This window comes from Streptomyces sp. NPDC055140 (genome assembly GCF_053607285.1).
This window is the reverse complement of sequence record NZ_JBSGTG010000018.1, coordinates 1-57,283: the sequence shown is the minus strand read 5'-3', so window position 1 is coordinate 57,283 and position 57,283 is coordinate 1. Positions and strand designations below refer to the sequence as shown.

The 57,283-nt window shown below is 70.7% G+C and carries 47 protein-coding genes and 2 pseudogenes (1 of these 49 cut by a window edge); 23 read left to right on the top strand and 26 right to left on the bottom strand.

The features are described from left to right. The 3 genes from ACWFR4_RS29790 to ACWFR4_RS29780 all read right to left on the bottom strand — a co-directional run. Nucleotides 1–243, bottom strand: the 5' portion of a protein-coding gene (locus tag ACWFR4_RS29790; RefSeq protein ID WP_453655396.1) for a Gfo/Idh/MocA family protein. 1,248 nt of this gene lie to the left of the window's left edge; 243 of the gene's 1,491 nt are visible here — the first part of the coding sequence; the start codon lies at nt 241–243; its stop codon lies beyond the left edge, outside the window. A 396-nt stretch (nt 244–639) separates the two neighbouring features. Further along, nucleotides 640–3,558, bottom strand: a complete 2,919-nt coding sequence (locus tag ACWFR4_RS29785) for an FAD-binding and (Fe-S)-binding domain-containing protein (RefSeq protein ID WP_453459845.1) — start codon at nt 3,556–3,558, stop codon at nt 640–642. A gap of 38 nt (nt 3,559–3,596) precedes the next feature. Beyond that, nucleotides 3,597–4,040 (bottom strand): MarR family winged helix-turn-helix transcriptional regulator, encoded by a 444-nt coding sequence (locus tag ACWFR4_RS29780; RefSeq protein WP_453459848.1) that lies wholly within the window; start codon nt 4,038–4,040, stop codon nt 3,597–3,599. Between the two features lie 93 nt (nt 4,041–4,133). On the opposite strand from ACWFR4_RS29780, the gene ACWFR4_RS29775 reads away from it, so the two are divergent. Both ACWFR4_RS29775 and ACWFR4_RS29770 read left to right on the top strand, forming a co-directional pair. Further along, a complete protein-coding gene (locus ACWFR4_RS29775) occupies nt 4,134–5,948 on the top strand; it encodes an ABC transporter ATP-binding protein (RefSeq protein WP_453459851.1) in 1,815 nt (604 codons plus the stop codon). Nucleotides 5,949–6,133: 185 nt separating this feature from the next. After that, nucleotides 6,134–6,367, top strand: a pseudogene (locus ACWFR4_RS29770) (endolytic transglycosylase MltG); the annotation flags it as partial. A 61-nt stretch (nt 6,368–6,428) separates the two neighbouring features. On the opposite strand, the gene ACWFR4_RS29765 reads toward ACWFR4_RS29770, so the two are convergent. The 6 genes from ACWFR4_RS29765 to ACWFR4_RS29740 all read right to left on the bottom strand — a co-directional run bounded on the left by ACWFR4_RS29765 (nt 6,429) and on the right by ACWFR4_RS29740 (nt 11,848). Beyond that, entirely contained in the window at nt 6,429–7,544 is a 1,116-nt protein-coding gene (locus ACWFR4_RS29765; RefSeq protein ID WP_453655395.1) for an NAD(P)-binding domain-containing protein, read from the bottom strand. 55 nt (nt 7,545–7,599) lie between these two features. After that, entirely contained in the window at nt 7,600–8,781 is a 1,182-nt protein-coding gene (locus tag ACWFR4_RS29760) for an LLM class flavin-dependent oxidoreductase (RefSeq protein ID WP_453459857.1), read from the bottom strand. A gap of 2 nt (nt 8,782–8,783) precedes the next feature. Then, nucleotides 8,784–9,827, bottom strand: a complete 1,044-nt coding sequence (locus tag ACWFR4_RS29755) for an ABC transporter substrate-binding protein (RefSeq protein ID WP_453459860.1) — start codon at nt 9,825–9,827, stop codon at nt 8,784–8,786. 132 nt (nt 9,828–9,959) lie between these two features. Continuing rightward, entirely contained in the window at nt 9,960–10,742 is a 783-nt protein-coding gene (locus tag ACWFR4_RS29750) for an ABC transporter ATP-binding protein (protein WP_453459862.1), read from the bottom strand. Continuing rightward, entirely contained in the window at nt 10,715–11,617 is a 903-nt protein-coding gene (locus tag ACWFR4_RS29745; RefSeq protein WP_453655394.1) for an ABC transporter permease, read from the bottom strand. Before ACWFR4_RS29745 ends, ACWFR4_RS29750 begins: the two co-directional genes overlap by 28 nt. 147 nt (nt 11,618–11,764) lie before the next feature. Then, nucleotides 11,765–11,848 (bottom strand): putative leader peptide, encoded by an 84-nt coding sequence (locus tag ACWFR4_RS29740; RefSeq protein ID WP_350495123.1) that lies wholly within the window; start codon nt 11,846–11,848, stop codon nt 11,765–11,767. A 121-nt stretch (nt 11,849–11,969) separates the two neighbouring features. Here ACWFR4_RS29740 and ACWFR4_RS29735 point away from each other — a divergent pair, with 121 nt between their 5' ends. Beyond that, nucleotides 11,970–12,392 carry a YjbQ family protein gene (locus ACWFR4_RS29735; RefSeq protein ID WP_453459868.1) on the top strand — a complete coding sequence of 141 codons (423 nt, stop codon included), beginning with the start codon at nt 11,970–11,972 and terminating at the stop codon, nt 12,390–12,392. Between the two features lie 124 nt (nt 12,393–12,516). Here ACWFR4_RS29735 and ACWFR4_RS29730 read toward each other — a convergent pair whose 3' ends face one another. The 4 genes from ACWFR4_RS29730 to ACWFR4_RS29715 form a co-directional block, all read right to left on the bottom strand. Further along, nucleotides 12,517–12,849: a hypothetical protein gene (locus tag ACWFR4_RS29730; RefSeq protein WP_453655393.1), complete on the bottom strand. Its 333-nt coding sequence runs from the start codon at nt 12,847–12,849 to the stop codon at nt 12,517–12,519. A gap of 13 nt (nt 12,850–12,862) precedes the next feature. Beyond that, the gene (locus ACWFR4_RS29725) at nt 12,863–13,414 is read right to left on the bottom strand and encodes a hypothetical protein (protein ID WP_453655392.1); all 552 of its coding nucleotides are present in this window, start codon (nt 13,412–13,414) and stop codon (nt 12,863–12,865) included. A 252-nt stretch (nt 13,415–13,666) separates the two neighbouring features. Continuing rightward, on the bottom strand, nt 13,667–14,398 hold the full coding sequence (locus ACWFR4_RS29720; RefSeq protein WP_453459877.1) for a hypothetical protein: 732 nt from the start codon (nt 14,396–14,398) through the stop codon (nt 13,667–13,669). A gap of 139 nt (nt 14,399–14,537) precedes the next feature. Then, entirely contained in the window at nt 14,538–15,392 is an 855-nt protein-coding gene (locus tag ACWFR4_RS29715) for a hypothetical protein (RefSeq protein WP_453655391.1), read from the bottom strand. A gap of 374 nt (nt 15,393–15,766) precedes the next feature. On the opposite strand from ACWFR4_RS29715, the gene ACWFR4_RS29710 reads away from it, so the two are divergent. Next, complete coding sequence (locus ACWFR4_RS29710) at nt 15,767–18,556, top strand: TIR domain-containing protein (protein WP_453655390.1); 2,790 nt, start codon at nt 15,767–15,769, stop codon at nt 18,554–18,556. 23 nt (nt 18,557–18,579) lie between these two features. Further along, nucleotides 18,580–19,263: a hypothetical protein gene (locus tag ACWFR4_RS29705; RefSeq protein WP_453459886.1), complete on the top strand. Its 684-nt coding sequence runs from the start codon at nt 18,580–18,582 to the stop codon at nt 19,261–19,263. Between the two features lie 43 nt (nt 19,264–19,306). On the opposite strand, the gene ACWFR4_RS29700 is transcribed toward ACWFR4_RS29705, so the two are convergent. The 3 genes from ACWFR4_RS29700 to ACWFR4_RS29690 form a co-directional block, all read right to left on the bottom strand. Next, complete coding sequence (locus ACWFR4_RS29700; protein ID WP_453655389.1) at nt 19,307–22,141, bottom strand: TIR domain-containing protein; 2,835 nt, start codon at nt 22,139–22,141, stop codon at nt 19,307–19,309. Next, nucleotides 22,138–22,470, bottom strand: a complete 333-nt coding sequence (locus ACWFR4_RS29695) for a hypothetical protein (RefSeq protein ID WP_453459890.1) — start codon at nt 22,468–22,470, stop codon at nt 22,138–22,140. The genes ACWFR4_RS29700 and ACWFR4_RS29695 overlap by 4 nt, the downstream gene beginning before the upstream one ends. 728 nt (nt 22,471–23,198) lie before the next feature. Beyond that, nucleotides 23,199–23,618 (bottom strand): hypothetical protein, encoded by a 420-nt coding sequence (locus ACWFR4_RS29690; RefSeq protein ID WP_453655388.1) that lies wholly within the window; start codon nt 23,616–23,618, stop codon nt 23,199–23,201. Nucleotides 23,619–23,832: 214 nt separating this feature from the next. On the opposite strand from ACWFR4_RS29690, the gene ACWFR4_RS29685 reads away from it, so the two are divergent. Then, nucleotides 23,833–25,878 (top strand): galactose-binding domain-containing protein, encoded by a 2,046-nt coding sequence (locus ACWFR4_RS29685; protein ID WP_453459896.1) that lies wholly within the window; start codon nt 23,833–23,835, stop codon nt 25,876–25,878. A gap of 1 nt (nt 25,879) precedes the next feature. Here ACWFR4_RS29685 and ACWFR4_RS29680 read toward each other — a convergent pair whose 3' ends face one another. Then, nucleotides 25,880–26,473: a TetR/AcrR family transcriptional regulator gene (locus ACWFR4_RS29680; protein WP_453459899.1), complete on the bottom strand. Its 594-nt coding sequence runs from the start codon at nt 26,471–26,473 to the stop codon at nt 25,880–25,882. A gap of 159 nt (nt 26,474–26,632) precedes the next feature. Between ACWFR4_RS29680 and ACWFR4_RS29675 the strand changes: the two are divergent. Continuing rightward, nucleotides 26,633–26,986, top strand: a pseudogene (locus ACWFR4_RS29675) (FAD-dependent oxidoreductase); the annotation flags it as partial. Nucleotides 26,987–27,639: 653 nt separating this feature from the next. On the opposite strand, the gene ACWFR4_RS29670 reads toward ACWFR4_RS29675, so the two are convergent. The 5 genes from ACWFR4_RS29670 to ACWFR4_RS29650 all read right to left on the bottom strand — a co-directional run bounded on the left by ACWFR4_RS29670 (nt 27,640) and on the right by ACWFR4_RS29650 (nt 34,573). Further along, a complete protein-coding gene (locus ACWFR4_RS29670) occupies nt 27,640–28,998 on the bottom strand; it encodes a M20 family metallopeptidase (protein ID WP_453459905.1) in 1,359 nt (452 codons plus the stop codon). Nucleotides 28,999–29,295: 297 nt separating this feature from the next. After that, nucleotides 29,296–30,510 (bottom strand): D-mannonate dehydratase ManD, encoded by a 1,215-nt coding sequence (gene manD, locus ACWFR4_RS29665; protein WP_453655387.1) that lies wholly within the window; start codon nt 30,508–30,510, stop codon nt 29,296–29,298. Nucleotides 30,511–30,589: 79 nt separating this feature from the next. After that, complete coding sequence (locus tag ACWFR4_RS29660) at nt 30,590–32,089, bottom strand: mannitol dehydrogenase family protein (protein ID WP_453655386.1); 1,500 nt, start codon at nt 32,087–32,089, stop codon at nt 30,590–30,592. 2 nt (nt 32,090–32,091) lie between these two features. After that, entirely contained in the window at nt 32,092–33,171 is a 1,080-nt protein-coding gene (locus tag ACWFR4_RS29655) for an alcohol dehydrogenase catalytic domain-containing protein (RefSeq protein ID WP_453655385.1), read from the bottom strand. Between the two features lie 46 nt (nt 33,172–33,217). Beyond that, the gene (locus tag ACWFR4_RS29650) at nt 33,218–34,573 is read right to left on the bottom strand and encodes an MFS transporter (RefSeq protein WP_453655384.1); all 1,356 of its coding nucleotides are present in this window, start codon (nt 34,571–34,573) and stop codon (nt 33,218–33,220) included. Nucleotides 34,574–34,777: 204 nt separating this feature from the next. On the opposite strand from ACWFR4_RS29650, the gene ACWFR4_RS29645 reads away from it, so the two are divergent. Then, nucleotides 34,778–35,557 carry a GntR family transcriptional regulator gene (locus ACWFR4_RS29645; protein ID WP_453459921.1) on the top strand — a complete coding sequence of 260 codons (780 nt, stop codon included), beginning with the start codon at nt 34,778–34,780 and terminating at the stop codon, nt 35,555–35,557. 374 nt (nt 35,558–35,931) lie between these two features. On the opposite strand, the gene ACWFR4_RS29640 is transcribed toward ACWFR4_RS29645, so the two are convergent. After that, the gene (locus ACWFR4_RS29640) at nt 35,932–37,104 is read right to left on the bottom strand and encodes an NADH:flavin oxidoreductase (RefSeq protein WP_453655383.1); all 1,173 of its coding nucleotides are present in this window, start codon (nt 37,102–37,104) and stop codon (nt 35,932–35,934) included. Nucleotides 37,105–37,445: 341 nt separating this feature from the next. Between ACWFR4_RS29640 and ACWFR4_RS29635 the strand changes: the two genes are divergently transcribed. From ACWFR4_RS29635 to ACWFR4_RS29625, 3 genes are all read left to right on the top strand, one after another. Then, on the top strand, nt 37,446–38,369 hold the full coding sequence (locus ACWFR4_RS29635; protein WP_453459926.1) for an NADP-dependent oxidoreductase: 924 nt from the start codon (nt 37,446–37,448) through the stop codon (nt 38,367–38,369). Between the two features lie 34 nt (nt 38,370–38,403). Continuing rightward, nucleotides 38,404–39,342: an AraC family transcriptional regulator gene (locus tag ACWFR4_RS29630; RefSeq protein ID WP_453655382.1), complete on the top strand. Its 939-nt coding sequence runs from the start codon at nt 38,404–38,406 to the stop codon at nt 39,340–39,342. A 103-nt stretch (nt 39,343–39,445) separates the two neighbouring features. Beyond that, complete coding sequence (locus ACWFR4_RS29625) at nt 39,446–39,661, top strand: hypothetical protein (RefSeq protein WP_453459930.1); 216 nt, start codon at nt 39,446–39,448, stop codon at nt 39,659–39,661. A gap of 58 nt (nt 39,662–39,719) precedes the next feature. Here the strand turns inward: ACWFR4_RS29625 and ACWFR4_RS29620 are convergent, their stop codons facing one another. Then, nucleotides 39,720–40,373, bottom strand: a complete 654-nt coding sequence (locus ACWFR4_RS29620) for a TetR/AcrR family transcriptional regulator (RefSeq protein WP_453459933.1) — start codon at nt 40,371–40,373, stop codon at nt 39,720–39,722. A gap of 126 nt (nt 40,374–40,499) precedes the next feature. Here ACWFR4_RS29620 and ACWFR4_RS29615 point away from each other — a divergent pair, with 126 nt between their 5' ends. From ACWFR4_RS29615 to ACWFR4_RS29600, 4 genes are all read left to right on the top strand, one after another. Beyond that, nucleotides 40,500–41,060 (top strand): NAD(P)H-dependent oxidoreductase, encoded by a 561-nt coding sequence (locus ACWFR4_RS29615; protein WP_453459936.1) that lies wholly within the window; start codon nt 40,500–40,502, stop codon nt 41,058–41,060. A gap of 176 nt (nt 41,061–41,236) precedes the next feature. After that, nucleotides 41,237–41,698, top strand: a complete 462-nt coding sequence (locus ACWFR4_RS29610; protein WP_453459939.1) for a DUF6153 family protein — start codon at nt 41,237–41,239, stop codon at nt 41,696–41,698. A gap of 101 nt (nt 41,699–41,799) precedes the next feature. Further along, nucleotides 41,800–42,468 (top strand): DUF305 domain-containing protein, encoded by a 669-nt coding sequence (locus ACWFR4_RS29605; protein WP_453459942.1) that lies wholly within the window; start codon nt 41,800–41,802, stop codon nt 42,466–42,468. Nucleotides 42,469–42,817: 349 nt separating this feature from the next. Beyond that, on the top strand, nt 42,818–43,270 hold the full coding sequence (locus ACWFR4_RS29600; protein WP_453467760.1) for an STAS domain-containing protein: 453 nt from the start codon (nt 42,818–42,820) through the stop codon (nt 43,268–43,270). Nucleotides 43,271–43,301: 31 nt separating this feature from the next. Here the strand turns inward: ACWFR4_RS29600 and ACWFR4_RS29595 are convergent, their stop codons facing one another. Then, nucleotides 43,302–43,889, bottom strand: a complete 588-nt coding sequence (locus tag ACWFR4_RS29595) for a TetR/AcrR family transcriptional regulator (RefSeq protein WP_453467758.1) — start codon at nt 43,887–43,889, stop codon at nt 43,302–43,304. 279 nt (nt 43,890–44,168) lie between these two features. Between ACWFR4_RS29595 and ACWFR4_RS29590 the strand changes: the two genes are divergently transcribed. Genes ACWFR4_RS29590 through ACWFR4_RS29575 form a run of 4 tightly spaced genes read left to right on the top strand, consistent with a single transcriptional unit; the run spans nt 44,169 to nt 48,979 of the window. Beyond that, nucleotides 44,169–44,708, top strand: a complete 540-nt coding sequence (locus tag ACWFR4_RS29590) for a (2Fe-2S)-binding protein (protein ID WP_453467756.1) — start codon at nt 44,169–44,171, stop codon at nt 44,706–44,708. Then, a complete protein-coding gene (locus ACWFR4_RS29585) occupies nt 44,705–45,697 on the top strand; it encodes an FAD binding domain-containing protein (protein ID WP_453467755.1) in 993 nt (330 codons plus the stop codon). The genes ACWFR4_RS29590 and ACWFR4_RS29585 overlap by 4 nt, the downstream gene beginning before the upstream one ends. Then, nucleotides 45,694–47,832, top strand: coding sequence for a xanthine dehydrogenase family protein molybdopterin-binding subunit (locus tag ACWFR4_RS29580; protein ID WP_453655381.1), 2,139 nt, complete (start codon nt 45,694–45,696; stop codon nt 47,830–47,832). The genes ACWFR4_RS29585 and ACWFR4_RS29580 overlap by 4 nt, the downstream gene beginning before the upstream one ends. Beyond that, complete coding sequence (locus ACWFR4_RS29575; RefSeq protein WP_453467751.1) at nt 47,825–48,979, top strand: XdhC family protein; 1,155 nt, start codon at nt 47,825–47,827, stop codon at nt 48,977–48,979. The genes ACWFR4_RS29580 and ACWFR4_RS29575 overlap by 8 nt, the downstream gene beginning before the upstream one ends. 51 nt (nt 48,980–49,030) lie before the next feature. Here ACWFR4_RS29575 and ACWFR4_RS29570 read toward each other — a convergent pair whose 3' ends face one another. Further along, nucleotides 49,031–52,282: a BTAD domain-containing putative transcriptional regulator gene (locus ACWFR4_RS29570; RefSeq protein WP_453655380.1), complete on the bottom strand. Its 3,252-nt coding sequence runs from the start codon at nt 52,280–52,282 to the stop codon at nt 49,031–49,033. Between the two features lie 82 nt (nt 52,283–52,364). Here ACWFR4_RS29570 and ACWFR4_RS29565 point away from each other — a divergent pair, with 82 nt between their 5' ends. The 4 genes from ACWFR4_RS29565 (at nt 52,365) to ACWFR4_RS29550 (ending at nt 57,120) form a co-directional block, all read left to right on the top strand. Next, entirely contained in the window at nt 52,365–53,612 is a 1,248-nt protein-coding gene (locus tag ACWFR4_RS29565; protein WP_453467747.1) for an MFS transporter, read from the top strand. Between the two features lie 53 nt (nt 53,613–53,665). Next, the gene (locus ACWFR4_RS29560; RefSeq protein ID WP_453467745.1) at nt 53,666–54,763 is read left to right on the top strand and encodes an alkene reductase; all 1,098 of its coding nucleotides are present in this window, start codon (nt 53,666–53,668) and stop codon (nt 54,761–54,763) included. A gap of 287 nt (nt 54,764–55,050) precedes the next feature. Continuing rightward, nucleotides 55,051–55,254 carry a cold-shock protein gene (locus ACWFR4_RS29555; protein ID WP_100598391.1) on the top strand — a complete coding sequence of 68 codons (204 nt, stop codon included), beginning with the start codon at nt 55,051–55,053 and terminating at the stop codon, nt 55,252–55,254. 330 nt (nt 55,255–55,584) lie between these two features. Further along, nucleotides 55,585–57,120, top strand: a complete 1,536-nt coding sequence (locus ACWFR4_RS29550) for a DEAD/DEAH box helicase (RefSeq protein WP_453465839.1) — start codon at nt 55,585–55,587, stop codon at nt 57,118–57,120. Nucleotides 57,121–57,283 lie beyond the last annotated feature (163 nt).

Below are 57,283 nucleotides of genomic sequence, written 5' to 3'. Positions count from 1 at the left end.
CTTCCGGGCCGGAGCCTCGGAGGCCGTCGCCCCGGCCTGCCCGGTACCGCTGCGCCCGGCCTCGGCGGGCCCGCCGGCGGCCTGTGCCGTGCCACCGGTGAACGCGCCGAGCCCGAGCCCCGCCCCGGCGATGCCGGCGGTCCGCAGGACGGACCTGCGGGACTGCCCGGCGGTGTCGTCTTCGGGGTGCTCGGGGTGCTCGTGGCTCGCGTCGGGTGCCGGTGTCGCGTTGTCGTCGTGCATCGGACCTCCATCGATGGGTGGGTGCGCTGCAAGCGCTTGCCACCCTGGAGGGGGACGACACGGGGGCGCAAGGGGCGGAAGCGGTCAGGGAGTTGGACTTTCTTTACGGACTCTTTGGGACTCATGGGTAGCGGGGAGGCGTCCACGCTCTCGCACATCCCGCGTGGCGGCATGCTTCACTGCCGCCCCATTGGGGGATCCCGACCGCCGCGTTCGCCGCCGCGCAGCTTGCCGCGGTCCCCGCCCATGGGAGGGGACCCGGTCCACGAGCATGGCCCTGGACTCCGGGTCCACGTCTTGCGGGCGGACGGCCGGAATGTGGCGACAGGCCCTGAAACTCGGTATCCACGCCCCAGGGACGGGCGGGCGGACGACGCGAACGCGGCGCGACAGACCCTAGGGACGCGTCGCGCGCTCCAGCTCCACGATCACGGAGTAATAGCTGCGGCCCGTCGCGTGATCCATGCCCACCTCGCACATCCGGTTCGCCGACAGATGCGCGTCGAAGTCACGGGCGGTCACCTCGGCCGCCTCCTTGCGGGTGGCCGATTCGGTGAGTTCCTTGTGGAGCATGCCCCGGTCGCCCGCGAAGGCGCAGCACCCCGCGTCGTCCGGGACGACGACCTCGTCGGCGCAGGCCTCGGCGACGGCCCGCAACTGCGCCACATCGCCCAGGTGTTCCATGGAACACGTCGGATGAAGGACCGCCGAACCGACCGTCCGGTGCACCGTCAGATGCGGCAGCAGCTCGTCAGCGGCCCACACGATCGAGTCGACGATCTTGAGCTCGTTGTGCAACTCCCTGTTGTCGTCCGTCAGATAGGGGACGACCTCATGGGCGATGCCGAGCGTGCACGACGAGGCGTCGACGACAAGCGGCAGTCTGCCGCCGGCGGTCCAGCCCCAGGCCGCTTCGACGATCCGGTTGGCCATGACGATGTTGCCCTCGTCGTAGCCTTTCGAGTGCCAGATCGTGGCGCAGCACGTCCCCGCGACATCGTCCGGAATCCAGACCGACCGCCCCGCGCGCGCGGAGACGGCGACCATGGCCTGCGCGAGGGACACGTCCCCCGGGGTGCCGAAGATGCGGTTGACGCAGGCCGGGTAGTAGACCGCGGCGGCCCCCACGCGCGCTGTGTGCGGCAGCTTCCGGGCGGCGGCAGCAGGAATCTCCGGCAGCCACTCCGGTACGAGGTCGGGGCGGACGGCCTTGCGGGCGGCCTGGGTCACGGAGGTCAGGAGCCGGTCGCCGATCTTGCCGGCGGCCGCCACGGCGAGCCGCGCCGACGCCTCCACGGCCTTGAAGTTCTTCGCCGTGAACGCGGCCACCTTCTCCTCGCGCGGGGTGTGCCGCGCGTGCCGGAACTCCTTCATGAAGGCGCCCGTGTCGATGCCGACCGGACACGCCAGTTTGCAGGTCGAGTCGCCCGCGCACGTGTCCACCGCGTCGTACCCGTACGCCTCGACGAGCCCGTCCTCGACCGGCGAACCGGACGGCTGGCGCATCATCTCGCGGCGCAGGACGATGCGTTGGCGGGGCGTGGTCGTCAGGTCCTCGCTGGGACACGTCGGTTCACAGAAGCCGCACTCGATGCACGGGTCGGCGATCAGCTCCACCTTGGGGATCGTCTTGAGGCCGCGCAGATGGGCCTTGGGATCGCGGTCGAGGACGATACGCGGCGCGAGGACGCCGTCCGGGTCGATGACCTGCTTGGTGCGCCACATCAACTCCGTGGCCTTCGCTCCCCATTCGAGCTCCAGGAACGGCGCGATGTTGCGCCCCGTGGCGTGCTCGGCCTTGAGTGAACCGTCGAAGCGCTCGACGGTGAGGCGGCAGAACTCGTCCATGAACGCCGCGTACCGCTCGACGTCCTCGGGCCTGCCCGCGTCGAAGGCGAGCAGGAAGTGCAGATTGCCGTGCGCCGCATGACCGGCGACGGCTGCGTCGAAGCCGTGCCGCGTCTGGAGTTCGAGGAGCGCCTCGCACGCCTCGGCCAGGCGCGACGGCGGCACCGCGAAGTCCTCGGTGATCAGCGTCGTCCCGGAGGGGCGCGATCCGCCGACCGCCGTCACGAACGCCTTGCGGGCCTTCCAGTAGCCGCCGATCGTCTTCGCGTCCCGCGTGAACGCGTTGGTCACCGAGGCCACGGGCGCCACCAGTTCGAGCCCGTCCAGCACCTCGGCGGCCGCCGTCTCGTAACGCTCCTGGGCGGGCTCGTCCGGCGCGCGGAACTCCACCAGGAGCGCCGTCGTCGACTTGGGCAGGCGCGCCCAGTCGGCGGGCACCCCCTCCACACGCACCGAGGCCCGCAGCGTATTGCCGTCCATCACCTCGACGGCGATCGCGCCCGCCTCGTTGAACAGCGGGACCGCCGCTGCCGCGGCGGGCAACGAGGGGAAGAACAGCAGCGCCGTGGACACCTTCCGGTCGAGGGGCAGCGTGTCGAAGACGACCTCGGAGATGAAGCCGAAAGTCCCCTCGGACCCCACCATGAGGCCGCGCAGGATCTCCACCGGGGTGTCGCCGTCCAGGAACGCGTCCAGGCGGTAGCCGTTGGTGTTCTTGATCTCGTACTTGGCGCGGATACGGGCGACCAGCTCCGCGTCGGCCTCGATCTCGCCCTTGATCTCCAACAGGCCCACGCACAGCGCCGGTTCCGCGTGCTCGAGCAGTGCGTCCGCGTCGGGGTCGGCCGTGTCCACCACGGTGCCCGAGGGCAGGACGAAGGTGAGCGAGGCGACCGTGCGGTACGAGTTCCTGGTGGTGCCCGCCGTCATGCCCGAGGCGTTGTTCGCGACGACCCCGCCGATGGTGCAGGCGATCGCGCTGGCCGGGTCCGGGCCGAGCACGCGCCCGTGCCGCGCGAGCGTCACGTTGGCACGCACGACCGTCGTGCCCGGGCCGATCCTGGCCCGCTCGCCGGCACCGATGACCTCGATGCCCGCCCAGTGCTTGCGGACGTCCACGAGAATGTCCTCGCCCTGCGCCTGCCCGTTCAGCGACGTGCCCGCCGCGCGGAAGACCACCTCGCGGCCCTTGCCGTGCGCGTACGACAGGATGGCCGACACGTCGTCGATGTCCTCGGCGACCACCACGACCTGCGGCACGAAACGGTAGGGACTCGCGTCAGACGCGTACCGCACGAGGTCCGAGATGTGCGTGAGGACCTTGTCCGCCCCCAGGAGCCCGGACAGCTCGGAACGCAGCGGTTCCGGGGTCCCGCCGGCCTGCGCGTCCGGCACCCGGTCGGGCGCCGGGCCTCCCGCGTGCGGTCCCGGGCGCAGCGCTTCCGGCTTCGGCTCCAGCAGGGGCATGCCTCTCCAACCTCTCCTCGGCGGCTGTCGGCCCGGGGCTAACAGCGGTGGTCGTACGGCGTCTCGAACAGCGCGTTCAGCAGGACGCCCAGCTGGGCGCGCTGGTCGGTGCTCAATGGAGCCAGGATGTCCTCTGCGGCGGTCCTGCGCGCGCTGCGCAGCTCGCGCAGCGCCTTGCGGCCCTGTTCGGTGAGTTCGATGCGGATCACCCTGCGGTTCGTGGGATCGGGCACCCGGCGCACCAGGTCGGCCGTCTCCAGGCCGTCGACCAGGGTCGTCACGGCCCGGGGCACGACTTCGAGGCGCTCGGCGAGGTCGGCCATGCGTGGCGGTGTGTCGTAGTGCACGAGGGTGCGCAGGAGCCGGGACTGGGCGGGCGTGATCCCGACCGGCTCCAGATAGCGCTTCTGGATCCGCTGCAGCCGCCGGGTCAGCCGGAGCAGCTGTTCCGCGAGAAGGCCGTCGGCGTCCGGGGTACTCATGTGCGGAACAATATCAGGACCTTGTGCATTGTGAGTATAGGTAACAATGAGCTATGCTCCCTGAGACCTTGAATCGCCACTCGTAGGAGGCTCATGCATCACGACGAACCCGGCTGGACGCCGTCGCCCTCCGACGCCACTTCGCCGGAGCCGCGGCAGATGCGCCGCATCCTGGCCCTCTTCCGTCCCTACCGCGCCCGCCTCGCGCTGGTCGGCCTGCTCGTCGGCGCCGCCTCGCTGGTCTCGGTCGCCACGCCCTTCCTGCTCAAGGAGATCCTCGACACCGCGATCCCGCAGGGCCGCACGGGCCTGCTGAGCCTGCTCGCCCTGGGCATGATCCTCAGCGCCGTCATGACCAGCATCTTCGGCGTCCTGCAGACCCTGATCTCCACGACGGTCGGCCAGCGTGTCATGCACGACCTGCGCACCGCCGTGTACGGCCGGCTCCAGCGCATGTCGCTCGCCTTCTTCACCAGGACCCGTACGGGCGAGGTCCAGTCCCGCATCGCCAACGACATCGGCGGTATGCAGGCGACGGTCACCTCCACCGCCACGTCCCTGGTCTCGAACCTCACCAGTGTGGTCGCCACCATCGTGGCGATGGTCGCGCTCGACTGGCGGCTCACGGGCGTCTCGCTGCTCCTGCTGCCCGTCTTCGTGTGGATCAGCCGCCGAGTGGGCCGCGAGCGCAAGAAGATCACCACGGAACGCCAGAAGCAGATGGCCGCGATGGCCGCCACGGTCACCGAGTCCCTCTCCGTGAGCGGCATCCTCCTCGGCCGCACCATGGGCCGCGCCGACTCGCTCACCCGGTCGTTCGCCGACGAGTCCGAGCAGCTCGTCGGGCTCGAGGTCCGGTCGAACATGGCGGGGCGCTGGCGCATGGCGGTCATCACGATCGTCATGGCCGCCATGCCCGCCGTCATCTACTGGGTCGCGGGCGTCGCGCTCCAATTCGGCGGTCCCGCGGTCTCGATCGGCACCCTGGTCGCCTTCGTCTCGCTCCAGCAGGGCCTGTTCCGGCCGACCGTGAGCCTGCTCGCCACCGGCGTCCAGATTCAGACCTCGCTGGCGCTCTTCCAGCGCATCTTCGAGTACCTCGATCTGCCGATCGACATCACCGAGCCCGAGAAGCCCGTCCGCCTCGACACGATCAAGGGCGAAGTCCGCTTCGAGGGCGTCGAGTTCCGTTACGACGCCGCCGACGGCAAGAGCGCGGCGATACTCGACGGGATCGACGTCACCGTCCCCGCGGGCGGCAGTCTGGCCGTCGTCGGCCCCACCGGTGCCGGCAAGTCCACGCTCAGTTACCTCGTGCCGCGTCTGTACGACGTCACGGGCGGCCGCGTCACTCTCGACGGAGTGGACGTGCGTGACCTGGACTTCGACACCCTCGCGAGGGCCGTCGGCGTCGTCTCCCAGGAGACGTACCTCTTCCACGCCTCCGTCGCGGAGAACCTCCGCTTCGCCAAGCCCGACGCCACGGAGGAGGAGCTGCACGCGGCGGCCAGGGCGGCCCAGATCCACGAGCACATCGCTTCCCTGCCCGACGGGTACGACACCGTCGTCGGCGAGCGCGGCCACCGGTTCTCCGGCGGCGAGAAGCAGCGCCTCGCCATCGCCCGCACGATCCTGCGCGACCCGCCGATCCTCATCCTCGACGAGGCGACGAGCGCACTGGACACCCGCACCGAGTTCGCCGTGCAGGAGGCCATCGACGCGCTGTCGGCCAATCGCACGACCGTGACCATCGCCCACCGGCTCTCCACGATCCGGAGCGCGGACCAGATCGTCGTTCTCGACGGCGGGCAGGTGGCCGAGCGCGGCACCCATGAGGAGCTTCTGGAGCGGGACGGCCGCTATGCCGCCCTGGTTCGCAGAGACTCCCAACTGGAGCCCGCACGCTAGGCCGTGGGCGGGCTTGCGGGGTGACGCCAAGTGAAGCCGTCGGCATGGCGATATGCCTGGTTTGACACTCTTTGTGGGTTGTCGTTCGGCCACGCTGAACGAGATTCCGCAAAGGGGCACGATGCGCCTGACGCGCAGAGGCCGCGCCTCCCTGATCGCGATGGGGGCCCTTGTGGCGGCGGCCGCGGGCCGAGAAGCCGTACAACACCTATGTCCGGATGGGGCTGCCGCCCGCCCCGATCGCCAACCCCGGGGCCGAGGCCATGAAGGCCGCGATCAGCCCGCCGCAGGGGGACTGGCTGTACTTCGTGACGGTCAAGCCCGGGGACACCCGCTTCACGGCGGACTTCGACGAACAGCAGCAGAACGTTCCGGAGTTCAACAAGCCGCGCACGAGCGGCAAGCCGCCGTCCGCCTGAGTGGGGCGCGCCTGAGGGGGCGTGTCTGATCGGGCCGCGCGGAGGCGTCCCGTTGGGGGCGTCACACGGCGACCGGCGCCCCGGCCAGCAGGCGCTTGATGTCCCGTACGGCGGCGCGCCCGGCGCGGTTGGCGCCGATCGTGCTGGCCGAAGGCCCGTAGCCCACCAAGTGGATCCGCGGATCGGCGACCACCCGGGTGTCCTCGGCCTGGATGCCGCCGCCGGGCCCGCGCAGCTTCAGCGGTGCCAGATGCTCGATCGCGGGCCGGAAGCCCGTGGCCCACAGGATGACGTCCGCGTCGACCCGCCGGCCGTCCTCCCACTCCACGCCGGACGGCGTGATCCGGTCGAACATCGGCAGCCGGTCGAGCACTCCGTCGGCGCGGGCCTGCCGGATCGCGTCGTTCAGTGGCAGCCCCGTCACCGACACCACGCTCTGCGGGGGCAGCCCCGCCCGGACCCGCTCGTCGACCAGGGCGACGGCCGCGCGGCCGAGGTTCTCGTCGAAGGGGCCCTCGTTGTAGACGGGCGGCCGGCGCGTCACCCAGGTCGTCGCGGCAGCGTAGGGCGCGATCTCCATCAGGTGCTGCGTCCCGGAGGCGCCGCCGCCCACCACGATCACCCGCTGTCCGCGGAACGCCTCCGGGCCCGGGTAGATCGCGGTGTGGAGCTGACGCCCGCGGAACGTCTCCTGCCCCGGGTAGCGTGGCCAGAACGGCCGGTCCCAGGTCCCCGTCGCATTGATCAGCGCCCGCGTCGACCACGTTCCGTCGGACGTCTCGACGAGCAGCCTCCCGCCCTCGCCCTCGCCTTCACGCACGGCACGCACGGCACGCACATCGACGGGACGCCGCACCCGCAGGCCGAACGTCTCCTCGTACGAGGCGAAGTACGCCGCGATCACCTCCGACGAGGGCCGGGACGGGTCCGCGCCGGTCAGTTCCATGCCCGGCAGCGAGTGCATGCCGTGCACCTTGCCGTACGTCAGCGAAGGCCAGCGGAACTGCCAGGCGCCGCCGGGGCGCGGGGAGTGGTCGAGCACGATGAAGTCCCGCTCCGGCTCGAAGCCGGCCCGGCGCAGGTGATAGGCGCTGGACAGTCCTGCCTGTCCAGCGCCTATGACGACCACGTCGATCTCGCGTACGTCCCCGGTGTCCCGCACCCCGATATCGTTCACGCTTCTACTAACTACACCGGGGCCGTGGATCTTCCCGCAGTGAGCGCGCGACGGTTCAGCGGCCCCCGGCGACCAGAAGCGGCGCGCCACCGACGGCCGGCCTGGTGAGCGGCGACGCCGGTATCCGCGGCAGCAGACCGCGCGCGGCCAGATCCGGGATCACGCCCTCCCCGAACCAGTACGCCTCCTCAAGATGGGGATAGCCCGACAGGACGAAGTGCTCGACGCCCAGCGCGTGGTACTCCTCGATCCGGTCCGCGACGTCGGAGTGGCTGCCGACGAGCGCCGTGCCCGCGCCGCCCCGCACCAGGCCGACGCCCGCCCACAGGTTCGGGGAGATCTCCAGGTCGTCGCGCGAGCCCCCGTGGAGCGCCAGCATCCGCTGTTGCCCGACCGACTCGCTGCGGCCGAGCGCCTCCTGAGCGGCGGCCACCGTCTCCGGCGACAGGTCGTCGAGCAGCCGGTTCGCCGTCGCCCACGCCTCCGCCGACGAGTCGCGCGAGATGGTGTGCAGCCGGATCCCGAAGCGGACCGTGCGCCCCTCCTTCTCGGCGAGCCCCCGGATCCAGTCGATCTTCTGCTTCACCTGCTCGGGCGGCTCGCCCCAGGTCAGATAGACATCCGTGTGCCGCGCGGCGACCGGACCCGCCGCGGCCGACGAACCGCCGAAGAAGATCTCCGGCAGCGGGTCCGGCGGCAGCGCGGTGAGACCACCCTCCACCTGGTAGTGCTCACCGTCGAAGTCGAACGGCTGCCCGCTCCACACACCCCGCACGACCGACAGGAATTCGTCGGTCCGCCCATAGCGCCGGTCGTGGTCCAGATGGTCGCCGAAGCGCCGCTGCTCGGTCGAGTCACCACCCGTCACCACGTTCAGGAGCAGCCGCCCGCGCGTGATCCGCTGATACGTCGCCGCCATCTGGGCGGCGAGCACCGGCGAGATCACCCCGGGCCGGAACGCCACCAGGAACTTCAGCCGCTCCGTGTGCTGGGCGAGGGCCACCGTCGTCAGCCACGCGTCCTCGCACCACGTGCCCGTCGGCGTCAGAACCGCCTCGAACCCCAACTGCTCGGCGGCCTTGGCTATTTGGATCAGATAGTCGATGTCGGGGGCGCGCACGCCGCTGACCGGAGCGATCCGCGAACGCTTGACGCCCCCGTCGGTGTAGGCGTGCCGGTCCACGAGCGTGCGGCCGTCGCCGCCGGTCGGCAGAAACCAGTGAAGGTGGACGCTCATCGTCAGGACTCCTTGCCGAAGGTGCGGGGTGCGGTCGTCGACGCCGGCAGACCACCGTTGAACCGGGTGTCCACGAACGACGCGAAGTCGACCTTTTGGGGGATCAGCTTCAGGTTCGCGAAGGTGTCGGCGATCTGCTGCTCCGAGGCGATGGCGGGCTTGTCGACGGCTACGGTGACCCGGGTGCCGTTGGTGCGCTTCACCGCGTCCAGGGCGACGTCGTAGGGCAGCCCGGTGTCCTTCGCCCAGACCTTCGCCCATGCCTCGGGGTGCTTGAAGACCCAGTCCTGGGCGCGCTTGAGCCGCTTGAGGTAGTCGCCGATCGCCGCGGCCTTCTTGCTGTCCTTGAGTGAGGAGGGCGCCGCGACCTGGAACGCGAGCCCATTGGTGAGCCCGTCCCCATCGGTGAGCACCCGCCCCTGCTTCCCCCGCAGGACCTGGGAGGTGTACGGGTCCCAGACGGCCCAGGCGTCCACCTTGCCGCCGGTGAACGCGGCGAGCGCGTCGGCCGGCTGGAGGTACTTGACCTGCACGTCCTTCAGGGAAAGACCGGCCTTCTTCAAGGACGCGACCAGCTGGTAGTGCGCGGACGAGCCCTGCGCAACGGCGATGGACCTGCCCTTGAGATCCTCGGGCTTCTTCAGCTTCGAGTCGGTCGGGACGAGGATGGTGTCGCCCTTCGCGGTCCCGTGGCTGGCCGCCACGATGCTGATCTTCGAGTTGGCGCCGGCCGCGAAGACGGGCGGGGTGTTGCCGACCCCTCCGATGTCGACGGCCTTGGCGTTGACGGCCTCAAGGAGTGGCGGCCCGGACGTGAAGGTCGACCAGCGGATCTTGTAGCCGAGGTCGTCGAGCTCGCCGGCGGCCCGGAGTACGGCCTCCGAACCGCCCTTCTGGTCGCCGACGTTGAGCGTGAGGGCCCCCTTGCCGTCGGTCCTGGCGCCGCCCGAGCCACCGGTGGACGTATCGGCGGCGGAGGTACCGGAGCAGGCGGCGAGCAGCAGGGCCAGGGGGAGCAGGAGAGCGGGGGCGAGGCGTCGTCGCATGGGGAGTCCGTTTCGTGGGTTCATGGGCGGCCGGTCATGGCGGGCGTCGGTCTGTCGGCGCAGGCCGGAATGGCCGCAGGGCGGTGCGCCGGTACGGGTGGGGTGTGTAGGAGCAAAGAACCTGACGAGACGTCAGATGATGGCAGTGGCAGGGGAAGAGGGCTCCGGCGCGTCGACCCCCAGTCGGTGGAGCAGCTCGGCGCGTAGTTCGCCGAAGCGCGGGTCCGATATCCCGCGCGGACGCTCCAGATCGATCTCGGTCTCGTACGCGATGACGCCCTTGTCCATCACGAGCACACGGTCGGCGAGCAGGACGGCCTCCTCCACGTCGTGCGTGACCAGGAGGACGGCGCAGCCACGCCGCTGCCACAGCTCGTCCACGAGGCGCTGCGCCTTGATGCGGGTGAGCGCGTCGAGTGCGCCGAACGGCTCGTCGAGCAGCAGCAGATCGGGCTCGCGCACCAGAGCGCGGGCCAGCGATGCGCGCTGGGCCTCGCCGCCGGACAGGGTCTTGGGCCACGCGTTCGTGCGATGGTCGAGGCCGACCTCTTCCAACGCCCGCTCGGCGAGGGCTCGTTCGGGCTTGCCCGGCAACCCGAGCAGTACATTGCGCCACACCCGCTTCCACGGCATGAGGCGCGGTGCCTGGAACGCGACGGCCTTGCGGCGCGGCACGAGCACGGTGCCCTCGATGTCGCGGTCGAGCCCGGCGAGGATGCGCAGCAGCGTCGACTTGCCGCAGCCGCTGCGGCCGAGCAGCGCCACGAACTCGCCCGGCTTCACGTCGAGATCTAGGCGGTCGATGACGGCACGCCCGTCGAAGGAGCGGGTCAGCCCCTCCACGTGTACGGCCGAACGGGTCTCTGTGGACAGGGACGTGGGGGTGGTCACCGGCCGGTGAACGTCGGTCGCCATTGCAGCAGCAGCCTTTCGAGGGTACGGACGACGAAGTCGGCGAGCAGGCCGAGGAACGCGTAGACGATCAGGCAGACGACGATGACGTCGGTTCGCAGGAAGTCGCGGGCCTGCACCATCAGGAAGCCGATGCCGGCGTCCGCGTTGATCTGCTCGGCGAAGACGAGGGCCAGCCAGGAGATGCCGAGCGAGTACCGCAGCCCGGTCATGGCGCCGGGCAGCGCGCCCGGCAGGACCACATGGCGTACGAGACCCCAGCGGGAGAGTCCGAGCGACTCCCCGGCCTCGATCAACTGCGCGTCCACGCCGCGGATTCCGGCGTACACGTTCAGATACAGCGGGAACGAGACGCCCAGCGTGATGATGGCGATCTTCGGCGCCTCGCCGATCCCGAACCAGATGATGAACAGCGGGATCAGCCCTACGAACGGCACGGTCCGCAGCATCTGCACGCTTGCGTCGACGAGGTCCTCGCCGACCCGGAACAGGCCCGAGACGAGGGCGAGTCCGGTACCGACGACGACGCCGAACAGCAGGCCGATCGCGACGCGCTGGAGCGAGACCCCCATGGCGTTGGGCAGCGACCCGTCGGAGACGAGATCACCGGCGACCCGGGCGATGGTGCCGGGCGAGGCGAGGACATCGGGGGTCAACACGCCTGTGGTGCTGAGGAGTTGCCACAGGATGAGTAGCAGGACGGGGCCTGAGGCGCGGCGCAGCCACCGCGGGACCCGAGTGCGCCGGGCGGAGGAGGGGACGAGACGTACGAGCTCGGGGCGGCCGACGGAATCGGCATCGGAATCGGCCGGGACGGCTTCCGGGGCAGGCGACTCGGCGACGACGTCCGGATCCGGCGGGGCATGGCTGATGCTCATGGGTGCTCCACGCAGAAGGCAGGGGAGGGCAGCGGTGAAGGTGAAAGGGGTACGCGTATGCGTCAGCGCCCCCGCGTGAGTTCACGCGGGGTCGAGGCAGGGGCGTACGGGGCTACGCGACGTAGCCGGAGATGCGGGGAAAGCGCGTCAGCAGCCGCGGCGACACGCGGCGGAGGCCACCCGCAGCAGGTCGATGTGACCGCGCGTGGTGAGCAGAACTGAACGCAACATGCCGCAGAAAGTAGCCACCTTGTCGACGCAAGGTCAATGCCGTCTCGATGGATGGACCCGCTGTATCAGGTAGCGGTCGCGGATCGGGCGCGGACGGCGCCCGATGAGTGAGGATGGACGTATGTCCGACGCCTTCACCACGCGCATCCTGAACGTATCCACCGGCCCCGCGGAGCGGGTCGTCGACCTGACCCACGACTGCGAGACCTTCCTGAGCGAGGTCGCCGCGGGCCGCGACGGCCTGCTCAACATCTTCGTGCCCCACGCGACGGCCGGCGTGGCCGTCATCGAGACGGGCGCGGGCAGCGACGACGACCTCCTCGCCGTCCTCCACTCCCTGCTCCCCGCGGACGACCGCTGGCAACACCGCCACGGCTCCCCGGGCCACGGCCGCGACCATGTCCTCCCGGCCCTGGTCCCACCCCACGCCACCCTCCCGGTGATCGCCGGCACTCTGGAAATGGGCACGTGGCAGTCGGTGTGCCTGGTGGACACGAACAAGGACAACGCGGACCGTCAGGTGCGGTTGTCGTTCCTCGCTTGAGGTGAGGATGGTGGCGACTGTGGGTCCGAAGTCCAGCCGGACCGAACGAGTCCTCGTTGACGAACGCCGAGGAAGCCGGAGCTCGGGCCGCACTCGTCGCCGCGCAGTGCCTCGGGGGTGAGCGTCACCTTTCCAGGCGGGTCGCCCTCGCTTTCAGATCTTCCGCGAAATGATCCCAGTCGGGACCGAAAGAAAAAAGGTCGGCTGCTGCCTCGCGCAGGAGTTCGGGGTCGTCCGGGCGCTGCAGGCAGGCCAGTCGGTATGCGAGATTGCGGGCCCATACGGGCATGGCCATCCAGTCCTCGGCCAATGAACCGCGCAGCGTCGGGAGGATTTCCTCGGGAGTGGCGAACGTGATCTCTTCGATGAAATTGCGGACCGGGTCCGGAATGCGCGGCGCTTCCTCGTCTTCGGTCGAACTGATCAATTCGTGGGTCAGTTGCGTCAGTTCAGGCATGATCCATCTTCGTTCACGGGTTGAGCCAGTATGGCGGGAACACCACCCCGTCCGCCCCGTCCGCACAGTCGAGGGCCACCCCGCAGGGCACCCCGGCCGCCGGCACCGCCACATCCAGCAGCTTCGCGCCCAAAATCGTGCGATACATCCATTCGCGGGCGAATTCACCGCGGGCCTGGGCGTAGCGAGCCAGGGCCTGCTCATCGGAGAAGGCCAGGATGAAACGGATGCCGTTGAAGTCGGCGGTCAGCAGCCCGCGCTCCTCCTCGGGGGCGGGCTCGTCACCCAGTGGCACCAGCACCGCCGTCCGCCGGAACTCGCCCAGGAGCCGCGCGAACTCCCGCTTCCGCGCAACCACTTCAGGATCATCCAGTGACGGTCCCGCGGCTACCCGGCCGGCCGGGCTCGCGGTGGCGTCGGCCGGGGTCTGCGCGGACTCGGCAGGCTCGGACTCCGCAGGCTCCGCTGCGACTGCCCCCGGCGGACCGCTCATCTCTGCGTACTCCGCGAGGCGTGACTTCGGTATCCGCTGCGACTCCTCCGCCGCACCCGCGTGCTCAGACATACGAACCATCATCATCACCGCATATCGCGAACGGCAATGTGTCTGCGTCACACCCCTGTCGCAGAGAGGCGCGTGCGGACACGAACAAGGGCGACGCGGACAGAAACGTCCGGTTGAGTCTCCTGGGGTGACCTGGGCCGGAGCGAGATCGCCCTGTGGGCGGCCGTCGATTGTCCAGATGCTCGCCGGGGATGCCGTAGCGGAGGACAAGGGCTCCGGCGTCGCTGTCCCCCTCTGCGATCCCAGGCCAGGTCAGGGGGTGACGGTTGGACTCGAAGGCGTGCCCTGGCCGGGGACCGTGTCGGGGCGGCGGGTCGTGCGCCATCCGGATCGGCGCAGGTGTTTCTCGGGTTCGCGGATGCCCGCGATCTCGCCCAGGCCCACGATGTAGGGCCTCAGGTTGCCCTGGAGATCCCGCAGGGCCTGCCGGAACTCCGCGTTGTGCGGCCAGGCCGACTCGTCCTCGCCGGGGTGGGCCTCTTCGAAGGCACGCAGCCGGGGATGCCAGGTCGCCAGGAAGGGCGCGAGTTCGAAGTTGAGTATGTCCAGGACGAGTTCGTGGACGGAGTCACCGTCCTGCGGGGGCGGTGGGGCGCTGCCCGACTCCAGGGGTTCGCGGTACATGTCGAACAGCGCCTTGAGTGACGTGAGAGCCTCACGCAGATTGCCGCTTTCATCGTCCAGCGGGCGGGTCGCCACGCGCGTCGCGGCCTGGAAGAACATACGCAGGGCCGCCTTGCGCATGTCCGTGTTCGCCTTGAACGTCATCTCGCTGCCCGGAAGGACCAGCCGTACCTCGGTCAGCTGGACCGTTCTTCGGTAGACGTCGATGCCCAGAATCGCGACGACGCCGACGATGCCGCCGACCGCGACGGAGACCGACTGCCCGCCCGTCTGGCTTATGGAGTAGGCGGCCACGCCCATGACCCCGCCGCCCGCCGCGGCCAGCACAGCCCGCCCCGCCGTGCCTACCGCCGCGGCCACGGTCCACCTGCCACGTAATGCCACTTCTCGTTCCCCTCGCCGTTGTCCCCGGCGAGCCGGTGTCCGGGCTTTCGGATCTGCGCTCGCCGGGGGTCACCACGCCGTGTGCCGGACACCGTGTCGTGGGGAACCTATCGGTTCAGTCGCTCCCCCGCAGTCGCTCCAGCCCCATGGCTGTCAGAGAGGCGATTTCCAGCGGGGACCGGGTGCCGGCCAGCGAGCGATTCTCCTCTCCGGTCAGGCCGTTGTGCATTCTGGCCCGCCCGTGCTCTTCATCCACTAGGGACCGCAACTTCTGCAGGCCGTCGTGGAGACGTGGGTCGGGTGAGGTGGCGTCCGACGGTGGGGTTATGTCCAGGGAGCCGTCGACCCCGAGCGTCCTCGCGATGTCGGCGGTGACTCCGCCGAAGCCGGCCGCGAGGTAGCAGGGCCGCTCCGCTTCCAGCGCCCGCAGGGCCTCTTCCAGCAGGCCCGGCAGGGACCCGACGAACCCGCCTCGTTTGCCGCCGAGCAGCAGTTGTGCGTCCACACGGCGCGCCAGGTGGCGGCGCATGCCGGTGAGTGCGCGCGCCCTGGTCGCGGGGTCGGATTCCGGCACCGGTTCCTCGCCCCGGCCCTCGGCGGGATCGACCGGCTCGCCGTCGACGCTCAGGCAGACGATCTCGCCGTGGCGGGCGAACTCCTCCCGCCGGGCGCCGAGTTCGGGCAGCGGTGTCGCGCGGTGTTCGTACCAGGCCAGACAGTTGAGCAAGGGGCGGGACGTCGGTGCGACCGCGCGCACCTCCTCCAGCAGCAGACCGGTGTAGCCGTCCTGTCGCAAGTTGCCGCCGTAGGCCAGGGAGCCGCCCGCCGAGAGCAGGAGCCGCACCAGTTCGCCGAGGGCCGTGCGGAAGCGCGCTTCGTCCAGACCGAGCGCGTGCAGGTCCGCACTGGTTCCGACCGAGACGCCGATCCGTTTTCCCTGCAGGGCATCGGCCGGTAGTGCACCGGACATAATGCGTCCCTCCGTTCTCGTCCCGGAGCGTGCGGCCGGTCGTGTCCGGCCCGCCACGCCGTGAGCGTTTCCGTGCCCGGCGTGCGCAAACCACTGCGACACCATCATGCGCGCCGCCGCAGAACGACGGGACGCCCGGCCGGTAACTGCCGGGCGAGGCAACGTAGTTCGTCTCCGTGGGCCCGCCGCCCGCGCTACGTTTTTCTCATCCTGACGTGGGAAGGGTACATACCTCATGCGGCCTAGGGCCGTCTGGCAAGGAATCCGGGGGAGCGGATGGGCGGACAGCGCGCGCGGCCCGAGGACCGGTTCCGGACGTCTGTCCGGGACCGAGCGGAACGCATGGTGCACGGTTCCGGACGCCGGGCAGGGCGGTGAGTCTCAGGCAGCGAAAGGCGAACGAGAGCCGGGAGTTCGCCTATGACGCCTTTCTCTCCTACAGCCACGCATGGGACAAGGAAATCGCGAAGGCCTTCCAGCACGTACTGCAGGGATTCGACCGTCCCTGGTACCGGCCCAGGAGCCTGAAGCTGTTCCGCGACGAGACGAACCTCGCGGCAAGTCCCCATCTGTGGCAGGAGATCGAGCGGGGTCTGGCCGGTTCCCGATGGCTTGTGATGATGGCGAGTCCTGCTGCCGCAGAGTCGACGTGGGTGCGGCAGGAGATCAGCTGGTGGCTCACCCATCGGTCGGCTGACACGCTTCTCGTCGGCTGGACCGACGGCACTCTGGTCTGGGATCCCGAGCAGTCGGCGTTCGACTGGACGCGGACCGACGCTCTGCCGCACGAGGAGATGGCCCGTGCCTTCGCCCAGGAACCCCGCTGGGTCGATCTGCGCTGGCTGCGCAGCCCGGAGCAAGCCGGCTCGGACCCGCGTCTGATCGAGTGCGCGGCGGAGTTCGTCGCCCCGCTGACCGGCCGGTCCAAGGACGAGCTGATCGGCGCACACGTGCGCAGGCGCCGCCGTACCCGCCACGTCCTGCAGGCCACGGTCGTGGCGCTCACCGTGCTACTTCTCCTCGCAGTGGCCGGCGGCATCACCGCCTATCAGCAGCGCAACAACGCGCGCGCCCAGACGTTGGTCGCGCAGTCCCGGCAACTCGTCGCCGAGGCCTCGTCCATCAGGGACAGCCAGCCTGACCTGGCCCGCCAACTGCTGGTGCAGGCCTACCGGCTCGCACCGACGGCAGAGGCGGTCGGTGCGCTCGTCGAGAGTCACTCGATGCCTCGTGTCGTCCGGGGGCACGGTCCGGTGCGGGCAGCGGCCTACAGCAGTCGGGGCCTTCTCGCCGTCGCCGACGACCGCGTCCGCCTGCTCGACCCCGCGAACGAAACGGAGCCGGTGGCTGTGGACTCCGGCAAGGGCTCCGTGACGGCCGTCAGCTTCAGCCCGGACGGCCGGGAGTTGGCGCTCGGCGGGGCCCACGGCACGGTGAGGCTGCTGGACGTGACCGACAGCGGACGGGCCAGGACCCTGACCGCGTCATTCGTGACGGCCGGTCACCGGGAGATCAGCGGCCTTGTCTTCACGTCAGAGGGACGGCTCGTCGCCATGACGGACAAGGGAGGCGCCGTCCTGGACGTCTTGGACCCCACACGGCCCCGGACGGCCCGAGCCCTCCCCGCCGCCCCGGTCGCTGCGAGCCCCAGGGGCGGCGGGATCGTCACCGAGCAACAGGACGGAACACTACGGCTGTGGACCCTGTCCGACTCCGCGCGGCTGCGCCGAGCGGCCATTCTCGGCGCGCCGCCCGGCACTTCCGGAACTCCGCAGGCCGTGGCGTTCAGCCCGGACGGCCAGACGATCGCCGTCGCGGGCGTGGACAGCGTGCAGCTGTGGGACGTTGCGGACCCGGCTCGTCCGGTAGCCCGGCCCGAGCTGTTCACCCAGAGCCGCGACGGCGTCCTTTCCGTGGCGTTCGCTCCGGACGGCACCACTCTGGCCACCGGGGACAGTGACGGAGTGGTCTCGCTGTGGGACGTCTCCGATCCGCTGCGTCCTCGCGCCGGCGCCCGCCTGGGCGGTCTGGCCATGCCGGTGGGTTCGTTGTCGTTCAGCCCGGACGGCAGGACCGTGGCCGCTGCCGAGGGGCAGGACACCGAGCCCGGCACGGTCCGTCTGTTGTCCGTCTCGGGCAGCGAGCAGACCTCGGCGTTCGCCACCGTGCCGTCCGAGGGGCTCTTCCCGCCGGCCTTCAGCCCGAGCAGCCGTCTGCTGGCCGCCGGGGGCGAACCCACCACCCTGTGGCGGGTGGACGACGGCGGGGAGCCTCGTCCGGCCGCCGCACTGGAGTCGTTCTACAACCCCGGGCAAGCTGTGGCCTTCGGCTCCGACGGACGCACTTTGTTCTCGGGACTGCCGGTGAAGGCCTGGGACACGAGCGACCCGGCGCACCCGCGAGACCTTTCCCCGGCGACAGTCCGTACAAGCGGCGCGGCGGGCGTCTGCGTCAACCCCGTACTACCCCTTCTGGCGGTGGGCAGACGGCCGCGTGAGGCGGTGCAGTTGTGGGACGTCGGCGACCGGGAGCGGCCCGCATTGCTCGGAACGCTCGCCGGCGCCGTCCCCCAGCGCCAGGCGCTGGCCTTCAGCCCGGACGGTGAGCTGCTGGTGGCGCCGACCCGCGACGGCGCGGTACGACTCTGGCGCGTCGCACGACGCGGTCAGCCGGTGGCGGTGGGAGACATCCCGGAGTCCGGGGGAAAGACCACCGCGCTGGCCTTCATTGCGCACCGGCGCACCCTGCTGGTCGGCGACGAGTCCGGAACGATCACCGCGTGGGACGTCACGCATCCCGACCGGCCTGTGCGCAAGGGGACATCCACCCGGCACACCGACGCCGTCACCGGAATGGCCGTCCATCCGAGAGGCGAACTCGCGGCCACCGCCGGCCTGGACGGCCGCATCCTGCTGTGGGACGTCTCGGACCCGTCCCACCCGGTCGAGGTCGCCTCGTTGACCGGCGGCCGCTTCCCCTACGCGACCGTGGGTTTCAGCCCGGACGGACGGATGCTGGCAGTCGGCAGTGACGTGGGTACGAGGCTGTGGACCGTGGATCCGACCGCCATCCTGCGCAGCCTGTGCGCGCTGTCCCCCCGTATCACCCCCGACCAGTGGCGGCAGTACCTCCCCGAACGGCCTTACGACCCGCCCTGCGCCTGACCCCACGAGACGGAGGAGAACCCGTGGCAACCGGCCTGCAACGCATCGTCCCGCTCACCGCGTTACTGATGCTGGCGCTGACGACCAGCGCCTGCGACACACCGAGTCCCGCGCCACCCGTCGAGCCGTCCGGGAGCTCCGCACCCTCGCGGTCCCCCGACGCCTCCGCCGCGTCAGGGGCGGCGGGCCCGGACGCGATCGTCGGACCGGCGCCGTCCGACCTGCACGACGTCGACTGGACGAAGGTGCCCGCCCCCGGCGACTACTGCGGTGTGCCGAAGCTCGTACGGTTCGACGCTCAAGGCCAGGCGACGGCCACGTCCACCGTCTGGGGAAAGGTGCGCCTCATGCGCGGACGAACGGTCCTGTACGGCGACACCGACGGCGACCACCGCGACGAGGCGGCCGTCTACCTCGGCTGCGACGACAACGGCGCCACCCAGAACGGCCAGATCGCCGCGGCGTACGCGGTCTACGCGCACGTGGGCAAGAACCTCGGCGTGATCGGCACGATCACCCCGCGCAAGAAGTCCGCGGCGTACCTCACCGCGCTCGTGGGGGCGGACCTCTCGACGGGCCGGATCGTGGCCCATGAGAAGTGGTACCGCCCGAACGACCCCCAATGCTGTCCGACCGGCGACGCCACCACCGTCTGGTACCGCCACGGTGACCGGCTGGCGCCGGGTGCCACCCGCCTCACCTCGTGACGGCGCCACACGGAGCCGGCGAGTGAAACTCCGGTCCATCCGGTCACTGTGCTCCGGACTTCGGACAGAGCCGGCGGTAAGCGGGACCCGAGGGGACGTAAGCGCGCCACCGGTCGGCGGTGAACGCACCCCTCGCCCACGCGCACAGCGAGTGCACCGGATCCACCGTCGCGTCGACATTCCACCGCCGCACCGAATCGTCCTTGCTCCAACTGACGATCGTCCGGCCGCCGGGACCGAAGACCGCGCCGGAGACGCCGGAACTGTGTCCTTCGAGCGGCTCGCCGATCTGGCGCCTGGCGGCGACGTCCCAGAGTCTGATCGTATGGTCCATACTGCCGGTGACCAGCACCTTCCCGTCAGGGCTGAACGCCACGGAGTTCACGCCACTGCGATGGCCGGTCAGCGGTTCCCCGATCTGCTGACGCGTGGCCACGCTCCAGAGCCGGACCGTGTTGTCGCGACTCGCGGTGGCAAGCACCGTGCCGTCGGGGCTGAAGGCCACTCCGTTGATCTGTGCCGGGTGGCCGGGCTGTGTCTCGCCGATACGGTGATGTGTGGCGGCGTCCCAGAGCGCCACCGTGTCGTCCGCGGTGCTGGTGGCGATGGTGCGGCTGTCAGGGCTGAACGCGATGTTCGCCGAACCGGCACCGGGCACCGTACCGATCTGACGGTATTTCGCCAGACTCCATATGCGCAGGGAGCTCTCGCCGGAAATGGCGAGGGTCCTGCCGTCGGGACTGAAAGCCGGGACGACATTGCGGCTGGTTTGGCCGTACACCAACTTGCCGATCTGGCGGTGGGATCTGACGTCCCAGAGTTTTACGCTGGATTTTCTTCCGTACGAGTCGGTAGCAAGCACCGTGCCGTCGGGGCTGAAGGCGGTTACGGGTCCCTTGTCCGCCTCACCGAAGTGCAAGGGATCGCCGATCTGCCGACGTGTGGCAACGTTCAAGAAGCGCACGGCGGTGTTGGAGTCGGTCACAGCCAGGGTCCGGCCATCTGGGCTGAGCGCTGTCGTGCTGAGCTTCCCTGTATTGATCGATGGTCCGGTCTGCCGTTGTGCGCGGACATCCCACAGCCGAACTGTGGTGTCGTTACTCGCACTTGCCAGGGTCGATCCGTCCGGGCTGAAAGCCACGGCCGTGACCGTACTCGTATGGCCGGTGAAGGGCGATCCCATCGGGCTGTGCCGCAGGACATCCCAGAGTCGCACGCTGCCGTCGTCGTACGAGGCGGCGAACATCGTGCCGTCGGGGCTGAAAGCCACCGATTCGGCCCACCTGCCACTGGCGGTGAACGGTTTCCCGACCGGTTTTCGGGTGGAGGTGTTCCAGAGTGTGACGCTGCCGTCGGCATCGGCGGCGGCGACGGTCCTGCCGTCCCGGCTGAAGGAGACCGACGAGATGGCGATGCCGCCCGTCGCCAGTACCTTGCCCAGGGGCGCACGGGAGTTGGCGTCCCAGAGTTGTAGGCCGTCGAAGCTTCCGGTGGCGAAGGTTCTGCCGTCGGGGCTGAAGGCTACTGCCATGGCAGTAGCGGCTACACCTCGACCTCCGAGCGGCTTGCCGATCTGGCGGTGTGTTGTCACGTCCCAAACCCGTACGTTCGCCGCGGAGTCGGTATCGCCACCAGTGACGAGAGTCTTGCCATCAGGACTGAAGGCGACCGAATCGATCGTCCCGGAACGGGGATCGAACGCGCCACCGATCTGTCTGCGGTCGGCGATGTTCCAGAGCCGGACAGTGCCGTCGGAACCTGAGCTGGCCAGAGTCTTACCGTCCGGTCCGAAGGCTACTGACGTGACACCGTTGTTGTGCCCGATGAACGGGGCGCCGATCTTCTGTTGTGTGGCCGCGTCCCAGAGCCGCACCATGCCGTCGTCGCTGCCGGAAGCAATTGTCTTTCCGTCCGGGCTGTAGGCCACAGATTCCACGGGAAAGGAGTGCGCGAGCAACCCGGATTCGGGGTTGACGGCGGCATTGAGAACCGCGAGACGGGATTCCGGAGTGGGGTCGATCCGCCATGCCGACAAAGCCTTCAATCGGGCGCCGAACGGGTCGCGGGTCGCCAGGAAGGAACTCTGACTGATCAACTGCTGGGCGACGGCGTGGTCGCGCTGGCGGGTGGCCTCGGCGCGTTGGACCAGCGCGATCACCGAGACGGTGCTCGTGAGCAGGAGAAGGAATCCCAATATTGCTGCGGTGATCCTTGCCGTTCGCAGATTGCGCCTGGTGTCGCGCATGCCTTCCGATTTCAGGTCGTCCTCGGGAAGGCCACGCACGACGGACGCGATACCGACGGCGACGTTGTCGATATCGGGCCGCGGTTCCGCACTGTTGTCGGGGCGGTGCAGGTCTACGGATTTCCAGACCGGTTGCTGCTCGAATCGTCCTGACAATCGCGTGGGGAGCGCCGTCGACAGTTCCGGATTCCAGTCGCCACGTTGCTCGTCCCACGCGAGCTTTCCGGCGGACACGACGAGCAGGATGTTGTCGACCGACCTGTTCTTCAGCCACCACTCTATTTCTCGGTCGACCCATGCGGATGCTTTCGCCTCGGGCGACGCCATGACCACGAGCCATTCGGAGCGGGAAAGACCGGCCTCGATCTTTCCCCAGAGCCACGGGCCGATCGATACGCCGCTGTCATCGAGGAATACTCTGATCCGCGGTGGCTTGTACCAGGGACGGGACTGCCTTTCGATCGCCCGTTGCAGGTGTGGCAACCACTGCCGGTCGCGGTCCCCACTGTAAGAGAGGAAGGCGCCGTACCCGAGTTCGGTTCTGATCCGCCTGCCGCGGGCTGTGCGTGACCGCAACCAGGTGAACGTCCGGACGAGCCTCCGCAATCGAAAGGGGAGGTGCCTGGGTGTCATGAGGTCGGCAGGTATTCGTGGCCGTTCCAATGCAGAGTGATGTGCGCGATAGCGCCCTCGGCGCAACTGGGGGTGCAGGAATTTGAGGACTGGACGATTGCGTACTGGCCGTTTCCGCCGGGGCCGACCAGCCGTGCGTCGTAGTAGGCGAGCTTCCCGCCAGTGTAGTGATCCCCTGGACTTCTCCAGCCGATGTCCGCGAACCCTTCCTTGTCGGGCACGAGAACCAGCACCCCGTCGTAGCGCCCAGGGTTGTAGATCACGAAGATGTTTTTGGTGGTGTCGGATGCGGGGGAAGCGAAACGCAGTTCGTTTTCGTAGATGTCCACACCGATCTCTGTCACCGCACGACCGCTGCCGGTGACGGCTGTGACGCACCCATTGGGGATGTGGGAATCAGTCCGCCGGACCAGAAATACGCGGACCGCTCCGAGGTCTGGGTGTTTGATGTCCCGGTGATCGAGAACTTTACCTTGACACTTCGTGGAGTCCGGGGGGCTGGACGGAAATGAGGGGGGTGGGGGAGCTGCCATGGGTGAGTGGGTTGCCTTGCTCTTACCGTCTGTGCACCCGCCGGCGAATATCATTACGAGGGCCAAGGCCGGCACGAACAGCCAAGCCTTTACCGATTCGAATGTGCACTCTGGAAGCTGCCGACGTAAATTCCGCGAAATGCTGGCAGACATGGAATTGCCCCCGTGTCCGAGTGAGGTTGATCGACTGGACGGTAGCCCAGAATTATACCCAGGTGGACGCTTTGCCGGAGTCTTTTCCGCGGCTGACGGGCAGACTCGGCAGCCTCGTGGAACCGCGTTGTGCGCTGAGGCGGCAATGTGGCCGATGCCCTTGTTCAAGGCGCGTGGGTCCGGCGTGAGGCCGATCGGCGGATGCCGGGCTTCATCTCTACCTCGATCCGGCCCGCCGGGCCAGGGCATCGGCGGCCGCCCTGTGCGCCTGGCGAAGCGTCGTCCCCCGCCGGGTAGACGCCGTGGACGTTCCAGGCGTCAACGCGTAGGCACGATCGGCTCGGCCTCGGGGACAAAGCTGTTGGGTCGGGTCAGCCTTCGAGTTCGGCGTAGCGCACGACCTGGACGGCCAAGCCGATGACCAGGGTTGTCTCGGCGAGCGAGCACAGAAGCAAGGGCCACGGTGTCGGGCCGAGCAGCCAGTAGACGGCCAGGGCCGCGAGCGGTGCCCCGCAGAACGTCATCAGATCCACGGCGAGCTGGAAGCGCTTCCGTGGGCGGCGGCGCGCGTCGCGACGATGTGCGGATTCCCAGCCGAAGACATCTGCCTGGACTGACGTCAGCTCCTTGAGGCGAGGAGACAGGTCGTCGCGTATGTAGCGGCCGACGGCGGAAATCTTCTCGCCCGCACCGACATCGGCCGGCACGCGCTTGTGCGAGGTGCCATCGCGTGAGTTCCCCGAACCCGCCCCGGCCTTGTCGCCTTGCTCGGCACCGGGATGCTCCGCCATCTCGGCCTCCGGCGCGTCCTCCAGAACCGCCCTTTGAGCAGGCCCTTCTCTCCGGCCAGGGCAGGGGCCTTTTTCAGCCAGCTGAGCTGACGATGCATCAAATAGGTCATCCGTCCCGGACTCTTGACTCATTGTCAGGTCGGCGCCATCCTCGACGGGACCTACGCGCGAGTAAGTTAGCGCGTGCCCATCCCGGACAGCGAAGGTAGCCCGGATGACCCTCCTCCGCAGACGTGGCCTGTTTGCCGTCGTCGTCACCCTCCTGCTGGCTCTCGGCGTGGGCTCCCCTCCGGCCGCCGGCGCCGGCACCCCCTGGTGGGAGCCCACGGCGCGGCCCGCCGCCGACTCTCAGATCAACGTCACCGGCGAACCCTTCCACGGCACGGACAGCCAGGGCCGGGTCCGCGGCTTCATCGACGCGCACGATCACCTGATGTCCAACGAGGGCTTCGGTGGCCGCATCATCTGCGGCAAGCCGTTCTCCGAAGAGGGCATCGCCGACGCCCTCAAGGACTGCCCCGAGCACTATCCCGACGGCTCGCTCGCCCTCTTCGAGAACGTCACCGGCGGTGCGGACGGCCACCACGACCCGGTGGGCTGGCCGACGTTCAAGGACTGGCCGGCCCACAACTCCCTGAGCCACCAGCAGAATTACTACGCGTGGCTGGAGCGCGCCTGGCGCGGCGGCCAGCGGATCCTGGTCAACGACCTGGTCACCAACGGCCTGTTGTGCTCGATCTACGTCAGGGACCGCGGCTGCAACGAGATGGACGCCATCCGTCTCGAGGCCCGTAAGACCTACGAGATGCAGGACTACATCGACAAGATCTACGGCGGAAAGGGCAAGGGCTTCTTCCGTATCGTCACCGACTCCACCCAGGCCCGCCAGGTCGTCGCGGAGGGCAAGCTCGCCGTGGTGCTGGGCGTCGAGACCTCGGAGCCCTTCGGCTGCAAGCAGATCCTCGACGTCCCCCAGTGCAGCCAGGCCGACATCGACAGCGGTCTGGACGAGCTGTACAAGCTGGGTGTGCGCAGCATGTTCCTGTGCCACAAGTTCGACAACGCCCTGTGCGGGGTGCGGATGGACTCCGGCACCATCGGAACGGCCGTGGACATCGGCCAGTTCCTCTCCACCGGCACCTTCTGGAACACGGAGAAGTGCAGCGGTCCGCAGCACGACAACCCCGCCGGCAATGCGGCCGCCCCGGCCGAGGTGACCAAGCTGCTCCCCGCAGGCACCAAGGTGCCCACGTACGACAGCGACGCGCAGTGCAACAGCCGCGGTCTGACCCGCCTCGGTGAGTACGCGGTCAAGGGGTTGATGAAGCGCAACATGATGGTCGAGGTCGACCACATGAGCGTCAAGGCGGCCGGCCGCACCCTGGACCTGCTGGAGTCTGCGGACTACCCCGGCGTGCTCTCCAGCCACAGCTGGATGGACGACGGCTGGCTGGAGCGCGTCTACCGCCTCGGCGGCTTCAAGGCCTCGTACATGTCCAGCGCCGACAGCTTCGCCAAGGAGTCCGCCGGGACCAGGGCGCTGCGCCAGAAGTACGGCGTCGGACTCGGCTACGGCACCGACATGAACGGTGTCGGCGGCTGGCCGGGACCGGTCGGCCCAGACGCCCCCAACGCGGTCAAGTACCCCTTCCGCAGCGCCGACGGCGGTTCCGTCATCGACCGGCAGCAAACCGGCGAACGCACCTGGGACTTCAACACCGACGGTGCGGCCCATGTCGGCATGGTGCCCGACTGGATCGAGCAGATGCGGCTCAGTGGCGGCAAGGACACGGTGCAGGACCTGCTAGGCGGCGCGGAGTCCTACCTCGGCACCTGGAAGGCGACCGAACTCCACAAGCCCGCGCCCGACCTCGCAGCCGGCGCCCCGGCGAGCGCAAGCTCGGCGGAGTGGAACCCGTTCACCAGCTACGCCGCAGGGCGGGCCGTGGACGGCGACACCGGCACGAGATGGGCGAGCGACTGGTCGGACGACCAGTGGCTGCGGCTCGATCTGGGCAGCTCCCGTACGGTCGGCAAGGTCTCCCTCGACTGGGAACGGGCCTCTGCTCGGGCCTACCGCATCGAGGTCTCGGACGACGGGACCACATGGCGGACCGTGTGGTCCACGGACAGCGCGGACGGGGGTCTGGACAACGCGGTGTTCAGCCCGGTGCAGGCGCGGTACGTCCGTATCCACGGCGTGACACGCGCCACCAAGTACGGCTACTCGATCAACGAGGCAGCGGTGTACAGCCGCTGAGCTACTCCCGCACCAACGTCAGGATCTGGTCCGCGACGACGTCCAGCACGTCGCCCGCCTTCTCCTCGTCGCCAAGCACGAGGAAGTTGAGGGTGAGCCCGTCGGTCAGCGCGGCCAGATACCTGGCGGCCGCGGGCTCGGGCACGGTCAGCTCCACGCCCAGGACTGAGGGGAGTTGACGGATCACCTTGGTGTGGGCCGCGAGATAGCGCTCGTACTGCCGCCGGCCTAGATGCTCATAGCCGGGCTCCCGCAGGGCGTACTGGGTGAGTTCGTACGTCAGCATGTGCTCGCCGGGATTGGCCAGCACGTGGTCCCAGTACGCCTGGAGCCCCGCGCGGATCGTCTCGCGCAGGGTGGGCCTGCGGGTGAGCGTGGTGAGGACGTCCGACTCGGAGTGCTCGGAGATGGTGTCCATCACCGCTTCGAGCAACTCCTGCTTGGAGTCGAAGCAGTAGTGGAAAACGCTCAGCGAGACGCCCGCCTCCGCTACCACGGACCGCGTGGTGGTCTTCGCGACGCCGTCGCGGGCCATGACCCGGATAGCAGCCTCGACCAGTTGCCTGCGTCGCTGCGCCGACGGCATCCGCCCCATGGCGCCTCCTCCCCTGACCTGCGCGAGCATACGCCGCGGGGGTGCGGCGCAGCGGGCCGCTGTGACGGCCCCGCGTTCTCCTCGCCCCACTGACCGTGCAGGCCCGTCAGGACGTCCTCCCGCCGAGACTGTGCGACGGGCTCACCCCGTCCGCTCGAGATGCAAGGCGGGACCCTCCACCTCCACCACCAGGTGCGCCGGATCGGCCGGGAGACCGTCCACGGCGAGCAGGTGCTGTCGCTTGCCCTCTCCGTCTGGCCCACCGGCCGGCCGCTCACGGTCCGGGCGCGCCACGTCGTTCTGGCCATGCCCCAGCGCTCGATCGAGCTGCTGGACCCGGACACCTTCCTCTTCGCCAGCGACCAGTTCCTGTCCGACCTCGGCTCGATCGTCCCGAGGCCCGCCTCCAAGCTCTTCCTCGGCTACGACCGGCCGTGGTGGGAGGATCTCGGCCTGCGCAGGGGCCGCTCGGTGACCGACCTGCCGCTGCGCCAGACGTACTACCGGGGCGTCGAGGGGAAGCAGTCCGGGGCCGACCCGGCCAACCGCAACGCCCTGCTGCTGGCCTCCTACAACGACCTCAGCGACGTGGAGTTCTGGAACGAACTGCTGAAGCGGCCACAGCGCCCCGCCCCGGTGGCGGTGACCCGGCCGCCGCGGCCGATGGACGCGGCGGCGCCGGGGACACTGGTCGACGAGGCGCAGCGCCAGTTGCGCGAGCTCACGGCCCCGACGCCCGCATCCCCGAACCGACGTCGGCCTACTTCCAGGACTGGGTACAGGACCCGTACGGAGCGGCCTTCCACTTCTGGCAGGTGGGGGCGAAGAGTTGGGAGGTCATGCCGCGCATGCGCGCCACCCGCTCCACGACGCCAACCTGTACGTCTGTGGAGATGCCTATTCGATCGGGCAGGGGTGGGTCTACGGTGCGCTCACCCAGGCCGAGTTGATGCTCGAGGAGCACTTCGGCCTGCCCCGTCCGACGTGGCTCCCGCCAAGCGTCCATCTCGGCGTGTAGGCGGTCGAGGCGGCCGAGGCGGCACGTCTGCCGACGCGACCAGGGCCAGTCGTCGCGTACTCTGCCGCGTGGTCGTCGGAGTGCTGCTTGGCCGCCGCCGCGAACTGGGCGGCGGGGTGCAGGGGTTTGGGCCTGAGACAGGGGCGGGTCAGACGGTCGGCGGCGTGTCGAGGAGCTTTTCCACGTCGAGCGCGCCCCCTGCCGCCGCGAACTCGTCGGCCACCGCGGCACGCAGCTCCGCATCCGCGGCGAAGTCCGCGGCGGTGCGCGCGAGTGTCGCGGCCGCGTCGAGAACGGTGCGGTCGGCCGCTTCGCCGGCGACGAGAGCGGCGAAGTCGACCGTGTGCAGGGCCACACCACCAGGGGCGATGGCCAGCATGGGATGGATGGCGGGAACGCGGACACTGACGTTGCCGAGATCGGTGGAGCCCTGCCCGGCGTCGGGCGACGCACTGCCCGGGAGCGCGGTCCGGCCGCGACGTCGGAGGTGCTGTGCGAAGCGGGCCGCGAGCGCGTCGTTGGAGCGAACGGGCAGACAAGGCGGGCAGTCGTCCCAGCGGACCGCGACGCGCGTGCCCGTCATCGCGGCTGCGCCTTCGAAGATGCGCTGGACGCGCTGCGACAGCTCACCGAGCGCCTCGACCGTCGCGGCGCGCAGGTAGAAGTGCGCGGCGGCGTGCTCGGGCACCACATTGGGCCGGGTACCGCCCTGGGTGATCACCCCGTGCACCCGGTCGGTGGGCGGGATGTGCTGTCGCAGTGCGGAGACTCCCTGATACGCGGCGACCACCGCGTCCAGCGCGTTGACACCCATGAACGGGGACGCGGAAGCGTGAGCCGCGAGACCGGTGTACTCGACCACGACCTCGCGCAGCCCGAGGAACGGCGCGTCGGTGAGGTCGGCGCCGGCCAGCGGGTGCACCATCACCGCCGCATCGACCCCGTCGAACGCCCCGGCGCGCGCCATGAGTTCCTTGCCGGTGCCGTTCTCCTCGGCGGGGGTACCGAGGAGCACTACGGTCGCCCCGATGTCTTCGGCCACGCGGGACAGTGCCAGGAATGCGCCGACGCCGGCCGCGCAGATGATGTTGTGACCGCAACCGTGTCCTATCCCGGGCAGGGCGTCGTACTCGGCCAGTACCGCGACGGTCGGGCCCGTGCCGTCGCCGACCTGCGCCCGCAGCGCGGTGGGCAGCCCGTGGACGCCGACCTCCGCCTCGATGCCGCGGGCGCCGAGCAGAGCCACGATCCGGGAGACCGCCCGGTGCTCCTCGAAGCCGGGTTCGGGGTCCTCGTGGAGGGCGTGGCTGAGGGCGAGGAGTTCAGGACCGTCCTCCTCGACGGCCGAGTCGATCCGCGCGCCGAGTTGCTCCGGGGCCCCCTTGTACGGCGATGCCGGTGCGGGAGCGGCGGCTGCTGCTCGGGCTGCCGAGCGGGCGTTGCGCTCGAGGTGGGCCAGGCCCGCTTGGCCGGCCGTCAGGATCTGGTCGTGGGTGCGGTGCATCATGCCTCCACCATCGTGATGGATCCAGCCCTCGGATATGGATCCATCCGGACCCATGGATCGCGACGGTATTGGCACGTCAACGGACATGTCAATAGGGTTCAATGGGATCCATTTAGTTCCGGCTGCGCCCTCAACTCGCCCCTCACCCGGACGGAAGGGCCGTGATGGCCGAGCCCGACAAGAACGACGCCGCCCATGAAGGAGACGGCGCGCCCGCTCCTGAGGTGCCCTGTCCCGGTCGGGAGCGGCCGCCGGGCGGATCGGCGCCACGGCGGGCAGCCGCCGTGGCCACTCGCCTCACCAGTCGTGCACGGATCCGTCCCGCAGCCTGTTCACCGGCAGGTACTTGCGCTCGTACGGGAAGCGCTCGGCGGCCTTCTCGTCGAACTCGACGCCGATGCCGGGGCGGTCGCCGGGGTGCATCAGGCCGTCCTCGAACGTCCAGGACGTCTCGAACACCTCCTCGTAGCCCGGGAGATGGGCCATGTACTCCTGCATGCCGAAGTTCGGGATCGACAGGTCGACGTGGAGCGCGGCCGCGAGCGACGCGGGGGAGAGGTCGCCCGCGCCGTGCGAGCCGGAGCGGACCCCGTACAGCTCGGCGAGGGAGAAGATCTTGCGCAGGTGCGTGATGCCGCCCGCGTGCGAGACGGACGTGCGGATGTAGTCGATGAGGCGGTTCGTGATCAGGTGCTGGCAGTCCCAGATCGAGTTGAAGATCTCGCCGACCGCGAGCGGTGTCGTGGTGTGCTGCCGGATGAGGCGGAAGGCCTCCTGGTCCTCGGCCGGCGTGGGGTCCTCGATCCAGAACAGGCGGTAGGGCTCGAGGGACTTGCCCAGGCGGCCCGCCTCGATGGGGGTGAGCCGGTGGTGCACATCGTGCAGCAGGTGGAAGTCGTAGCCGAACCGCTCGCGGACGGCGGACATGTAGGTCGGCACGAAGTCCAAGTAGGCGCCGGTGTCCCAGACTTCCTCGGTGGGCAGCGCCCCGTCGGCCGGCTCGTAGGTGTCGCCGTCGCCCTTGCGCATGCCGTACACCCGCTCCAGACCGGGCACCGCCGCCTGCGCGCGCACGGCGCGGAAGCCCTTGTCGAGGAAACGCTGTACGTCGTCGAGGAGTTCGGGGACCGTGTTGCCGCTGGCGTGGCCGTAGACAGTGACGCCGTCGCGGGCCGCCCCGCCGAGCAGCTGGTACACGGGCAGGCCCGCGACCTTGCCCTTGATGTCCCACAGGGCGACGTCGACGGCGGCGATGGCCGTCATGGTGACCGGGCCGCGCCGCCAGTAGGCACCCTTGTACAGGTACTGCCACACCTGCTCGATGCGGGCCGGGTCCTTGCCGATCAGGGTGGGGCAGACGTGGTCGCGCAGGTAGGAGGCGACGGACAGCTCGCGGCCGTTGAGGGTGGCGTCGCCGATGCCGGTGACACCGTCCGAGGTGGTGATCTTCAGGGTGACGTAGTTGCGACCGGGGCAGGTGACGAAGACCTCGGCCGAGGTGATGGTGGCCATGGGTGCCGTTCTTCTCGATGGGGGCGCGGGGCAGGGGGAGGTGCCGGCCGGCGCACGGGTTCGGCGGCCGGCACCTGGATCAGGTGAGTGCGGAACGCAGCGCGGCCTCGATGCCGTGCACGGCGAGCGTGTGCGCGAACTCGGCGACCGCATCGCCGAGTTCGGGGTGCTGAGCGACGTCCGGCGGCAGGAGGCCGCCTTCGGAGAGCAGGAGGCGGGCCGCGTCGGCGGGGCCGCTCGCCCGGGCCGCGAGCTCGGCCAGGCGTGACCGGGCACCGTCGTGGACCGCGCCGAGCGCACGCTCGTCGTACGCGTCGTCGGCCGTGATGACGCGTACGTACGCGGCGAGGCCGAGAGAGAGGACGCGCGGGACACGCCCCGCCGCCAGCGACTCGGCGAGCACCCCCGCCCAGCGGACCGGGATCTTCAGAGAACCGTCGGAGCCGACCTGCGCGGTGCGGTGGCCGAGAGCCGGATTGGCGAACCGCTCGAGGAGTTCGGTGACGTAGGCCTTGCCCGGCATTCCCTCGGGCTCCGGGACCGTGGGCAGGATCTCCTCCCGCATCGCGAACTCCACAGCACCGCCCAGGAGTTCGTCTGTCACCGCCTGGTCGATGCAGCGGTGTCCGCGCAGCAGGCCGAGGTAGGCGAGGAGCGAGTGGGCGCCGTTGAGGAGCCGCAGTTTCATCAGTTCGTACGGGGCGACATCGTTCGTGAACAGCGCGCCCGCGTGCTCCCACGCCGGGCGTCCGGCGCGGAAGTCGTCCTCCATGACCCACAGCCGGTACGGCTCGGCGGGCACCGGCACCGAGTCGCGGACGCCGAAGGCGCGGGCGACCAGGTCACGGTGCTCGTCGGTGGTGGCGGGCGCGATCCGGTCGACCATGGTGTTCGGTGTGGTCAGCGAGGTCGCGACGTAGGCCTGCAGCTCGGGGCGTTCCGCGGCGGGCAGCGCGGCGGCGAACTCGTCGATGAGGGCGCGCAGTCGGTGCCCGTTGCCCATGAGGTTGTCGCAACTGAGCACGGTGACCGGCGACCCGTCGGTGCGGGCCCGGTGCTGGAGCCCGCGCACGATCAGGCCAAGGGTGGTGCGGGGCGTGCCTCCCGAGAGGTCGGCGCGGACCAGCGGGTCGTCGAGGTCGAGGCGGCCGTCGGCGCCGAAGGTGTACCCCTTCTCGGTCACCGTGACGGAGACGATGCGCGTGGTGGGGCTGCCGATCGCGGCGACGACCTCGGCGCCCTGCCCGTCGGCGACGAGGCCCGGATGGTGTACCCCGGGCACGGTCGCGGCGACGCCCGCGTCGCGGCGCAGGGTGAGGACGGTATAGAGCTGGCCCTGTGCCGCCATTCCGGTCAGCACCGGGCGCGGACCTCGTGCCGCGCTCGTCGAGACACCCGTGATGCCCCAGGGGCCGGGGCTGTGGCGCAGGGCGTCGGCCGTGTAGACGGCCTGGTGGGCGCGGTGGAAGTTACCCAGGCCCAGATGGACGATGCCGGGTTCGGGGAGGGGCGGGGGCAGCTTCAGACCGGCCACGGGCAGGGCGGTACGGGACAGGCGGGGCAGGGTGCGCGAGGTCATGGTCAGGCCTCCCGCGCCGGCTCGACCAGGACCTTCATCTGCGACGGGTCGCTCAGCGCGACCTCGAGCGCCTCGGCCGCCCGCTCCAACGGGAAGGCGGAGGTGACCAGTTCAGCCAGCTGGACACGGTCCGCCAACGCGGCCGCCGCCGCGAAGTCCCCCGCCCCGTACCGGAACGACGTGACAAGGGACAGTTCCTGACGCTGCATCCACGCCAGCGGCAGTTCGGTCAGCGGCCGGCTCGGATTGCCGACGACCACAGCGGTGCCGCCGGGGCGCAGCGCGCGGATCCCCGACACCAGGGCGGGCCCCACGCCGGAGCAGTCGAACACGGCGTCGTAGCCGTCCGGCGAGGCGAGCGCGTGGGCCCGCTCCGGATCGGGCGCGAGGTCGGCCGCGTCCACGGTGTGCAGGCCGAGCCTCGCCGCGAACTCCCGCCGCTCGGCCGCCACATCGGACACCGTCACGGACCCGGCGCCGACGGCCGCAGCGACCTGCGCGACCAGCACACCGATCGGCCCGGACCCCGTGACCAGCACCCGGTGACCGGGGGCGAGCCCGGCGCGGCGCACTGCGTGCACGGCGACGGCGAGCGGCTCGATCAGCGCGCCGAGCCGGACGTCTGTCGACGCGGGCAGCGGATGCACGAAGTCCCGCGGCACGCACACATACTCGGCGAGCGCGCCGTCGGTCGGCGGTGAACCGAAACAGGTGCCCTGCGGGCAGAGGTTGTAGCGCCCGGCCCGGCACAGCGCGCACGTGCCGCACGGGTGCGCCGGTTCGATCGCCACGGCTGTGCCGTGGGGCAGGTCGTCGGCGCCTGCGCCGTGGCCGACGACCACGCCGGCCGGCTCGTGCCCGAGGACGGTCGGCTGCCGCAGGACGTTCGGGCCGTTCTCGCCGTGGGCGTAGTAGTGCAGGTCGGACCCGCACAGTCCGACGGCACGGACGGCGACCAGGACCTGGCCCGGCCCGGGCTCGGGCACCGGGCGGTCCTCGACGCGCACGTCCTTGGGGCCGTGCAGCACGGCGGCGCGATGTATGGACTCGACGGGCTCGACCGACTCGACCGACTGGGCCACGGGGCGTCCCTCTCTTTCGTACGGGGATGGAGCGGGCCGGGGCGGGTCAGCGCACCGACAGCGGTTCGACGCGCTTGATGACGAACGCGTAGGTGAGGGCGCCGACGACGGACAGGGCGCCGGACACCAGGAGCGGCACCAGGTACGAGCCTCCGGAGGACGCCAGCAGGAATCCGGTGACGATCGGGCCGAGGATCCCCGCCACGTTCGAGGCGAAGTTCTGGATGCCGGCGAGCGAGGCGACATGCCCGGCGGTCGGCGCCACGTCGGCGGGCAGCGACGCCACGGACGCGGTCGAGAAGGTCAGCGAGGCGTAGCTGAGGGAGAGCAACGCGAGGGCGCCGGACGCGGTCGGCACGACGACGGTGAGGGCGATCACGGACGAGCACAGCGTGCCGGAGACCAGGCAGGTCTTGCGGACCCTGGTGGTGGACCAGCCCTTGCGGAGCAGCCGGTCGGCGGTGAAGCCGCCGAGCAGCGACCCGAAGATGGCGACCAGACCCGGGACCGTGCCGAAGAAGCCGAGCTTGAGGAGGTCGAAGCCGCGCTCGTCGACGAGGTAGCTGGGGAACCAGGTGATGAAGAAGTAGATGACGTAGTTGAGGCAGAAGAAGCCGAGCATCATGCCCCAGACCGTCCGGTAGCGGAACAGGTCCCGCCAGCGCACCTCGGGCGCGTCCGCCTCCTGCGCGGCCGTCTCGTCGGTGTGCGCGCCGCCCGCCTCGATGTAGGTGCGCTCCTCGGCGGTCAGCTTCGGGTGGTCGGCGGGCTCGTGGTAGAGCCGCCACCAGCCGATGATCCACAGAAGGCCGAGCAGGCCGCAGGCGATGAACGCGACCCGCCAGTGGAACGCGGAGACCAGCATCGTCACCAGCGGCAGGGCGATGGCGGTGCCGACGCGCGCGCCGTTGTCCCAGACGCTGTTGGCGAGGGTTCGTTCGTGACGGGGGAACCAGCGGGAGACGGCCTTCGCGGGTGCGGGATATCCGGCGGCCTCACCGGCGCCGAGCAGCATCCGGGCGCCGACGAGCGAGCCGACGCCGCGGACCAGGCCCATCCCGACGGTGGCCACCGACCACCAGATGGCGCCGATCGCGAAGACCCGCTTCACGCCGTACTTGTCCAGGAGCGCCCCGGCGGGCAGTTGGCACAGCGCGTACGTGAAGAAGAAGGCGCTGAGGATGAAGCCCTGCGTCTCGGGACCGATGTGCAGGTCGTCCGACATGGACGGCAGCGCGACGCTGAGCGTGGAGCGGTCCAGGTAGTTGACCGCGAGGCCGCCGAAGCACAGGACGGCGATGCCCCAGCGGACGTTCTTCCCCCGGCCGCGCGGGCGGTCGGGGAGTGAGGTGCCGGGCGGGGCAGCCGGCGCCTCAGTCGCGGTGACGGAGCGGGTGGTCATCGTTGACCTTCCGGTCGAGGGGACGTGCGGACGTGACGGAAGCGGTTCGCGAGACCGGGGCACAGGAGTGTCCACAGTGGGGACAGGGACACGGGCGTGGCCAGGGGGTCCGTTAACCCCCGCGTCATTTTCTACCCCTGTACGCACTTACATACAAGCCTTGTATGTAAGTAACCTTGCAGCTGAGGTGAGAAAGTGAGCGTCATGGCAGCTCAGCGGCGGGAACCGAGAAAGACGCGACGGGTCGAACCGGAGGCGTCGCGTCCGCGCGAGTCCGTCCGGGCTCGGGTGCACGCCCTGCTGCGGGCGCGCATCACCTCCCTCGAGCTCCTGCCGGGCGCGCCCCTGTCGGAGAACGAGCTGGCCGCGGAGCTGGACGTCAGTCGCACCCCGGTGCGCGAGGCGCTGATCCTGCTGGGCGAGGAGTCGCTGGTCGACGTCTTCCCCAAGCTCGGTACGTTCGTCTCGCGGATCAGCGTCGACGCCGTCCTGGAAGCCCAGTTCATGCGGGAGGCGCTCGAACTGGCGGCGCTGCGCGAGGCGGTGACGAAGTCCGGCGCGCAGGACATCACGGCGCTGCGCGCCATCCTCGACGCACAGCGGGCCGCGCTGAAGGCGGGGGACGCGGACGTGTTCTTCGAGCAGGACGAGGCCTTTCACCGTCGCCTGATGGAGGCGAGCGGTCACCGCACGCTGTGGCGCACGGTGGCGACGGCCAAGGCGCACCTCGACCGGGCCCGCCGACTGAGTCTGCCGCTGCCGCACCGGATCGAGACGCTGGTCGACGAGCACACCGCGGTGGTCGACGCCCTGGAACGGCGGGACGCGGCGGGCGCGGAGGACGCGCTGCGCGGACACCTTCAGGGCGTCTTCGACGACATCGGAACGATCAGGACAAGCCATCCGGAGCTGTTCGCGGATCCGCATGAGCAGCCGGGCAGCGCCCCGGCCCGCCCGCGAGTCCATCCCGGGCTGCGCGCCTGACATCACTCACCCCGGGGGCGGCTCGGACCGCACAGGGATGGACGTCGATGCGGGCGGCCGTGAATTCGATGCGGTCGCCGGCGGAACGCTTGGCCGGGTCGGTGGGTCGTCCTGGGTGGTCGGTGGGGGTGAACTCCACAAGGGTGATGTCGGTGTCGATCACAAGCCCACGTCGCCGGCCGCAATGCGCCTGTGTCACACCCCTGTTGCGGCATCCTCCGATCGGCCCGAGCGCGTGGCGCCGAGTCGGCAGGGCGACGGGTCGTCCCAACGGAGTCCCGCTGACACGAACAAGGACAAACCCGGGTGTGAGTGGGTTTGTCCTTGTTCGTGGAGGGCGTCGATGAGGACGACCGCGGGACTGGAGGCAGGCCCTAGCTCAGGGTCTTGAGCGCTGCCGCCGCGTCATACGGCTTCAGTTCGTCGAAACGGCCCGCCAGGACCTTCGCCGCCCACTCCGGGTCCTGGAGCAGGGCGCGGCCGATGGCGACCATGTCGAACTCGTCGCGCTCCAGGCGGTCGAGGAGGTCGTCGATGCCCTTGACCGCGGAGCCCTCGCCCATGAAGGCGCGGATGAAGTCGCCGTCCAGGCCGACGGAGCCGACCGTGATGGTGGGCTTGCCGGTGAGCTTCTTGGTCCAGCCCGCCAGGTTCAGGTCCGAGCCGTCGAACTCCGGGCTCCAGTAGCGGCGGGTGGAGGCGTGGAAGGCGTCGACGCCGGCCGCGGTGAGCGGGCTGAGGATCGCGTCGAGCTCGTCCGGGGTCTCGGCGAGCCGCGCGTCGTAGGCCTCCTGCTTCCACTGCGAGTAGCGGAAGATGACCGGGAATTCGGGGGAGACGTTCTCACGGATCGCGGCGACGATCTCGGCGGCGAACTGCGTGCGGGCCACGGCGTCGCCACCGTAGCCGTCGGTACGGCGGTTGGTCCCGGCCCAGAGGAACTGGTCGAGCAGGTAGCCGTGGGCGCCGTGCACCTCGACGCCGTCGAAGCCGATGCGCTCGGCGTCCTTGGCGGCCTGCGCGAACGCGCCGATGACGTCGTCCAGGTCGCCCTGGGTCATCGCCTTGCCCGTGCCCTCGGTGCCGTCGATGCGAAGGCCCGACGGGCCGACGGCCGGGGCCTCGGCGAAGGGCGGCTTGCCCTGCTGGCGCACCATGCCGATGTGCCACAGCTGCGGGACGATCGTGCCGCCCGCCGAGTGCACGTCCTCGGCGACCTTCGCCCAACCGGCCAGCTGCTCCTCGCCGTGGAAGCGCGGCACCCGGTCGCTCTCTCCGGCCGATTCGTGGCCGACGTAGGTCCCTTCGGTGACGATCAGGCCCACGCCCGCGGCGGCGCGGCGGGAGTAGTAGGACCGAACGTCCTCACCCGGGACGCCGTTCGGCGAGAACATGCGCGTCATGGGCGCCATCGCGATGCGGTTCGGGACTTTCAGACCGTTCAGGGCGACAGGGCTGGACAGGATCTCGGCAGCGCGGGAAACGGGCGACGCGGCGTCAGTCACAGAGTGCTCCTCTTGGGTACCAGTCGGTATGTGCACAAGCATGGAATCCGCGTGTGCCAACCGTCCCGGCCTCCATGGCATTCCACGGGTCAGCCTCGTCCTCATGTGATCCAGGCCACGGCTCCAGGGTCTAAGGGTGATTGACGACGGTGATGAGGGGTGTCGAGGCGAGTCGCCCCTCGGTGCGCAGGCCGGCGGCGCGAGTGTCCCTCGGGGGGAGCATGCCCGGGGATCCCGGACATCGAGACGCTGGGACATGTGGCCGAGACGGAAGGCTATTCAGCGGCTCATTCGATCTCCCTATGGTTGAGGACATCGAGCGGGGCGCCGGGCCGGACTCCGGGCCGGCGCCCTCAACCCCACCTGGAACAGGGAGAGTTACCGTGCGTGCAGTGATCCAGAAGTCCTTCGGCGGTCCCGAGGTTCTCGAGGTCGTCGAGACCGGGCGGCCGAAGCCGCTCTCCGGTGAGGTTCTCGTCAAGGTGCACGCCAGCGCGGTCAACCCGGTGGACGTGGCCGTCAGGTCCGGCGCCTTCCCGCTGCTCGGCGAGCCCCCGTTCGGCGTCGGCTGGGACATCTCGGGGGTCGTCGAGGAGGCCGCCCCCGGCAGCCGGTTCGCCGTGGGCGACGAGGTCTACGGGATGCCGTTCTTCCCCCGCGCCGCCACCGGATACGCCGAGTACGTCGCGGCCCCGTCCCGTCAGCTGGCCCGTAAGCCCGCGTCGGTCGACCACGTGCACGCCGCCGCCATCCCCCTCGCGGCGCTCACCGCCTGGCAGGGCCTCGTACAGGCCGCGGGCGTGAAGGAGGGGGACCGGGTCCTCGTCCAGCGGGCGGCAGGCGGTGTCGGCCACTTCGCCGTGCAGATCGCCAAGGCGCGGGGCGCCCAGGTGACCGCCATCGGCAGCGCGGCCCGGCAGGACTTCCTCCGCGGCCTCGGCGCCGACGAGGTCATCGACTACCGGACCACCGATTTCACCGACGTGGTCAAGGACGCCGACATCGTCCTCGACTCGCTCGCCCAGGGGGACCGGTCGCTCGGGGTGCTGCGTCCCGGCGGCGTGCTCATCAGCATCCTGGAACACGGCGACCCGGAGCTCGCCGCGCGCGTGAAGGCGGCCGGGCGGCGCTTCGCCGGCATCTCGGTCGAGCCGGACTACGCCGCGCTCGAGGCGATCGCCGAACTCGTCGACGCTGGTGCGATCCGTCCGCACGTCGAGGAGACGTTCCCGCTGGCGGAGGCGGGCAGGGCGCACGAGCTGGTCGCCTCGGGGCATGTACAGGGCAAGATTGTCCTGACGGTCTGACCGGGACGGGCCGCACCAGGGAGGGCGAGGCCGGATGGACATCCTCACCGAGGCGCTGGCCTCGATGCGCACGGGACGCCCGGCGTCCGTCCGCACCAACGGCCGCGCCCCCTGGGGCCTGCGCCTGCCCCCGGTCGCCGGCGCAGGATTCCACGTGGTGCTGTACGGGACCTGCTGGCTGGTCCCGCTGGAGGACTCGGCCCCACATCTGGAGCCGATCCCGCTGAGCCCCGGCGATGTCGTCTTCCTGCGCGACGGACGGGGCCACATCCTCGCCGACCACCCGTCCAGCGCGGCCGAGGAGCCCAGGGCCGAGCACTTCCGGGAGGGGTCGCCGATCGGCTCGGTGACGCTCGGCGGGGACGGCCCCGAGACCAGCCTGCTGTGCGGCAACTACCACCTGGACCAGGGCCGCCCGCACCCCCTGGTGCGCCAACTGCCCGAGGTGGTCCACCTGCCGACGCGGCACGGCCGCCACCCGGAGCTGAGCGCCGCGGTCCAGCTCCTCGGCTCCGAGCTGGAGAACCCGCGGATCGGCTCGGACGGCATCGTCCCCACGCTGATCGACTCGCTGCTCCTCTACATCCTGCGCGCCTGGCTGGACGACCAGCCCGCCTCCGCCACGCAGGGTTGGGCCGCGGCACTCGGCGACTCGGCCGTCGCGTCCGCGCTGGCGGCCATGCACGGCGACCCGTCGACCCAGTGGACCGTCGAGGCGCTGGCCGAGCGGGCCGGACTGTCCCGCGCCGCGTTCGCCAGGCGGTTCACCGCGCTGGTGGGGGAGCCGCCCATGGCATATCTGACCCGCTGGCGCATGACGACGGCGGCTCGGCTTCTACGGGAGTCCGACGCGCCCCTGACGACGGTTGCCGCTCGCACCGGCTACGGCTCGGAGTTCGCCTTCGCCAAGGCGTTCAAGCGGGAGTACGGGCTCGCCCCGGGCGGCTACCGGCGGCAGGCCGGAGCGGCGTAGGCAGGGCGGCGTAGGCGGGGCCGAGTCTTCGAATGCAGGTTCGAGTGGGGGTGCATTTTCGGGTTGACTGGACCATTCTGGAGGTATGGCCGAAGGTGCGCCCGTGACCGTGCACCCGCCCCTGCCTGACGGCGGTCGGCGGGTGACGATTCGTGGCGAGGATGTGGGGACCGCCTACAACCTGCTCGACGTCCTGGAATTTCTGCGCGCCGCTGGCCTTCCCGAGGCGGACACGACCGTCGACGACCCGGAACTGATCGACTGGCATGATGCGGGGCCCGACTCCTGGGGCCCGGACGGGCCGGGGGCGGCTTCGTGACCGGTCGGCCATAGGGCATTTGCGCGCGCTGGTCAGGACGTTTGTGTGAACCGGTCGACTAGGACGTTCGCGCGAGCCGGTCGAGCAACTCGTGCCAGCCCGCCTCCACGCGGTCCAGCGGCATGCCCCGCTCGACGGTCAGATGGTGGACGAGCGCGGTGTCCGCGGCGGCCAGCAGTGTGTGCGCGAGGAGATCGGTGTCGCCCCGCACGCCCGCCTGGCGCAGCAGCAGCATGACGTGCGTGTGGCGCAGGCGGTTCGCCGGGACCGTGTAGTTGCGCAGGGGGTCGGTGCGGGCGGCGAGGATCAGCTCGTGGTGGTCCCGCTCGTGGCGGATGAGGGCGGGCCCGAAGGCGTGCAGGCGCTCCAGGGTGGGCGCGTCCGGGCCCAGGGGTGGCGGGCCCGAAAGGAACGCCGCCTGGAGCTGTTGCTCCCGGTGGTCCAGGAGGGCGATGAGCAGCCCGGTCCGGTCGCCGAAGCGCCGGAAGACCGTCCCCTTGCCGACCCCGGCCGCCGTCGCCACCGCCTCCATGGTCAGGTTCGCCGCCCCGCACTCGGACATCAGGTGTGACGCGGCCTCCAGTAGTCGCGTGCGGTTGCGTGCCGCGTCCGCACGCAGCGCGGGCCGCTCGCCCGGCGGTGTCAGGGCGAGGTCGGTCGGTCCGCCCTGGGTGCCGGACGTCGTGACGAGAGGAGGGATGGGGCCGGTCATGGCTTCAGAGTAGCGCCGGGAGCCGACAAGTGGACCGCGGTCCGGATAGGTGGTACAAATTTAAACGGACTTCGGTCCGGTTGGACCGTGCATGAGATCCGTACGCCCCATATCTGGAGTTATGCCATGTCTGTTCGCATCCTCGCCCTCGTCGGCAGCCTCCGCGCCGGTTCCCACAACCGTCAGCTCGCCGAGGCCGCTGCCAAGCACGCGCCCGCCGGCGCCGACATCCAGCTCTTCGAGGGCCTCGCCGACGTGCCCTTCTACAACGAGGACATCGACGTCGAGGGCAGCGTCCCCGCCGCTGCCGAGCGGCTGCGCGAGGCCGCCGGTCAGGCCGACGCCTTCCTCCTCTTCTCGCCCGAGTACAACGGCACCATGCCGGCCGTCCTGAAGAACGCCATCGACTGGCTGTCCCGCCCGTACGGCGCCGGCGCGATCTCCGGCAAGCCGGTCGCCGTCGTCGGCACCGCGTTCGGCCAGTACGGCGGCGTGTGGGCGCAGGACGACGTGCGCAAGGCCGCGGGCATCGCCGGTGCCGCGGTGCTCGAGGACGTGAAGCTGTCCATCCCCGGCTCCGTGACGCGCTTCGCCGAGACCCACCCCGCCGACGACTCCGAGGTCGCGACCGCGCTGACCGAGGTAGTCGGCCGCCTGAGCGAGCAGGCCGCCCCCGCCGCTGCCTGAGGCTCCTGACACGAGTGGGGCCGGAGGCCTGGGACGACAACTGTCCCGGGCCTCCGGCCGCTTCCGTTCCGGGGGAGCCCTTACGGGTTCCGGACGAACCCCGGCCGGGCCACGAACGGCTGATCCGTGGCAGCCCCGGAGCGCGCACGCCGATCCTCTCTGCCTACGATGCAGCGGTGACCACTCGCCTCGGCCCGCCCGCGCGACCGCAGTTGACGCTGCGGCTCCTCGGGCTGCTCGTCGGCGCCGTGCTCCTGGGCCTGCTCGGTATGCACGGCCTGGGACCCGTACCGGCAGGCGCCCACAGCGAGATGCACCCCGCGGCCGCGTCCGCCATGGGTGCCAGTGGCGCCGCAGACGCGGGTGACCATGCCGGGCCCGGACAGCAGGGCGTCAAGGCCTCTGCTTCCGACTTGTGTGACCACAGAGACGGTGACTGCGGCGGGCACATGGCCCACGCCGACTCGATCTGTGCCTCCGCCTCCGTCGCCGGGCCCCCGGCAGTCGCCCCCGCGATGCTCCCCGACGTGATTGCCTGCCCCGCCCGCCCGGAGGCCCGCACCTCGTCGGCCGGCAGCGGCCCCGACGGCGGCCGCGCCCCGCCGTCACTCTCGGAACTCCAACTCCTGCGGATCTAGAACGGCCCGCGCGGTACCGCACGCCCCAAGGGGCGGCGCCGCGCTCGCGCGAGCCCTTCACCCAAGATCAGCACCAGGAGTTCCGCATGACCGCACACCGCATGACCGCACACCGCACGTTCGTCCGCCGCGCCGCCGTCGCCGCCACCGCAGGGGCGGCCGCCCTGGTACTCGCCGCCTGTGGCAGCGACAAGCCGGCCGGGGGACACGACAAGGCGGCGAAGGAATCCGGCTCGTCTCCGGCCGCCTCGGCCCAGGCCGACGGCCACGCCAAGGCGGAAGGCCGCAACAGCGCCGACGGTCACAACAGCGCCGACGTCTCCTTCGCCAAGGAGATGATCCAGCACCACCGCCAGGCCGTCGAGATGGCCGGACTGGCCGAGGGCCGCGCCGCGTCGAAGGACGTCAAGAGCCTCGCCGCCAGGATCGAGGGAGCCCAGGACCCCGAGATCGAGAACATGTCCGGCTGGCTCACCGCATGGGGTGAGGAAGTCCCCGCCGACATGTCCGGCATGGGCCACGACATGTCCTCGTCCATGCCCGGCATGATGAGCGCCGGTGACATGGGTGAGCTCAAGAAGGCCTCCGGCGGCGACTTCGACAAGAAGTTCCTCGCGATGATGGTCAAGCATCACGAGGGCGCCGTCGCGATGGGCAGGACCGAGAAGTCCGACGGCAAGTACGGCCCCGCGACGCGGCTCGCCGCCGACGTGGTGACCGCGCAGACCGCCGAGGTCGAGCAGATGAACAAGATGCTCGGCAAGAGCTGACGGATCCGAAAGATCCGAAAGAGCTGACGGGTCTGAAAGATCTGGCGAAACGCCCTGGGTGGACGCGCCGTACACCCAGGGGTGTGGCCGACAGGCACCCTGTCGGCCACACCCCGGCGGGGTCCACGCACAGGCTTCTCGCCGCCGGACCCGTGACGGCACGCGCGATCGGGGGCATGGTGGGAGACCCTCACCGCGACGGCCGCCCGGCACCCGCGGCGACCGTGAACCGGGACCCGCCACGGCCTGATCGTGTCGACCCGGGGCACTCGTCCGGTTCGGGAACCGGCGCCGGTGTGTGCGAGGCTCGACGCCAAGGGCCTTCGTACGTCGGCCGGATGGAGGTGCGATGTCCACGCAGAGCCACCGTTTGATGATCACCGAGCTGGCGAGTTGCGAAGGCTGCGCGGTGCTGCGGGTCAGCGGCGAACTCGACCAGAGTGGTGAGGAACTCTTCCTCGGCACGCTCGGTGCCTGCGTCGACGCGGGCCACCCGTACCTCGTCCTCGACGTCACCGCGCTCTCCTTCTGCGACTCACGCGGTCTGTACTGTCTGCTGGCCATGCGGTGGCTGCTGGACCGCCGGGGCGGCAAGCTCCTCCTCGCCGGGGCGGGGCGCCGGCTGACCGAACTCCTCGCCCAGACAGGCAGTGTCGATCTGCTCCCCGCCCAACGGTCCGTCGGCCAGGCCCTGTTGTCGCTGCCTGTCTCGCACCGGCCGGTCTGGCCGCCCGTGACGAGCCCCGACGCGCTGGGCGACGGGCCGCCGAGACCCCCGCATCCCCGGCCGCCTTCACCCTGAGGTGCCCCGGCCTGGGGGCGCGCGGGACGACTCACCCGCCTCGGGCGGCCCCCGGCGCACCCGCGCGAAGGCCGTCCATCACGAGGTCGAACAGCCACCCGGCCCGCGACTGCCAGTCGCCGTGCGGGTCGATCTGCCAGAGCCCGGCGATGGCGAGTGCGAAGTCCTCCGGTGTCACCCCGGGGCGGATCGTGCCCGCCTCCTCGTTCGCCTTGAGCAGGAGCGACATGGCCGAGGTCACCGGGCCGTGGCCGAGGGCGGCGAGGCTGCCGCGCGTGGCGGCCTGACGCAGTGCGTCCGCCAGGCCGGCCTTCGCCATGGCGTACTGGGCGAGGCGGTCCATCCATGCGCGCAGGGCCTCGTCGGGAGCGCGGGCCGCGAGCAGCTGGCACGCGGTGTCGGCGACCTGCTGCATCTCGTAGCGGTAGACCTCGAGGACGAGGGACTCGCGGTTGGGGAAGTTGCGGTAGAACGTGCCCTGGCCGACGCCCGCCTTCTTCGCGATCGCGCTCAGCGGGGCGTCCGCCGACCGCGTCAGCTCGACCAGCGCCACTTCGAGGATGCGGTCGCGATTGCGTTGCGCGTCCGAGCGCAGCGGCGCGTCCTTCTTCGGCTGCACCCGTCCCCCTTCCGGGAATCACGAATCCGTACGCCGGTATCAAGAACCGGTACGCCCTTGCTAAGCGGACAGGTGTCCGTTAGGTTCGACGTAACGGACACTTGTCCGCTTAGGTCCACCATAGCGGCAGATCCGGCTCGAGTTAACGGCCGCCGCCCACCGCAAGCGGCCTTTCGGCCGACGAGCGCGCGGCAGGCGCACAATCCCGACGTTCTCCCTCTACGCACACCCCTCGCATACGCACAGCCCTCGCACCCCATGAGCGAAAGTAGGCTGATCATGGCCCCATCGACGTCCAGCGTCATCACGCTGAACATCAATGGTGAGAAGTACACGCTGCCCGTCGACCACCGCACCACCCTGCTCGACGCCCTGCGCGAGCGACTCGATCTGCCGGGCACCAAGAAGGGCTGCGACCAGGGCCAGTGCGGCGCCTGCACCGTGCTCCTCGACGGCCGCCGCGCCGTCTCCTGCCTGCAGCTCGCGGTCGCCGCCGAGGGGCGTGAGATCACCACCATCGAGGGTGTGGCCGACGCCGACGGACTGCATCCGGTGCAGCAGGCGTTCCTCGACCTCGACGGGTACCAGTGCGGTTACTGCACCCCCGGCCAGATCTGTTCGGCCCTCGCCGTCATCGAGGAGCACGCGGCGGGCTGGCCCAGCGCTGTCACCGCCGACGTACGGCCGGAGGCCGGTGTCCAACCCCTGACCGCCGACGAGATCCGGGAGCGGATGAGCGGCAACCTGTGCCGCTGCGGCGCCTACGTGTCGATCGTCAACGCTGTCGCACGCGCCGCCGGAACGGAGGCAGTCGCATGAAGGAGTTCGGCTACGAGCGCGTCTTCGACGTGCCCGCCGCGGTCGCCCTGCTCGACGCCGACCCCGACACGCGCTGTCTGGGCGGCGGCACCAACCTCGTCGACCTGATGAAGACGGGCGTCGAGAGGCCGGCCCGGCTCGTCGACGTACGAGAACTGCCGCTCGGCGAGATCGAGTTGACGCCGGACGGCGGCCTGCGCATCGGTGCGACGGTCACCAACAGCGACCTCGCCGCCCATCCCGACGTGCGGCGCCGCTACCCGATGCTCGCGCAGGCCGTCCTCGCGGGCGCCTCGGGCCAGCTGCGCAACATGGCCACCGTCGGCGGCAATCTGCTCCAGCGCACCCGTTGCGGCTACTTCACCGACCTGGCCAAACCCTGCAACAAGCGCACGCCCGGCAGCGGTTGCCCCGCCATCGCAGGGGAGCACCACAACGCCGCGATCCTCGGCGCCTCCGCGCACTGCGTGGCCGTCCACCCCTCGGACATGGGAGTGGCGCTCGCCGCGCTCGACGCCGTCGTCGCGTACGAAACGGTCGACGGTCCGGGCGAGTTGGCGCTTGCGGAGTTCTATGCGCCCGTGGGGGAGACCCCGCACGTGGAGACCGCGCTGCCGCCCGGCGCGCTCATCACCGCCGTCATCCTGCCCCCGGCGCCCGTCGCCGCCGTCTCCCGCTACCGCAAGGTCCGTGAGCGCGCGTCCTACGCGTTCGCGATCGGCTCCGTCGCCGCCGCGCTCGACGTCCGGGACGGAACCGTCCACGAAGTGCGCCTCGCCTTCGGGGCGGTGGCGTCACGACCCTGGCGTGCACGCGCGGCCGAACGCGTCCTGACCGGCGGCGCCGCGACCGCCGAGGCCTTCGCCGCCGCAGCGGACGCCGAACTCGCGGCCGCCGAGACGCTGCCCCACAATGGATACAAGGTGACGCTGATGCGCAATCTCGTCGTGGCCGTGCTGACCGAGCTCGCCGAGGAGGCCGTCCGATGACCACGACGACCGCGACGGTCCCGGTGACGGGCGCCGTCGGAACCTCGTACACGCGCGTGGAGGGCCGGGACAAGGTCACCGGGGCGGCCCGGTACGCGGGGGACGTCCCCTTCGCCGAACTCGCCCACGGCTGGCTGGTGCTGTCCACCATCGCCCGCGGCCGCATCCGCTCCGTCGAGTCGGACGCCGTCCGCGAGATGCCGGGAGTTCTCACCGTCCTGCACCACGGCAACGCGCCGCGCGTCGACGGGAACTACATCGGCATGCTGGGGCGCCCCGACCCGATCGTCGAGGTCTTCCAGCACGACCGGGTGCCGTTCGTGGGCTGGCCGGTGGCGCTGGTCGTCGCCGAGACCTCCGAGCAGGCGAGGGAGGCCGCCGAGGCACTGGTGGTGCACTACGAGGAAGAGCCTCACGACGTTGCGTTCTCCTCCGCACACCCCGACACCTACACGCCGGACGGCGACGGCACACTGGTGGAGAAGGGCGACCTTGCGGCCGAACTCGCAGCGTCCGTCCACGTCGTGGACGAGGAGTACACCACCCCCGAAGAGCACCACAGCTCGATGGAACCGCACGCGGCGACGGCGCGCTGGGACAACGGACGCCTCGAGATCGTCGACTCCAACCAGGGCAGCACCTGGGTCGCGCAGGAACTGGCGAAGCTGTTCTCCCTCGACCCGGCCTCGGTACGGGTGCGGTCCGAGCACATCGGCGGCGCGTTCGGGTCCAAAGGCGTGCGCGTACACCAGATCCTCGCCGTGATGGCGGCGACCGCGCTCGACCGCCCGGTCAGGGTCGTCATGACCCGGCGTCAGATGTTCTCGCTCGTCGGCCACCGAAGCCCCACAGCCCAGCGCGTCCGGCTCGGCGCCGACACCGACGGACGGCTGCGTGCCCTGGACCACCAGGCGCACTGCCTCACGTCGACGGTCCACGAGTTCGTCGAGGGGAGCGCCGGGTTCGCGCGGCCGATGTACGCCTCCGACGCCCACCGCAGCGTCAACCGCGTGGTGCGCCTCGACGTGCCGACCCCGACCTTCATGCGCGCGCCCGGTGAGGCTCCGGGCTCCTTCGCCGTGGAGTCCGCGCTCGACGAACTCGCCGAGCGGTGCGGCATGGACCCGATCGCTCTGCGCGCCCGCAACGAACCGGACGTGGGCCCTGTCTCCGGGCTGCCGTTCGGCTCCCGCAACCTCCTGGCCTGCTTCGAGGAGGGGGCCCGCAGGTTCGGCTGGCCGGACCGGGACCCGCGTCCCGGCCTGCGGCGCGACGGGCGCTGGCTGCTCGGCACCGGTACGGCCGCCGCCACCTTCCCGGTGATCGTCGCGCCGTCCACGGCGGCCATGACCGCGGAGGCCGACGGCACCTTCACCGTGCGGATCACCGCGTCGGACGTCGGGACGGGGGCGAGGACCGCGCTGACCCTGCTCGCGGCGGAGGCCCTCGATGTGGCCCAGGAACGCGTCCATGTGCGCATCGGCGACAGCGACTTCGGCCCGGCGGCGATCTCGGGCGGCTCCATGGGCACCCGCTCATGGGGCTGGGCCGTCATGTCCGCGGGGCGAGACCTGCGCGAGCAGCTGGCTCTCGGCGGCGACATCCCGCCGCAGGGCATCACCGTTCGGTCCGACACCAGTGCCGCCGTCGGCGCACTCGCGCAGAAGGAACGGCACTCCTTCGGCGCCCAGTTCGCCGAGGTCGCCGTCGACGTCACCACCGGCGAGGTGCGCGTACGGCGCATGCTCGGCGTCTTCGCGGCAGGCAGGATCGTCAACCCGCTGACCGCGCGCAGCCAGCTCATCGGCGGGATGATCTGGGGACTGTCCATGGCGCTGCACGAAGAGGCGATCCGGGACCAGGTCACGGGCGGCCACGTCGGAGCCGACCTCGCGGGCTACCACTTCGCCGCGAACGCCGACGTACCACTGATCGAGGCGGACTGGGTCGACGACCCGGACGCCGACGACCCCGTCGGGATCAAGGGCATCGGCGAGATCGGCATCGTGGGGGCGGCCGCGGCCGTCGCCAACGCGGTCTGGCACGCGACCGGCGTCCGCCACCGCCACCTGCCGATCCGGCCCGACCGCGTCCTGTCGGCCGGGGTCCCGGCCGAGGGTGACGGCGATGCTTGACATCGCCGACGAGCTGAACCGGTGGGCCGGACAGGGCCGGGACTTCGCCGTCGCCACGGTCGTCTCGGTGGGCGGCAGCGCACCCCGCCCGCCCGGCGCCGCCCTCGCCGTCGACAGCGAGGGCACGGTCATCGGCTCGGTCTCCGGCGGCTGCGTCGAGGCGGCGGTCTACGAACTGTGCGTGCAGGTGCTCCAGGACGGCGGGTCCGTCCTGGAGCGGTTCGGCTACAGCGACGAGGACGCCTTCGCCGTGGGGCTCACCTGCGGCGGCGTCATCGAGGTCCTGGTCACGCCGGTGCGCGCCGACGCGCCGGACAGGCCCGTGTTCGCGGCGGCGCTCGCGGCCGCCGCCCGCGGCGAGACGGCCGCGCTCGCCCGGGTGTCCCGCGGACCGGCCGAACTGCTGGGCGGGGCACTGCTGGTGAGGGCCGACGGGTCGTACGAGGGAGGGCTCGCCGGGGGCTCCGGTCTCGAGCGCGCCGTGGCGGGCGAGGTGCGGGCCCTCGTCGCCGCGGGCCGCACCGGCACGTTCGACCTCTCGGCCGACGGCACGCACTGCGACGCCGACCTGACGCTGTTCGTCGAGTCGAGCGTGCCACCGCCCCGGATGATCGTCTTCGGCGCCGTCGACTTCGCCGCGGCTCTGGTCCGTACGGGCAAGTTCCTCGGTTACCACGTGACGTTGTGCGACGCACGCCCCGTCTTCGCCACACGGGCCCGCTTCCCCGACGCCGATGACATCGTGGTCGACTGGCCGGACCGCTACCTGCGGGGCACCACGACCGACGAACGCACGGTCCTGTGTGTGCTCACCCATGACGCGAAGTTCGACATCCCGCTACTGGAGATCGCGCTACGGCTGCCCGTCGCATTCGTCGGAGCGATGGGCTCACGCCGAACCCACGAGGACCGCGACCGCCGCCTCCGCGAAGTCGGCCTGACCAACGAGGAGTTGGCCCACCTGCACTCACCGATCGGCCTGGACCTCGGCGCCCGCACACCCGAGGAGACGGCCCTGTCCATCGCGGCGGAAATCATCGCGTCGAGACAGGGCGGCACGGGCGCACCCCTGACCACCTCGCGAACACCGATCCATCACGACGGCGAGGCGGGGGAGCGGCGCCGGATCATGTCGGGGCGGATCTGAGGTACGACACGACTGTAGGGAGAGGGCGGGCCACAGTCGGCGTGCCTGGCCTCAACGACCCGTGCAGGGAGGCGTGTCGAAGCCCTCAGGGTCCTGGCCTGACGCGGCAGCCCGGAAGCGGAGCCGCGCCCTATGGGCCGCCTTCTCCGGTGACAGGTTCGCACCGTCCCCGTACGCCTCCGCAAAGGCCGTGTCGCCCAGCGCAGCCGTCGCCCTCGCCGTGATGCGGTCCACGTCGCCGCGTTCCGCGGGCGGGAGCGGTGCGCCCGCGCTTCGGCGGGCCGCGTCCGCGGCGCCGAGGAGTGCGGCCGCCCGGCCCCCGTCCCCAGCCAGAGCTGCCGCGCCTGCCAGGCCCTCCAGGGAGAGGGCCACGGCACGCGGCTCGCCGATGGCGGAGGCGACGTCCAGACCGAGAAGATGGTGGGCGGCCGCTTCGGCCGCATCCCCGCGCAGCTCGGCGACGAAGCCCAGTTCCGCCCGGAGCAGATGGTCACCCGCCTCCGACGACACGTCACCGAACCCGTCGCGGATGCGCAGCAGATGCGCCCGCGCCGCATCGAGATCGCCGGAGCGGCGTGCGCCAAGGGCGAGGCCCATCTCCGCATGGAGTTCGCCGTACTTGTAGCCCTGTTCGGACGCTGATCGCCGAGCTTGCTCGTGCAGTTCGGCGGCCCGGTCCCAGTCCCGGTCGAGCAGCGCGAGCCGGCCCAGGCCGGAGAGCCGGGCGGAGACCTCCGCGTCCAGGCCGAGTTCCCGCGCCATACGCAGTCCCTCCTCGTGGCGCCGGGCGGACTCCGCGTAGTCACCCTTGATCTCGGCGAGCGCCGCCAGTGGCTCCACCGTCTGCAACTCGCCCCACCGGTCGCCCAGTTCACGGAAGAGCGCCGCGCTGCGCAGCCCGTCGCGCCCGAGGGCGTCCAGGTCACCACGGATCAACGAGTGCATCGACCGCAGCCCGAGTGCCGCGGCCGTACCCCACCGGTCGTCCGCGGCGGCGAAGAGAGCGAGCGCCCGCGAGACGGCCTCCTCACTGGCGGCGAGGTCACCCGACCTGAACAGGCCGTACGCGGAGAACCACACGGCGCGCCCCCGCCGCACAGGATCGGCGATCGTCACGTCAGGGCACGCCGCTGCCGGTTGCCGCTCACCCGTCATCAGCCCGAACGCGTCGCTCCGTACCCGGAGTTCGCCCGCGGAAGGCGCCACGGCGAGCACGGCCGACAGGGCTCGACGGGCTTCGCTCAGCCGGCCGCGCAGCAGCCACCACCAGGACAGGGCGGTGGCCAGGCGCACGGCGTCGTCGGTAGCGCCACCCGTGGAGGCGCGGCGCGTCGCCTCGTCGAGCGCCGCCCGCAGATTGGCGGTCTCGGAGTCGAGCCGGCCGAGCCACTCGCGCTGCCCGCCGCCACGGAGGCGGGGCTCGGCGCGCTCGGCCAGTTCCGTGTAATGCCGCAGATGGCGGTGGCGTACCGCGGCGAGTTCGTCCGACTCGTGCAGGCGCTCCTTCGCGTAAGCGGCGACGGACTCGAGAAGCCGGTAGCGGGGGCCGGCGCCGCCGGGGCCGGTCACCACGACGACCAGCGACCGGTCGACCAGTCGCGTCACGAGGTCGAGAACCTCGTCGTGGCGCACGCCATCGCCCGCGCAAACCTCCTCCGCCGCGTCCAAAGTGCAGCCGTCGCGATGCACGGCCAGGCGGCGCAGCACGATCCGCTCAGAAAGGCTGAGCAGCTCCCAGCTCCAGTCGATCACCGCCCGCAGGGTCTGCTGACGCGGCGGCGCACCCCGCCGTCCCGACGTCAGCACCCGGAAACGGTCCTCGAGCCGGGCCGCCAACTCCTCTACGCCCAGAACCCGTACGCGCGTCGCCGCCAGTTCGAGCGCGAGCGGGATGCCGTCGAGGCGCCGACAGATCTCCAGAACCGCCGCACGTGTCCCAGGAGTGGCTTCGTCGAGCGAGAAGCCAGGGGCGGCCGCCGCGGCGCGCGCCGTGAACAGGCGTACCGCGTCCGCGGGTTGCAACGGCTCGACCAGATGGACCGTCTCCCCGGCGACGCACAGCGGCTCCTGGGTGGTGGCCAGGACGCGCAGGTGCGGTGCGCGGCCCAGCAACGTCTCGGCGAGCCGCGCCACCGACTCGACGACCTGCTCGCAGTTGTCCAGGACGAGCAGCGTCCTGCGGTCCCGCAGGGCCGTGGCGAGCCGTTGCTCGGGCGCGGCCGCCGCGCCTTGCCCGGGTGGACCCGAAAGCGCGTCGTCACGCAAGCCCAGCGCCGCGGAGACCACCTGCGCGAGATCGGCCACGCTCCCGCGCTCACCGGCGAGTTCGACGAGCCATACCCCGTCGGGGGCGTCCTGGATCCGCCGGGCCGCCTCGACCGCGAGCCGTGTCTTGCCTACCCCGCCGGGGCCGGTGAGCGTGACCAGGCGTTCCGTGGCGAGGAGTTGACCGATCCCGGCCAGGGATTCGTCACGGCCCACGAGCGCCGTGAGCGGGGCGGGAAGGTTCGACCGGGGGCGTTCGGACGGCGACGGCGCGGCGCCTGCAGGAGAGGCCGGGGGAGGGGTGAGCGACGGGTCCTGGCGCAGGATCGCCTCGTGGAGCGCGGCCAGTCCGGGGCTCGGGTCGAGGCCGAGCTCGTCCGCGAGCCGGCCCCGCAGTTCCGCGTACGAGGCGAGCGCCTCACTCTGCCGGCCCGTCAGATACAGCGCTCGCAGCTGGACGGCTCGCAGCCGTTCCCGGAGCGGATGGCGCGCGACGAGGCCCGCCAGCTCCCCGGTGAGGAGCGTGAGGTCGCCCGAGTCCAGGAGCGCCTCGGCCCGTTCCTCGAGGACGGCCAGCCGCTGCTCCGTCAGGCGCTGCGAGGCAGTCCGTACGAACTCCTCGTCCGCGAAATCGGCGTAGGCCGGACCACGCCACAACTCCAGTGCCTCGGTGAGGAGTTCGGCCCGCTCGCGCGGACCCGCCGCGGATCCCGCCCGGTCCACCAGCGACAGGAAGCGGTCGGCGTCCACCTCGTCCCCGGCCTCGTCGAGACGGAGCCGGTAGCCGGGCTCCTGGCGCACCACGCGGTCGCGGCCGAGCGCCTTGCGTAGCTGAGAGACCTTCGCCTGGAGGGCGTTGGCGGGATTCCCGGGAAGACCGTCGCCCCAGAGGCCGTCGATGAGGCGGTCGGCGGAGACGGGCCGCCCCTCGTGTACCAGGAGTGCGGCGAGGAGGGCCCTGACCTTCACCTCGGGAACCGCGACCGGCTCCCCGTCGCCGTCCCGCACCGTCAGTGGACCGAGCACCCCGAAGCGCATGTGAGCACCGTACACAGGTCGTAGCCGCCGACCGTCAGCGGACCGTCAGCGTTCCCGAAGCCCCGACCTGCACTGTCGTCGCATGACCGGAACAGACGTCACCAGAACAGAGCCGACCCGCACACCACCCGCCGCACCAGCCACCGCCTCCGCCACCGAGAACCGCAAGCTGCCCCTCCCCGCCCTGCTCGCCCTCGCCACCGCCGTCTTCATCACGAGCCTGACGGAGACCCTCCCCGCGGGTCTGCTGCCCGCGATGAGCCGTGACCTGGGCGTCGGCGAATCGGTCACCGGGCAGACCGTGACGGTCTACGCGATCGGCACCGCCCTCACAGCGATCCCCCTCACCGCGGCCACTGCCGGATGGCGCCGCAAGCGGCTCCTGATGACGGCGATGGCGGGGTTCGGCGTCGCCAACACGGTCACCGCCCTCTCGGCGAACTTCCCCCTCACGATGGTGGCCCGGTTCGTGGCCGGGGTCGCGGCAGGCCTGGCCTGGGCGCTGCTCGCCGGATACGCCCGGCGCCTCGCGCCCGCCCACCTCCAGGGCAGGGCCATCGCGATCGCGATGGCGGGCATCCCGGTCGCACTGTCCCTGGGGGTTCCCGCGGGCACGTTCCTCAGCAAGGCCGTGAACTGGCAGATCGCGTTCCTGAGCATGACCGTCCTCACCGCCGCCCTCCTCGGCTGGATCGCCGCGACCGTCCCCGACCAGCCAGGACTGCGACAGGGAGCCCGGCCGCCGATGCTGCGGGCGCTCCGCGTCCCCGGCGTGTCCCCGGTCCTCTTCGTCACGCTCGTCTTCGTCCTCGCCCACACCGTCCTCTATACGTTCGTCGCGACGTTCCTCGACGGAGTCGGCATGGGGAACTCCACCGATCTCGTGCTGCTCGTCTTCGGCGCCGCGTCCCTGGCGAGCATCTGGATCGTGGGCGCGCTGATCAACCGCCACCTGCGCGCCCTGACCGTCGCGGCCGCTCTGCTGGTCGCCGTGGCGGCGGCCGTCCTGGCCCTGCTGTCCGACAGCCCCGCCCTGGTGTACGCGGCCGTGACGCTGTGGGGCCTCGGTTGGGGCGGCGCCCCCACGCTCCTGCAGACGGCCGCGGGCGACGCGGGAGGCGAGTCGGCGGACGCCGCGCAGGCCATGCTCGTCACCCTCTGGAACGTGGCCATGGCCGGCGGCGGAATCGCCGGCGGGATTCTCCTCGACCTGGTCGGATCCCGCTCCTTCCCCTGGGCGGTCCTCCTGCTCCTGGTTCCCGTACTCGCCGTGGTCGTCGCCGCCCGCACCCACGGATTCCCCGCCCGCCGCACGGTGCGGACCTCATGAACGCCCGCACCGCACCCCGTCACACCACTCACCCCGATTCGAGGAGCACCGCCATGACGACGTCCCGCCTGTTCGACACCGTCCGCCTCGGCGCGCTGACCCTGCCGAACCGCCTCGTCATGGCGCCCATGACCCGTAACCGCGCCTCCGCGGACGGCGTCCCGCAGCCCGTCATGGCCACGTACTACGCCCAGCGCGCCACCGCGGGCCTGATCATCGCCGAGGCGTCCACGCCCAACGCCGTCGGGCAGACCTACGCCAACATCACGGCCATCCACAACGCGGCCCACGTCGAGGGCTGGCGACACGTGACCGACGAGGTCCGCGCCGCCGGCGGCCGGATGTTCCTCCAGCTCCAGCACGGCGGCCGGATCGGCCACCCCGACAACAGCGGCGGCCTGACCCCGATCGCCCCCTCACCGGTGCCGCTCCCCGACACCATCCACACCCCGACCGGCCACCAGCCCGCCGTCGTACCGAGGGAGATGACGCCCGACGACATCCGCACCACCGTGGCCGACTTCGCCGAGGCCGCCCGAAAGGCCGTGGCGGCGGGCTTCGAAGGCGTCGAGGTGCACGGCGCCAACGGCTACCTCCTCCACCAGTTCCTCGGCCAGGGCACCAACCACCGCACCGACGCCTACGGAGGAACGGTCGAGGGCCGCGTCCGGTTCGTGGTCGAGGTGGTACGTGCCGTCGCGGACGCGATCGGCCCCGAGCGGGTGGGCCTGCGGATCTCTCCGGGACTCACCGTCAACGGCATGGACGAGGGAGACACCGACGACATCTACCCCGCACTCGTCGACGCCCTCTCGGACCTGGACCTCGCCTATCTGCACATCGTCTTCGCCGACCCGGACCATCCGCTCTTCCAGGACCTCCGCAAGCGCTGGACCGGCACGCTGATCGCCAACCCCGTGCTGCCGCAGGAGCGGATTCCCGCCGACGGGGGCAGAGACGAGGGCGAGCGCCTCATCGCCGCCGGCGCCGACCTGGTGGCGCTCGGCCGCCCGTTCCTGGCCAACCCTGACCTCGTCGAGCGGCTACGCGTGGGCGCGCCGCTCAACCAGGTCCGGGACAGGTACCTGATGTACGTGGGAGGGGAGACGGGCTACACGGACTATCGGTTCCTGTCGGACAGCCGCCGGTGAAGTGAAATCCAGGCGGCCGGGGCCCCTGGATTTGCTCAATCCGGGGTGAAGGTTCACGGCGACACGCGAAATATTCTGGCTCACCGTGCTCCGAAGCCCGGTCCGTGCTAGTCTTGATCTCAGTTGCAGTTGTGGTTCCCATAGATACTTCAAGTGCCTTAGGTGACTTCACGTTGCCGGGCGCTTTTCTATTTCCGGATGCATTTTCCGGGCGGGGCAATCATTGCGGCGACGCCGAGGTCCGCACAGTGCGGATCACGGGCACTGCCCCGAAGGAGAATTTGCATATGGCTACTGGCACCGTGAAGTGGTTCAACTCGGAAAAGGGCTTCGGCTTCATCGAGCAGGAGGGTGGGGGCCCCGACGTCTTCGCCCACTACTCGAACATCGCCACCCAGGGCTTCCGTGAGCTTCAGGAAGGCCAGAAGGTGAACTTCGATGTCACGCAGGGCCAGAAGGGCCCGCAGGCGGAGAACATCGTTCCTGCCTGACGCTGAAGCGTTGAGCGCAGCTGGTGCCCGTACCCTGGTGGTACGGGCACCAGCTCGTTGCTGTTTGCGGGGTATCCCGCCCGGGTAGGCACGACCACCGGGTGGCACACCACCCCGGCGGGGCGCCAAGACCCCCGCACCCCATTGATCCGGCCCGTCCGAGAGCCGCCTGCCGCAACGGAATCCCAGCATTCCGACGTCAGGCGTCGCCATTCTCCGTACCGGCGCGCCGGCTGATTTTCAGTCTGTTATTCGGCTCGTTCTTGCAATTCGTCCGGCACCCATGCGCCGGGAATTCCTCGATACGTGCCATATCGAGGAAGGTTCTCCATGAACCGTTCAGCTCGCACGAACGACCGCTACTCCAACCCCCGCAGGGGCTCCGCCGGCGGCGACCGGGGCGCCCGTTTTCGACCCCAGGGCCAGGGCCAGGGACGCCCCGGCGGCAAGAGCTCCGGCGGCTACGGGCGCAGGCCCGCCGCGCCGCAGGGCGAGTTCGCGCTGCCTGTCACCGTCACGCCCGCCCTCCCCGCCGTAGAGACCTTCGGTGAGCTCGACCTGCCGGCCGAGATCCTCAAGACGCTCACCGGCCTCGGTGTGACCGTGCCGTTCCCGATCCAGGCGGCCACCCTGCCGAACTCGCTCGCGGGCCGGGACGTCCTCGGCCGCGGCCGCACCGGCTCCGGCAAGACGCTCGCATTCGGGCTCGCGCTTCTCGCGCGCCTCGCAGGTCAGCGCGCCGACGCCAAGCAGCCCTTCGGCCTGATCCTCGTCCCCACGCGCGAGCTCGCCCAGCAGGTCACCGAGGCGCTCACCCCGTACGCCCGGTCGCTGAAGCTGCGGATGGCCACCGTCGTCGGCGGTATGTCCATCGGCCGTCAGGCCAGTGCCCTGCGCGGTGGCGCCGAGGTCGTCGTCGCGACGCCCGGACGCCTCAAGGACCTCATCGAGCGCAAGGACTGCCGTCTGGACCGGGTGAAGATCACCGTCCTGGACGAGGCCGACCAGATGGCCGACATGGGCTTCATGCCGCAGGTCACCGAGCTGCTCGACCTGGTGCACCCCGAGGGCCAGCGCATGCTGTTCTCGGCGACTCTGGACCGCAACGTCGACCTGCTGGTGCGCCGCTACCTGCACGACCCGGTCGTCCACTCCGTCGACCCGTCGGCGGGCGCGGTCACCACGATGGAACACCACGAACTGCATGTGCACGGCGCCGACAAGTTCGCCGCCGCCACCGAGATCGCGGCCCGCGACGGGCGGGTCATCATGTTCCTGGACACCAAGCACGCCGTCGACCAGTTCACCAAGCACCTGCTCGGCAGCGGCGTGCGGGCCGCCGCCCTGCACGGCGGCAAGTCCCAGCCGCAGCGCACCCGCACCCTGGCCCAGTTCAAGGCCGGTACGGTCACGGCGCTCGTCGCCACCAACGTCGCCGCCCGCGGCATCCACGTCGACAATCTCGACCTCGTCGTCAACGTCGACCCGCCGAGCGACCACAAGGACTACCTGCACCGCGGCGGCCGTACGGCCCGTGCCGGTGAGTCCGGCAGCGTCGTCACCCTGGTCCTGCCCAACCAGCGCCGCGACATGAGCCGGCTGATGCGTGACGCCGGGATCCGGCCGCAGATCACCCAAGTCCGGTCGGGTGAGGCCGAGTTGAGCCGTATCACCGGTGCTCAGACGCCCTCCGGCGTCCCGATCACCGGCACCGCGCCGGCCACGGAGCGCCCCAAGCGCGGCGGTGCCCCGTTCCGTGGCATGGGCTCGCGCCCCGGCCGCGCCGGTGGTGACTCGCGCCGCACCTCCGAGGCCCGCCAGCTCGCCGACGCCCGCAAGGCCGCGCGGGTCCGCCGCGCCGGCTGAGGCATACGCACGAAGGCCGGAGGCCCTGGACCGATTTCGGTCCAGGGCCTCCGGCCGTTCTGCTGCTGTCAGCCCTTGCGGGTGTTGACTTCCTCGGTGAGCTGGGGGACGACGTCGAAGAGGTCGCCGACGACGCCGTAGTCGACGAGGTCGAAGATCGGGG

Coding starts and splice junctions, on each gene's coding strand:
- ACWFR4_RS29650 (WP_453655384.1), bottom strand. CDS start 34,573: ATGACCACCCGCTCCGTCACCGCGACTGAGGCGCCGGCTGCCCCGCCC.
- ACWFR4_RS29555 (WP_100598391.1), top strand. CDS start 55,051: ATGGCTACTGGCACCGTGAAGTGGTTCAACTCGGAAAAGGGCTTCGGC.
- ACWFR4_RS29570 (WP_453655380.1), bottom strand. CDS start 52,282: ATGCGCTTCGGGGTGCTCGGTCCACTGACGGTGCGGGACGGCGACGGG.
- ACWFR4_RS29685 (WP_453459896.1), top strand. CDS start 23,833: ATGACCCTCCTCCGCAGACGTGGCCTGTTTGCCGTCGTCGTCACCCTC.
- ACWFR4_RS29755 (WP_453459860.1), bottom strand. CDS start 9,827: ATGCGACGACGCCTCGCCCCCGCTCTCCTGCTCCCCCTGGCCCTGCTG.
- ACWFR4_RS29660 (WP_453655386.1), bottom strand. CDS start 32,089: ATGACCTCGCGCACCCTGCCCCGCCTGTCCCGTACCGCCCTGCCCGTG.
- ACWFR4_RS29565 (WP_453467747.1), top strand. CDS start 52,365: ATGACCGGAACAGACGTCACCAGAACAGAGCCGACCCGCACACCACCC.
- ACWFR4_RS29735 (WP_453459868.1), top strand. CDS start 11,970: ATGTCCGACGCCTTCACCACGCGCATCCTGAACGTATCCACCGGCCCC.
- ACWFR4_RS29760 (WP_453459857.1), bottom strand. CDS start 8,781: ATGAGCGTCCACCTTCACTGGTTTCTGCCGACCGGCGGCGACGGCCGC.
- ACWFR4_RS29575 (WP_453467751.1), top strand. CDS start 47,825: ATGCTTGACATCGCCGACGAGCTGAACCGGTGGGCCGGACAGGGCCGG.
- ACWFR4_RS29560 (WP_453467745.1), top strand. CDS start 53,666: ATGACGACGTCCCGCCTGTTCGACACCGTCCGCCTCGGCGCGCTGACC.
- ACWFR4_RS29580 (WP_453655381.1), top strand. CDS start 45,694: ATGACCACGACGACCGCGACGGTCCCGGTGACGGGCGCCGTCGGAACC.
- ACWFR4_RS29600 (WP_453467760.1), top strand. CDS start 42,818: ATGTCCACGCAGAGCCACCGTTTGATGATCACCGAGCTGGCGAGTTGC.
- ACWFR4_RS29750 (WP_453459862.1), bottom strand. CDS start 10,742: ATGGCGACCGACGTTCACCGGCCGGTGACCACCCCCACGTCCCTGTCC.
- ACWFR4_RS29785 (WP_453459845.1), bottom strand. CDS start 3,558: ATGCCCCTGCTGGAGCCGAAGCCGGAAGCGCTGCGCCCGGGACCGCAC.
- ACWFR4_RS29585 (WP_453467755.1), top strand. CDS start 44,705: ATGAAGGAGTTCGGCTACGAGCGCGTCTTCGACGTGCCCGCCGCGGTC.
- ACWFR4_RS29780 (WP_453459848.1), bottom strand. CDS start 4,040: ATGAGTACCCCGGACGCCGACGGCCTTCTCGCGGAACAGCTGCTCCGG.
- ACWFR4_RS29670 (WP_453459905.1), bottom strand. CDS start 28,998: ATGATGCACCGCACCCACGACCAGATCCTGACGGCCGGCCAAGCGGGC.
- manD (WP_453655387.1), bottom strand. CDS start 30,510: ATGGCCACCATCACCTCGGCCGAGGTCTTCGTCACCTGCCCCGGTCGC.
- ACWFR4_RS29715 (WP_453655391.1), bottom strand. CDS start 15,392: ATGTCCGGTGCACTACCGGCCGATGCCCTGCAGGGAAAACGGATCGGC.
- ACWFR4_RS29680 (WP_453459899.1), bottom strand. CDS start 26,473: ATGGGGCGGATGCCGTCGGCGCAGCGACGCAGGCAACTGGTCGAGGCT.
- ACWFR4_RS29615 (WP_453459936.1), top strand. CDS start 40,500: ATGTCTGTTCGCATCCTCGCCCTCGTCGGCAGCCTCCGCGCCGGTTCC.
- ACWFR4_RS29620 (WP_453459933.1), bottom strand. CDS start 40,373: ATGACCGGCCCCATCCCTCCTCTCGTCACGACGTCCGGCACCCAGGGC.
- ACWFR4_RS29690 (WP_453655388.1), bottom strand. CDS start 23,618: ATGGCGGAGCATCCCGGTGCCGAGCAAGGCGACAAGGCCGGGGCGGGT.
- ACWFR4_RS29640 (WP_453655383.1), bottom strand. CDS start 37,104: ATGCTTGTGCACATACCGACTGGTACCCAAGAGGAGCACTCTGTGACT.
- ACWFR4_RS29605 (WP_453459942.1), top strand. CDS start 41,800: ATGACCGCACACCGCACGTTCGTCCGCCGCGCCGCCGTCGCCGCCACC.
- ACWFR4_RS29630 (WP_453655382.1), top strand. CDS start 38,404: ATGGACATCCTCACCGAGGCGCTGGCCTCGATGCGCACGGGACGCCCG.
- ACWFR4_RS29745 (WP_453655394.1), bottom strand. CDS start 11,617: ATGAGCATCAGCCATGCCCCGCCGGATCCGGACGTCGTCGCCGAGTCG.
- ACWFR4_RS29550 (WP_453465839.1), top strand. CDS start 55,585: ATGAACCGTTCAGCTCGCACGAACGACCGCTACTCCAACCCCCGCAGG.
- ACWFR4_RS29740 (WP_350495123.1), bottom strand. CDS start 11,848: ATGTTGCGTTCAGTTCTGCTCACCACGCGCGGTCACATCGACCTGCTG.
- ACWFR4_RS29645 (WP_453459921.1), top strand. CDS start 34,778: ATGGCAGCTCAGCGGCGGGAACCGAGAAAGACGCGACGGGTCGAACCG.
- ACWFR4_RS29590 (WP_453467756.1), top strand. CDS start 44,169: ATGGCCCCATCGACGTCCAGCGTCATCACGCTGAACATCAATGGTGAG.
- ACWFR4_RS29775 (WP_453459851.1), top strand. CDS start 4,134: ATGCATCACGACGAACCCGGCTGGACGCCGTCGCCCTCCGACGCCACT.
- ACWFR4_RS29725 (WP_453655392.1), bottom strand. CDS start 13,414: ATGTCTGAGCACGCGGGTGCGGCGGAGGAGTCGCAGCGGATACCGAAG.
- ACWFR4_RS29700 (WP_453655389.1), bottom strand. CDS start 22,141: ATGACACCCAGGCACCTCCCCTTTCGATTGCGGAGGCTCGTCCGGACG.
- ACWFR4_RS29730 (WP_453655393.1), bottom strand. CDS start 12,849: ATGCCTGAACTGACGCAACTGACCCACGAATTGATCAGTTCGACCGAA.